This window comes from Diplocloster agilis, assembly GCF_019042275.1.
Classification (GTDB): Bacteria; Bacillota; Clostridia; order Lachnospirales; family Lachnospiraceae; genus Diplocloster; species Diplocloster agilis.
In genome coordinates, this window is record NZ_JAHQCW010000023.1 from 1 (window position 1) to 57,671 (window position 57,671).

At 50.1% G+C, this 57,671-nt stretch carries 51 protein-coding genes and 3 tRNA genes (1 of these 54 running past the window's edge); 40 read left to right on the plus strand and 14 right to left on the minus strand.

The features are described from left to right. Window positions 1-406: 406 nt before the first annotated feature. Window positions 407-1,189: an RNA polymerase sporulation sigma factor SigG gene (sigG, locus tag KTH89_RS13770; RefSeq protein WP_158344534.1), complete on the plus strand. Its 783-nt coding sequence runs from the start codon at window positions 407-409 to the stop codon at window positions 1,187-1,189. 54 nt (window positions 1,190-1,243) lie between these two features. On the opposite strand, the gene KTH89_RS13775 is transcribed toward sigG, so the two are convergent. Next, on the minus strand, window positions 1,244-1,810 hold the full coding sequence (locus tag KTH89_RS13775; RefSeq protein WP_158344532.1) for a hydrolase: 567 nt from the start codon (window positions 1,808-1,810) through the stop codon (window positions 1,244-1,246). 352 nt (window positions 1,811-2,162) lie between these two features. Here KTH89_RS13775 and KTH89_RS13780 point away from each other — a divergent pair, with 352 nt between their 5' ends. The 3 genes from KTH89_RS13780 (at window position 2,163) to KTH89_RS13790 (ending at window position 3,344) form a co-directional block, all read left to right on the plus strand. Next, entirely contained in the window at window positions 2,163-3,017 is an 855-nt protein-coding gene (locus KTH89_RS13780) for a VOC family protein (protein ID WP_238722095.1), read from the plus strand. A gap of 156 nt (window positions 3,018-3,173) precedes the next feature. Beyond that, window positions 3,174-3,246, plus strand: a tRNA-Val gene (locus KTH89_RS13785). A gap of 24 nt (window positions 3,247-3,270) precedes the next feature. After that, window positions 3,271-3,344 (plus strand) — tRNA-Met (locus KTH89_RS13790). A 108-nt stretch (window positions 3,345-3,452) separates the two neighbouring features. Here the strand turns inward: KTH89_RS13790 and KTH89_RS13795 are convergent. After that, window positions 3,453-6,077, minus strand: a complete 2,625-nt coding sequence (locus tag KTH89_RS13795) for a hybrid sensor histidine kinase/response regulator (RefSeq protein WP_238722096.1) — start codon at window positions 6,075-6,077, stop codon at window positions 3,453-3,455. Window positions 6,078-6,317: 240 nt separating this feature from the next. Between KTH89_RS13795 and KTH89_RS13800 the strand changes: the two genes are divergently transcribed. The 8 genes from KTH89_RS13800 to sigH all read left to right on the plus strand — a co-directional run bounded on the left by KTH89_RS13800 (window position 6,318) and on the right by sigH (window position 13,534). Beyond that, window positions 6,318-7,766, plus strand: coding sequence for a GntR family transcriptional regulator (locus KTH89_RS13800; protein ID WP_238722143.1), 1,449 nt, complete (start codon window positions 6,318-6,320; stop codon window positions 7,764-7,766). A gap of 70 nt (window positions 7,767-7,836) precedes the next feature. Then, complete coding sequence (gene ispF / locus KTH89_RS13805; protein WP_158344702.1) at window positions 7,837-8,406, plus strand: 2-C-methyl-D-erythritol 2,4-cyclodiphosphate synthase; 570 nt, start codon at window positions 7,837-7,839, stop codon at window positions 8,404-8,406. After that, window positions 8,387-9,436 carry a GNAT family N-acetyltransferase gene (locus KTH89_RS13810; RefSeq protein WP_238722097.1) on the plus strand — a complete coding sequence of 350 codons (1,050 nt, stop codon included), beginning with the start codon at window positions 8,387-8,389 and terminating at the stop codon, window positions 9,434-9,436. The genes ispF and KTH89_RS13810 overlap by 20 nt, the downstream gene beginning before the upstream one ends. Window positions 9,437-9,567: 131 nt before the next feature. Further along, window positions 9,568-10,233 carry a serine O-acetyltransferase EpsC gene (epsC, locus tag KTH89_RS13815; protein ID WP_158344523.1) on the plus strand — a complete coding sequence of 222 codons (666 nt, stop codon included), beginning with the start codon at window positions 9,568-9,570 and terminating at the stop codon, window positions 10,231-10,233. Then, entirely contained in the window at window positions 10,230-11,627 is a 1,398-nt protein-coding gene (cysS, locus tag KTH89_RS13820; RefSeq protein WP_158344521.1) for a cysteine--tRNA ligase, read from the plus strand. The genes epsC and cysS overlap by 4 nt, the downstream gene beginning before the upstream one ends. A gap of 71 nt (window positions 11,628-11,698) precedes the next feature. Further along, window positions 11,699-12,127 (plus strand): Mini-ribonuclease 3, encoded by a 429-nt coding sequence (locus tag KTH89_RS13825; protein ID WP_238722144.1) that lies wholly within the window; start codon window positions 11,699-11,701, stop codon window positions 12,125-12,127. A 51-nt stretch (window positions 12,128-12,178) separates the two neighbouring features. After that, a complete protein-coding gene (gene rlmB, locus KTH89_RS13830) occupies window positions 12,179-12,919 on the plus strand; it encodes a 23S rRNA (guanosine(2251)-2'-O)-methyltransferase RlmB (protein ID WP_238722098.1) in 741 nt (246 codons plus the stop codon). Window positions 12,920-12,922: 3 nt separating this feature from the next. After that, window positions 12,923-13,534: an RNA polymerase sporulation sigma factor SigH gene (gene sigH / locus KTH89_RS13835; RefSeq protein WP_158344517.1), complete on the plus strand. Its 612-nt coding sequence runs from the start codon at window positions 12,923-12,925 to the stop codon at window positions 13,532-13,534. Window positions 13,535-13,836: 302 nt separating this feature from the next. Here the strand turns inward: sigH and KTH89_RS13840 are convergent, their stop codons facing one another. Continuing rightward, on the minus strand, window positions 13,837-15,138 hold the full coding sequence (locus KTH89_RS13840; protein ID WP_238722099.1) for a sensor domain-containing diguanylate cyclase: 1,302 nt from the start codon (window positions 15,136-15,138) through the stop codon (window positions 13,837-13,839). Window positions 15,139-15,362: 224 nt separating this feature from the next. Between KTH89_RS13840 and KTH89_RS13845 the strand changes: the two genes are divergently transcribed. After that, window positions 15,363-15,435, plus strand: a tRNA-Thr gene (locus tag KTH89_RS13845). Window positions 15,436-16,064: 629 nt separating this feature from the next. Here the strand turns inward: KTH89_RS13845 and KTH89_RS13850 are convergent. After that, entirely contained in the window at window positions 16,065-16,592 is a 528-nt protein-coding gene (locus tag KTH89_RS13850) for a YgjV family protein (RefSeq protein ID WP_238722100.1), read from the minus strand. A 499-nt stretch (window positions 16,593-17,091) separates the two neighbouring features. Between KTH89_RS13850 and KTH89_RS13855 the strand changes: the two genes are divergently transcribed. The 6 genes from KTH89_RS13855 to pdxR all read left to right on the plus strand — a co-directional run bounded on the left by KTH89_RS13855 (window position 17,092) and on the right by pdxR (window position 23,116). After that, entirely contained in the window at window positions 17,092-17,256 is a 165-nt protein-coding gene (locus KTH89_RS13855; protein WP_238722101.1) for a hypothetical protein, read from the plus strand. Window positions 17,257-17,453: 197 nt separating this feature from the next. Continuing rightward, a complete protein-coding gene (locus KTH89_RS13860; protein WP_238722102.1) occupies window positions 17,454-18,491 on the plus strand; it encodes an XdhC family protein in 1,038 nt (345 codons plus the stop codon). Between the two features lie 78 nt (window positions 18,492-18,569). After that, a complete protein-coding gene (locus tag KTH89_RS13865; protein WP_238722103.1) occupies window positions 18,570-19,736 on the plus strand; it encodes an SAM-dependent methyltransferase in 1,167 nt (388 codons plus the stop codon). A 71-nt stretch (window positions 19,737-19,807) separates the two neighbouring features. Then, window positions 19,808-19,963 (plus strand): hypothetical protein, encoded by a 156-nt coding sequence (locus KTH89_RS13870; RefSeq protein ID WP_238722104.1) that lies wholly within the window; start codon window positions 19,808-19,810, stop codon window positions 19,961-19,963. Between the two features lie 79 nt (window positions 19,964-20,042). Beyond that, complete coding sequence (locus KTH89_RS13875; protein ID WP_238722105.1) at window positions 20,043-21,704, plus strand: glutamine--tRNA ligase/YqeY domain fusion protein; 1,662 nt, start codon at window positions 20,043-20,045, stop codon at window positions 21,702-21,704. Beyond that, complete coding sequence (pdxR, locus tag KTH89_RS13880) at window positions 21,704-23,116, plus strand: MocR-like pyridoxine biosynthesis transcription factor PdxR (RefSeq protein WP_238722106.1); 1,413 nt, start codon at window positions 21,704-21,706, stop codon at window positions 23,114-23,116. Before KTH89_RS13875 ends, pdxR begins: the two co-directional genes overlap by 1 nt. Before the next feature lie 226 nt (window positions 23,117-23,342). Here pdxR and KTH89_RS13885 read toward each other — a convergent pair whose 3' ends face one another. The 3 genes from KTH89_RS13885 to KTH89_RS13895 all read right to left on the minus strand — a co-directional run bounded on the left by KTH89_RS13885 (window position 23,343) and on the right by KTH89_RS13895 (window position 25,827). Next, on the minus strand, window positions 23,343-23,951 hold the full coding sequence (locus tag KTH89_RS13885) for a hypothetical protein (RefSeq protein ID WP_238722107.1): 609 nt from the start codon (window positions 23,949-23,951) through the stop codon (window positions 23,343-23,345). A gap of 101 nt (window positions 23,952-24,052) precedes the next feature. Then, window positions 24,053-24,859 (minus strand): histidinol-phosphatase HisJ family protein, encoded by an 807-nt coding sequence (locus KTH89_RS13890; RefSeq protein WP_238722108.1) that lies wholly within the window; start codon window positions 24,857-24,859, stop codon window positions 24,053-24,055. A gap of 50 nt (window positions 24,860-24,909) precedes the next feature. Beyond that, window positions 24,910-25,827, minus strand: a complete 918-nt coding sequence (locus KTH89_RS13895) for an ArsR/SmtB family transcription factor (RefSeq protein ID WP_158348571.1) — start codon at window positions 25,825-25,827, stop codon at window positions 24,910-24,912. 278 nt (window positions 25,828-26,105) lie between these two features. Here KTH89_RS13895 and KTH89_RS13900 point away from each other — a divergent pair, with 278 nt between their 5' ends. Both KTH89_RS13900 and KTH89_RS13905 read left to right on the plus strand, forming a co-directional pair. After that, window positions 26,106-27,443 carry an alanine/glycine:cation symporter family protein gene (locus KTH89_RS13900; RefSeq protein WP_275061801.1) on the plus strand — a complete coding sequence of 446 codons (1,338 nt, stop codon included), beginning with the start codon at window positions 26,106-26,108 and terminating at the stop codon, window positions 27,441-27,443. Window positions 27,444-27,464: 21 nt separating this feature from the next. Beyond that, window positions 27,465-27,944, plus strand: a complete 480-nt coding sequence (locus KTH89_RS13905) for a COG2426 family protein (RefSeq protein WP_158348572.1) — start codon at window positions 27,465-27,467, stop codon at window positions 27,942-27,944. Window positions 27,945-27,958: 14 nt separating this feature from the next. On the opposite strand, the gene crcB is transcribed toward KTH89_RS13905, so the two are convergent. Both crcB and KTH89_RS13915 read right to left on the minus strand, forming a co-directional pair. Further along, window positions 27,959-28,327, minus strand: coding sequence for a fluoride efflux transporter CrcB (gene crcB, locus KTH89_RS13910; protein ID WP_158348573.1), 369 nt, complete (start codon window positions 28,325-28,327; stop codon window positions 27,959-27,961). 34 nt (window positions 28,328-28,361) lie between these two features. Then, window positions 28,362-28,814: a hypothetical protein gene (locus tag KTH89_RS13915; RefSeq protein ID WP_238722110.1), complete on the minus strand. Its 453-nt coding sequence runs from the start codon at window positions 28,812-28,814 to the stop codon at window positions 28,362-28,364. A 365-nt stretch (window positions 28,815-29,179) separates the two neighbouring features. On the opposite strand from KTH89_RS13915, the gene KTH89_RS13920 reads away from it, so the two are divergent. From KTH89_RS13920 to galT, 3 genes are read left to right on the plus strand one after another with little or no spacing between them, the layout of a single operon-like run. After that, window positions 29,180-30,352, plus strand: coding sequence for a galactokinase (locus tag KTH89_RS13920; protein WP_238722111.1), 1,173 nt, complete (start codon window positions 29,180-29,182; stop codon window positions 30,350-30,352). 27 nt (window positions 30,353-30,379) lie between these two features. Beyond that, a complete protein-coding gene (gene galE / locus KTH89_RS13925) occupies window positions 30,380-31,378 on the plus strand; it encodes a UDP-glucose 4-epimerase GalE (protein ID WP_158348576.1) in 999 nt (332 codons plus the stop codon). A 1-nt stretch (window position 31,379) separates the two neighbouring features. After that, window positions 31,380-32,873, plus strand: a complete 1,494-nt coding sequence (gene galT / locus KTH89_RS13930; RefSeq protein ID WP_238722112.1) for a UDP-glucose--hexose-1-phosphate uridylyltransferase — start codon at window positions 31,380-31,382, stop codon at window positions 32,871-32,873. Window positions 32,874-33,853: 980 nt separating this feature from the next. Here galT and KTH89_RS13935 read toward each other — a convergent pair. Next, window positions 33,854-34,741, minus strand: a complete 888-nt coding sequence (locus tag KTH89_RS13935; RefSeq protein WP_238722113.1) for a sugar phosphate isomerase/epimerase family protein — start codon at window positions 34,739-34,741, stop codon at window positions 33,854-33,856. Between the two features lie 233 nt (window positions 34,742-34,974). On the opposite strand from KTH89_RS13935, the gene KTH89_RS13940 reads away from it, so the two are divergent. After that, window positions 34,975-35,805 (plus strand): aldo/keto reductase, encoded by an 831-nt coding sequence (locus tag KTH89_RS13940; RefSeq protein ID WP_238722114.1) that lies wholly within the window; start codon window positions 34,975-34,977, stop codon window positions 35,803-35,805. A gap of 137 nt (window positions 35,806-35,942) precedes the next feature. Here the strand turns inward: KTH89_RS13940 and KTH89_RS13945 are convergent, their stop codons facing one another. Next, window positions 35,943-36,983, minus strand: a complete 1,041-nt coding sequence (locus tag KTH89_RS13945) for a LacI family DNA-binding transcriptional regulator (protein ID WP_238722115.1) — start codon at window positions 36,981-36,983, stop codon at window positions 35,943-35,945. 515 nt (window positions 36,984-37,498) lie between these two features. Between KTH89_RS13945 and KTH89_RS13950 the strand changes: the two genes are divergently transcribed. Beyond that, the gene (locus KTH89_RS13950; RefSeq protein WP_238722116.1) at window positions 37,499-38,620 is read left to right on the plus strand and encodes a Gfo/Idh/MocA family protein; all 1,122 of its coding nucleotides are present in this window, start codon (window positions 37,499-37,501) and stop codon (window positions 38,618-38,620) included. 157 nt (window positions 38,621-38,777) lie between these two features. After that, a complete protein-coding gene (locus tag KTH89_RS13955; protein ID WP_158346328.1) occupies window positions 38,778-40,280 on the plus strand; it encodes a 4Fe-4S dicluster domain-containing protein in 1,503 nt (500 codons plus the stop codon). Between the two features lie 100 nt (window positions 40,281-40,380). On the opposite strand, the gene KTH89_RS13960 is transcribed toward KTH89_RS13955, so the two are convergent. Then, on the minus strand, window positions 40,381-41,769 hold the full coding sequence (locus tag KTH89_RS13960; RefSeq protein ID WP_238722117.1) for an MATE family efflux transporter: 1,389 nt from the start codon (window positions 41,767-41,769) through the stop codon (window positions 40,381-40,383). Window positions 41,770-41,913: 144 nt separating this feature from the next. On the opposite strand from KTH89_RS13960, the gene KTH89_RS13965 reads away from it, so the two are divergent. The 5 genes from KTH89_RS13965 (at window position 41,914) to KTH89_RS13985 (ending at window position 45,753) form a co-directional block, all read left to right on the plus strand. Then, complete coding sequence (locus KTH89_RS13965) at window positions 41,914-42,174, plus strand: YlmC/YmxH family sporulation protein (RefSeq protein ID WP_158346332.1); 261 nt, start codon at window positions 41,914-41,916, stop codon at window positions 42,172-42,174. 154 nt (window positions 42,175-42,328) lie between these two features. Continuing rightward, window positions 42,329-43,354 (plus strand): molybdopterin-binding protein, encoded by a 1,026-nt coding sequence (locus tag KTH89_RS13970; protein WP_238722118.1) that lies wholly within the window; start codon window positions 42,329-42,331, stop codon window positions 43,352-43,354. Window positions 43,355-43,360: 6 nt separating this feature from the next. After that, entirely contained in the window at window positions 43,361-43,855 is a 495-nt protein-coding gene (gene moaC / locus KTH89_RS13975; RefSeq protein WP_158346334.1) for a cyclic pyranopterin monophosphate synthase MoaC, read from the plus strand. After that, on the plus strand, window positions 43,818-44,801 hold the full coding sequence (gene moaA, locus KTH89_RS13980; protein WP_238722119.1) for a GTP 3',8-cyclase MoaA: 984 nt from the start codon (window positions 43,818-43,820) through the stop codon (window positions 44,799-44,801). Before moaC ends, moaA begins: the two co-directional genes overlap by 38 nt. 1 nt (window position 44,802) lies before the next feature. After that, complete coding sequence (locus KTH89_RS13985; protein ID WP_238722120.1) at window positions 44,803-45,753, plus strand: MOSC domain-containing protein; 951 nt, start codon at window positions 44,803-44,805, stop codon at window positions 45,751-45,753. Here KTH89_RS13985 and KTH89_RS13990 read toward each other — a convergent pair. Then, window positions 45,704-46,906 carry an ATP-binding protein gene (locus KTH89_RS13990; RefSeq protein ID WP_238722121.1) on the minus strand — a complete coding sequence of 401 codons (1,203 nt, stop codon included), beginning with the start codon at window positions 46,904-46,906 and terminating at the stop codon, window positions 45,704-45,706. The two genes, KTH89_RS13985 and KTH89_RS13990, sit on opposite strands and share 50 nt — an antisense overlap. A 354-nt stretch (window positions 46,907-47,260) precedes the next feature. On the opposite strand from KTH89_RS13990, the gene modA reads away from it, so the two are divergent. The 8 genes from modA (at window position 47,261) to KTH89_RS14030 (ending at window position 56,223) form a co-directional block, all read left to right on the plus strand. Then, window positions 47,261-48,160 (plus strand): molybdate ABC transporter substrate-binding protein, encoded by a 900-nt coding sequence (gene modA / locus KTH89_RS13995; RefSeq protein WP_238722122.1) that lies wholly within the window; start codon window positions 47,261-47,263, stop codon window positions 48,158-48,160. Window positions 48,161-48,202: 42 nt separating this feature from the next. Further along, entirely contained in the window at window positions 48,203-48,889 is a 687-nt protein-coding gene (gene modB / locus KTH89_RS14000; RefSeq protein WP_158346342.1) for a molybdate ABC transporter permease subunit, read from the plus strand. Further along, window positions 48,886-49,617 (plus strand): sulfate/molybdate ABC transporter ATP-binding protein, encoded by a 732-nt coding sequence (locus KTH89_RS14005; RefSeq protein ID WP_158346344.1) that lies wholly within the window; start codon window positions 48,886-48,888, stop codon window positions 49,615-49,617. Before modB ends, KTH89_RS14005 begins: the two co-directional genes overlap by 4 nt. 17 nt (window positions 49,618-49,634) lie before the next feature. Further along, window positions 49,635-50,474, plus strand: coding sequence for an Mrp/NBP35 family ATP-binding protein (locus KTH89_RS14010; protein ID WP_158346346.1), 840 nt, complete (start codon window positions 49,635-49,637; stop codon window positions 50,472-50,474). Between the two features lie 695 nt (window positions 50,475-51,169). Next, a complete protein-coding gene (locus tag KTH89_RS14015) occupies window positions 51,170-51,871 on the plus strand; it encodes a response regulator transcription factor (protein WP_158346348.1) in 702 nt (233 codons plus the stop codon). Continuing rightward, window positions 51,864-52,913, plus strand: a complete 1,050-nt coding sequence (locus KTH89_RS14020; RefSeq protein ID WP_238722123.1) for a sensor histidine kinase — start codon at window positions 51,864-51,866, stop codon at window positions 52,911-52,913. The genes KTH89_RS14015 and KTH89_RS14020 overlap by 8 nt, the downstream gene beginning before the upstream one ends. Window positions 52,914-53,098: 185 nt before the next feature. Next, entirely contained in the window at window positions 53,099-53,773 is a 675-nt protein-coding gene (locus KTH89_RS14025) for an ABC transporter ATP-binding protein (RefSeq protein WP_238722124.1), read from the plus strand. Between the two features lie 2 nt (window positions 53,774-53,775). Further along, on the plus strand, window positions 53,776-56,223 hold the full coding sequence (locus KTH89_RS14030) for an ABC transporter permease (protein WP_238722125.1): 2,448 nt from the start codon (window positions 53,776-53,778) through the stop codon (window positions 56,221-56,223). Window positions 56,224-56,241: 18 nt separating this feature from the next. Here the strand turns inward: KTH89_RS14030 and KTH89_RS14035 are convergent, their stop codons facing one another. Then, window positions 56,242-57,671, minus strand: the 3' portion of a protein-coding gene (locus tag KTH89_RS14035) for an FtsX-like permease family protein (protein ID WP_158346357.1). 598 nt of this gene lie beyond the right edge of the window; 1,430 of the gene's 2,028 nt are visible here — the last part of the coding sequence; the start codon falls outside the window, past its right edge; it ends in the stop codon at window positions 56,242-56,244.

The following is a 57,671-nucleotide window of genomic DNA, read 5'->3' on the forward strand; positions in this document are numbered from 1 at the left end:
CGCTTAGTGGAATCGGAAAGCCGGGTTCAGGATGCACGGCGGACTTCACGTCCGACGGGCAAGAGCCTCTGAACCGGGAACACATCACGTGTTCCTGGTTCAGAGGCTCGGTTCCTGAACCCGGCTTTTCGATTCCACTTAGCGGGTGTAAACGTAAGCCCTCCGCGCTCCCGGGGAGACACAAAGGAATCCGGCTGCCCGGAGCATCCCGGGACATTGACACGCACCCCAGCCTTAAGCAGCGGGCATACCCAAACCCGAGGAAGAACCGCAGTTTAAGGTTCCGGATGATTCTGTTTTTTTGTCAAGGGGCTTTATTTTTTATATTTTTTGTATTGTCGTATATTTCAACTTTAATGTGAGAATTCTTCTTAATAGAAAATAGTTTCAAGGAGGATTCTGGGTTATGGCTCTTAATAAGGTTGAGATCTGCGGAGTAAATACATCTAAGCTTCCACTGCTCAAGAATGACGAGAAGGAAGCTCTTTTTGCGCGTATAAAAGAGGGCGATACGGAGGCCAGGGAAACTTATATTAAGGGTAATCTGCGGTTGGTTTTAAGTGTGATAAAAAGATTTTCGAACAGCAACGAAAATGTGGATGATTTATTTCAGATCGGCTGTATCGGATTAATTAAAGCGATCGATAATTTTGATTCCACTTTGGATGTGAAGTTTTCTACTTATGCGGTACCCATGATTATCGGGGAAATCCGGAGGTATCTGCGGGACAACAATGCGATCCGGGTAAGCCGTTCCCTGAGGGATACGGCCTATAAGGCGATCTACGCGAAAGAGAATCTGATGAAAAAGAATCTAAAGGAGCCCACCGTAAACGAGATCGCAGATGAGATCGGAATCTCCAAGGAGGATATCGTCTTCGCCCTGGACGCGATTCAGAGTCCGGTGAGCCTGTATGAACCCGTGTATACGGAGGGCGGCGACGCGCTGTATGTCATGGATCAGATCAGCGATAAGAAGAATAAGGAAGAGCGCTGGATCGAGGAACTGTCTCTGAGCGAAGCGATGAAAAAGCTGGGGGAACGGGAACGATATATTATACAGCTGCGGTTCTTTGAGGGAAAAACACAGATGGAAGTGGCGGAGGAGATACACATCTCCCAGGCACAGGTCAGCAGGCTTGAGAAGAACGCGCTGCACAATATGAGAAATTATCTGATAGAGAAATGACGGCGTATGCGCACGTAAGTCCCAGGATTCCAGAGGCTTACGTGCGTTACTATTTTACTCTACAATATCCGGGATCGAACGCATGGCCAAAATCACGCGCTGGATCAGATCGTTCAGATCTAAGCCCAGCATGTCGGCCCCCTTCTGGATGATTTCCCTGGAACAGCCGGCGGCGAAGCTTGGAGTTTTGAATTTTTTCTTAACCGACTTTACTTCCAGATCCTGAACGCTCTTGGAAGGGCGCATCACGGCCACGGCGCCGATCAGGCCGGTCAGTTCGTCTACCGCGTACAGCACCTTCTCCATTTCATGTTCCGGGGCGATATCCACGGTGATGCCGTAGCCATGGCAGGCGGTTGCGTGGATGATTTCATCCGACAGCCCTCTGTCCCGCATTATCTCCTGGCTTTTGATACAATGCTGCTCAGGATAACGCTCAAAATCAAGATCATGGAGCAGGCCTGCCTGGCCCCAAAAATCGATGTCCGCTTCGTATCCCAGCTCTTTTGCGAAATACTTCATGACGCCTTCCAAAATCAGCGCATGCTTTAAATGAAAAGCCTCCTGATTATATTCGTTCAGAAGCTTCCAGGCATCCTCCCTCGTAATGTTACTGTTCATTTTACCGCTACCTTTCTTTTGAAATTTTAGCCATCCGGAAGTGGCTTGCGCAAAAACTAACAATGTATACTTTACAGTATCCCATTAATGCATGCCCTTCGGGCGGGTTCGCAGCCTTCGCTGCTCAATAATGTATAACTAAAAGAATTATAAACAAATCGGGAATAGAATACAAGAGCAGACAGTTTTGTTATTTTTTAAACGAAGCCTGCGTGGACGCTTTAAATAGGTGTAAGACGCTATAAACAGGTGTAGGACGTTTTTAACAGGATGCTTGCGTAAAAGTGCGAAACGTAGTAAATTCTATAGTAGGACAAAATTCATGAATCGTGCGGTTAAAGGAGCGGTAAGAATGAAGTTAAGTGAAAATATAACGGGGGTTGGGCATCTGGGAATTCCTACGGCGGATCTGGCCGGATCGGCGGCATGGTATGAACAGAAGCTGGGATTCCGGAAATTTTATGAAAAGACAGTCTGGAACGACGGAAAATTAAACGTAGTATTCCTCGAATTAAAGGATCTGGTGATCGAGCTTTGTGAGCAGGCGCAAGCCGGCCGGGATATGCAAATGCGCGGGGACGGTATCCTGGATCATTTCGCCATAGACGCGCCGGATTTTGAGAATTGCTGTCGGAGGGTGGAAGATCAAGGTTTGAAATATCACGCTTCTACGCCGAAAGGGGCGGTTCTATACGAAAATATCGGCCCCAAGGGTGTGCGGGGGGCTAATTATGTGGGACCCAATCAGGAAGTGATCGAGCTTTGCCACAACTGTTCCGTAAATTACGGCTATCGGACAGGGCTGCAGGGATGGTCTCATCTGGCCGTAAAAGTGAGCGATCTTCAGGCTTCCGTATCCTTCTATGAAATCCTGGGCTTTACCAAGGTGGGAGAAGGTTATCTGGACACTCCGGACGGCAGACTGTACATAGGATTCGTCGATAATCACGGTTTCCAGCTGGAACTCATCCAAATGACAGGAGCGGGGCTTCAGGAGCTTAAGAGCCGGGGAGCCGGCCATATTGACCATATAGCCCTGAATGTAAAAGACGCAAAAGAGGCTTTCTATGAGGCTAGAAAAGCAGGATGCCGTGTCTCTGATCTGGTTCTGAAAGAGCTTCCTTTCTTTGAACATGGGATTCGCTATTTCATGATTCTGGGTCCGGACGGCGAAAAAATTGAAATAAACCAGAGACTATCCTGGTGAAAAAATTCTGTTTTTATCTTCCAACGGCAGTAATAAAGCGGGTTCCGTACGCCTAAAAAAATATTTGAAAAATTTGTAAAAAAAGTATTGACTTTTAGTCGAACTCAATAGTATAATAGCAAAGCGGGTCAGCGGTAAGACAGGCCCACAGGAAATGGGATCTTAGCTCAGCTGGGAGAGCATCTGCCTTACAAGCAGAGGGTCACAGGTTCGAGCCCTGTAGGTCCCATCCTTTAAAAAATTATATTGATATGGCGGGATAGCTCAGTTGGCTAGAGCACGCGGTTCATACCCGCGGTGTCGGGGGTTCAAATCCCTTTCCCGCTACTAAAAAATCCGGATACTTTATCCGGATTTTTTGTGCGTAATTTTGTGCGTTATAAGGGAGGCGGGACTCCATTCACAGAGGCCGATCCCCATGCACAGCGGAACAGTTCATCCGCTGTGTACCTGGGACAGAATTTTGCAGAGCTGTTTGATATCAAGAGGCTTGCTGATATGGGCGTCCATCCCGGCGGCCAATACCGCAGACACGTCTTCCTGAAACGCATTGGCGGTAGTGGCGATAATCGGGATGCTCCCGGCGTCCCGCCGTCTGCAGGCGCGGATCTGTCTCGCCGCCTCACAGCCGTCCATAACCGGCATCTGGACATCCATTAGGATGGCGTCGAAATAACCGGGTTCCGTCTTTGAAAAGCGCTCTAACGCCTCCTGGCCGTTCGCTGCGCTTTCTACTTTGGCGCCGTTCATCTCAAGCAGCGTCACGGCGATTTCCATATTCAGCTCATTATCTTCAGCCAGCAATAGCCTCATGCCCTGGAGAGAGTTTCCTGTGTTCTCTTCTTTTGACCGGGACATTCCAAACGCGCCGTTGGTGACACTGACCAGGGCATTATATAGGGAAGACTGGAACAGCGGCTTCGTAATAAACGCATCGGCGCCTGCCGCCCGGGCCTCCTCTTCAATATCAGACCAGTCATAGGCCGATATGATGATGATCGGGGTGTCCCGTCCCACCTTTGCCCGAATGCGCCGGGTGGTTTCCAAACCATCAATATCAGGCATCTTCCAATCAATAAAGCAGACATCAAAGGCATGCCCTTCCTCCTGGGCTGCGGCCACCTTCTCAACCGCCTCGATACCATTTAGTACCCACTCCGCCTGGATTTTCAGTCTTTCCAGCAGCAGGGTCGTATGCTCACAGATGTCCTGTTCGTCATCTGCTACCAGAACCTTAAGCGATTCCAGGACACCCTCGTGATAGGGCTGCAGATCAACATCGCTGTGTTCAAACGGAAGCTCCACTGTGAATGTGGTTCCTTCGTCGGGTTTGCTCTTGACATCAATGAATCCGCCCATCAGGGATACCAGGTTTTGGGTGATGGACATGCCAAGCCCTGTTCCGCCATATTTTTGTGAGATCGATGCGTCCGCTTGTTCAAACGGCGTATAGAGACGCTCAAGGGCATCCTCATTCATCCCGATCCCGGTGTCCGAAACGACAAACCGGATCCAGCTATTATTACCGCGGGGCGGTAAATGAAAGACTTCCAGTCGCACCGTTCCGCCCCGCGGTGTAAACTTAATCGCGTTGGAGGTCAGATTTAAAAGGATTTGGTTCAGACGGAGGGAATCGCCCAGATAAGTGGTATGCTCCGAAAACCCGATCGATTTTTCGGAGAAGTTCAATCCTTTGCTGCTGGCCTGGGGATATACCACGGAAACAAAATTATTGAGAAACTGATATAATTCAAAGGGTTCCTTGTTAAGCTTTACCCGGTTACTGTCAATTCGGGACATGTCCAAAACATCGTTGATCAGCATAAGCAGATGCTTGGAGGAATAGCCTATCTTATCCAGACAGTCTTCCACCCGGCTCCGGTTATTGATCGAGGCGGCCGCGATGGTCACCATTCCGATAATTGCGTTCATCGGTGTCCGGATTTCATGGCTCATGCGGGACAGAAAATCTCTTTTGGCGTTATTGGCGTTTTGGGCGCTGACCAGCGCATCCTGCAGGGCCTGGGCGGACCGGCGCTCCTCCGTGCAGTCGGTCATCGTAAGAATGTATTTCGTGTCTGTGTTTTCCGTTATGCGGTAGGAATGCAGCTGCAGCCACCGAGGTTCCGGGTACTGGGGATGCTGATATTCGATCATGGTATCCAGAGAGGTTTTGGCATCGGAGTACAGCTCGTTATGTATCTGTTCCGCAGTTGCGGCGTTCATATGCTGATAGATCAGAAGCCGGTCCTCTTTTAGACTGCCGGCGGGTAATCCCAATACCCGTTCGGCGCTGCCGGACACAAAATCACAGCGCCCCGGATCATTTCCAAAAATAAGGAAGGCTTCATCCACGGTATCGGATAGGAGTTCGAATTGACGGTTTTTTTCATAAAGCCGCAGGCTCATCTTCCGGATCGCGTACTGGAAAAAGAATAAGCCTAACGTCACAGCAATGAGGATAATAATAGACCATACCAGAGAGGATTTACCCAAGTGATCTGCAGATGTGAATATATTTTGCTGGGTATTTCGAACATAGGATAAAATATGCTGCGCGTTTTGTTCTAATTTCTCATACAGGTGGTAAAGCTGTTCTTCTTCATAGGCTGCGATTACATCGGTTGTGGAGCTGGGAAGCGCCGCGAATGCGAGAAGATCTTCCTGTGCGTTGCGGATTTCGTGAAAAGACAACCGCAGCGCGTCCATATCATCATCCGGACCCAAATACAGATCGTCGATTTCGTCCAGCAGCGCTTCCATGCTGACATAGATTTCGTCCAGCGCTTCCTTCACCTTCGCCACGTCTTCGGGCTGGTTATAAGATTGCAGCCGCTCTGCCCGCAGTCTCATCAGCGCCAGATTGGTCTTGACGTCGCTGATATCTCCGTTTACGGTAAACGGGTGTTCCGCGATTAATTTTACCTGCGAGGTCAATTTACTGGTGCTGAAAATGGTTACGAGCAAAAAAAGTGAGAGCAAAATGAGAAGCGAAACCATGCCGATCCAGGTGGTTTTTTTGATCATTGCGTCTTCCTGTGTGACGTTTAATTTTTTCATAAATGTTTCCGTCCTTATAGTCTTATGTTGAAATTCAGTGAGGTCCCGCACATGCATCTATTGCCCTGTAAAAACGTCACGCCTGCATAGTCGCTCACATACCACATTTAAATTGAGTATAGCAAAGGAACTTGAAAATAGCAACGACTTGGTGGAATTTGTAGAAATCTGAAGTAGGAAATGTTATAATTTTTTTCTACCATCCTAATTTAGAGAGGAGAGTTCAATTTGGGCGGCGAGATGGAATTGAAACAGGCTGTTTATACATCGTTGCTTACTCAGATTCAATTTGGCTTATATAAATATGGAGAAAGTCTTCCTGGAATGGAAGAGATATGCAGACAGACCCACATATCGGTGGATACGGTGAAAGCGGCATATCACCGCCTGCGCCAGGAAGGATATATCTCACTGTCTCAAAGAAGCGGGGCAAAAGTAGCAGTCAGGTACAGTCCCGAAGAAAGGAACCGGCTGATTCAGGATTTTTTTGCACAGAGGAAAACTGCGCTGATTGATTTGAGCCGGTCTATCTGGCCGCTGTTCGGCTGGGCCGGATGGCTGTCGCTTAAGCATACGCCGCCGGACGTGATCGGTCAGCTCGCTCATATGGATATACAGTCGCCGAATGCCATGTATCAGTATCTGGAACAAAAGTTTGACGCATTGGGAAATGGACTTTTAAGCCGGCTGATCCGGCAGATTTACCTGTTCTTCCAAGGCCCCTTTTATAGTGTTAAGGAAAATGAGGAGGAGCTTCAAAGAGGCATGTATTGGCTTAAAGAAGTGACTTCCAAAAGCCGAAGCGGGGAATGGGACGCGTTGGCAAGCGTTTTAAAAACTGCCCAGGACGAACTGGCTCAGTCTGTCGCTCAATTCTACGATAAGAGAATTACCGGTGCGCAGACAAAAGAAGAGACGGTATTTGGCTGGAGCGTATATAAGAAATCCTCCCAGCTTCGCTATTCCCTCGCGATCGAAATCCTGACCGGTATCAGCCGCGGCGTTTATCCGGAAGGAAGCTATCTGCCGCCGGCTGAGAAGCTTTCCAGGGAAAAAGGCGTATCTGTCAGTACGATCCGCCGGACGGTCTCCCTGCTAAACAGTATCGGAGCGGTGAAATCATCCAGGACCCTTGGCGCGCGCGTGCTTTCCCCGTTGCAGAGCACCAGGAACTGCGACTTTACGCATCCGGATATTCAGGTCCGGCTTCTGGAGGTGGCGGAAAGCCTGCAGATATACGCGCTGTCCTCCAGGGCAGTATCAAAAATCACGCTGGACTCGGTGGACAAAGGTTCGCTCCTGCAGTGGAAACAGCGCCTGTCCGGTTTACAGAACAGCCGGCGTTATGAGATGACCACCTATTATTCACTGGAGCTGATCGCCAGGTTTGCTCCTTACCGGACCATCAGAGTCATTTATTCGGAGCTTTTAAAACTTCTCTTTTGGGGCAATCCGCTTCGGGGATTGCGGGGAGATACCGAAAAAATGAACCAGTATTTTGAGCCCGCCTTCCGGACTATGGTCAGGGCGCTGGAAGAACAGGATTTTGCCTCCTTTTCCGCCGTCCTGGAGGAATTATTGCTCTATGAACTGCGCATTATGGAAGAACAGCTGAGACAGCTGGGAATCATGGAGTCAGACGCCATTCTGCTCCCCGGCGAAAGTGAGGTCTGGGAGTGTGGAAGATAAGATTATACTGTGATAAAATACATATTGTATGGAAAAAACAGGATACTAGTGAACAGAAAGGGTGATTATCATGAGAGTTGGTCTGGGTTATGATGTTCATAAATTAGTTGAGGGAAGAGATTTGATTCTGGGCGGAGTTTCGGTTCCGTTTGAGAAAGGGCTGCTGGGCCATTCGGATGCCGATGTGGTGGTACACGCGATCATGGACGCCCTGCTGGGGGCCGCCGCCTTGGGAGATATCGGAAAGCATTTCCCGGACACAGATCCGGCTTATAAAGGGGCTTCCAGCATCGCGCTGCTAAAAAAGGTAGGCCGGCTGCTGGAGCAGGAATGTTATGTGATTGAAAATATAGACGCCACGATCATCGCGCAGCGGCCGAAACTCAGGCCCTATATAGAAGAGATGGAGAAAAATGTGGCCGCGGCCCTGATGCTTGCAAAAGACCAGGTGAATATTAAAGCTACCACAGAGGAAGGACTTGGTTTTACCGGCACGGGTCAGGGGATATCCGCGCAGGCTATATGCAGCCTGACTACCCCGGCGAATATGGCGGGTTCGGATCCGATGGCCCAGCGGTCCTGCGAAGGCTGCGGCGGATGCGCCAGGAGGAGTGAAAAGGATGCGGACCAGATATCTTGATCAAAAAGAAAAAGAAGCCACCAGAACGCTGTATGAAAGCGCTTTCCCATCCGACGGGAAAGGATTTGTAGATTATTATTATCAGGAAAAGATGCGGGACAACCGGGTTCTGATCCTGGAGGAGGAAGGAACGGTCCGCTCCATGCTGCATTTAAACCCGTATACGGTGTCGGTGAGGGGACAGCGTTACCCGTCGGAATACATCGTGGCGGTGGCGACGGATGCGGCTTACCGGCACCGGGGATATATGCGCCGCCTGCTGGAACGCGCCCTTTTGGATATGAATCGGGAAGGAAAGCCCTTTGTCTATCTGATGCCCGCGGCCGAGGCGATCTACCTGCCGTTTGGATTCCGGACGGTTTCATCCCAGATCAGTTGCGAGCCTGTGAAGAACGGGGAAAGCGCGGTATGCTCACGGCCTGCTGGGGCGGATGATGCGGCCCGGCTGGCTGCATTTGATGAGAAATACCTGCAGCCCAGCTATGATATTGTGACGGTACGGGATGCCGCCTATTACCGAAGGCTCCTTGCCGAGCAGCAAAGTGAGGGAGGCTGTATCCGGGTCTTTGAGCGGGATAGCGAGTTCGTGGGACACGTCCTCTGTGACCGGGAAGAAGGGGAGGACGGCCGCAAATGTAAGGAGACATACCGGGATCCGGTGCTTATGCCGGATTGTGGGGGGATTCTAAGAGCGGTTGAAAAGGAAACTCCTCCGCTTATTATGATCCGTATTGCCAGCCTGGAACGGATGGCGGAACCGGTCACATCGGACGAACCGGTGGAGCTGGTTATAGAAGTGGACGATCCGATCGTGCCCGATAACGCGGGGATTTTCCGGTGGAGCCTGAATTCCGGCGGAAGCGTAGTGCGGGCTTGCAAGGAGCAGCCGGAGTGGAAGGTTAAGATCGACGAATTGGGAGAATTCCTGTTCGGGGTGAAGACGGCGCAGGAGTGGAGATCGGAACCGGTATTTCGCAAACTGCAGGCCATCCGGCCGTTTCGCAGCGTATCGATACAGGAGATTGTTTAGCGGGTAATGATTCCTTGTTTTAAGGTTATTGACAAAACCAGGGTTATTACATACACTATATAAGATAAGGCTTTCACGCGGATTCCCTGTTTTTCGGAACTCTTGACAGCAAACAGAAAAGGTTGAAGGAAATGGGTATTATACGGTATATTAAAGAAGAAATAGAAGTAATCAGGGAGCGGGACCCTGCCATCAAGAGCGGTGTGGAAGTCCTGCTGTATCCCAGTTTTAAGGTAATCCTGCACTATCGGCTGGCGCACAAGCTGTATCTGTCGGGCCATTATTTTCTGGCCAGATGGATCTCCCAGAGAGCGGCCAGGAAGACCGGGATCGAGATCCACCCCGGAGCCACGATTGGAAAAGGATTTTTTATCGACCACGGGAGCGGCGTGATCATCGGAGAGACCGCGATCGTCGGGGATAATGTTACCTTATATCAGGGCGTCACGCTTGGCGGTACGGGAAAAGAGCGGGGCAAACGGCATCCGACATTGAAGGATAACGTCATGGTAAGCGCCGGTGCGAAGATTCTGGGTTCCTTTACGATCGGGGAAAATTCCAAGATCGGAGCCGGAAGCGTGGTGTTGGAAGAAGTGCCTCCCAACTGTACGGTTGTGGGTGTGCCCGGGCGTATCGTAAAACAGGATAATATAAAAATACCGAGAAGCGACATGGACCAGATCCATCTGCCGGACCCGGTGCTAAACGATCTGTCGCAGCTGCGGAAAGAAAATATGGAACTGCGGGAGCGTCTGTCCCGTCTGGAAGAAAAGCTGGATAAAGGAGAGGAACAATGAAGTTATACAATACACTGACCAGAAAAAAAGAGGAATTCATACCGCTGGAGCCGGGGAAGGTAAAAATGTATGTCTGCGGCCCCACCGTATATAATCTGATTCATATCGGCAACGCAAGGCCCATGATATTCTTCGACACGGTGCGCCGTTACATGGAGTATAAAGGATATGATGTGAATTATGTATCGAATTTTACCGATGTGGACGACAAGATCATCAACAAAGCCATTGAAGAAGGCGTTTCGGCCAATGAGATCGCAGAGCGGTATATAGAGGAATGTAAAAAGGATATGGCCGGTATGAATGTGAAGCCGGCTACGATCCATCCGCTGGCGACCCAGGAGATCTGCGGTATGCTGGATATGATCAGCACGCTGATCGAGAAGGGATATGCCTACGATGTGGACGGCACGGTATATTACCGGACCAGAAAATTCAAGGACTACGGAAAACTGTCCAAGAAAAATATCGATGATCTGGAAGCGGGAGCCAGAATCGCCGTGGCGGAGCAGAAAGAGGATCCCATGGATTTCGTGCTCTGGAAACCGAAAAAGGACGGAGAGCCTTACTGGGAATCCCCCTGGAGTGAAGGGCGTCCCGGCTGGCATATCGAGTGCTCCGTCATGTCCAAAAAATATCTGGGTGATGAGATCGACATCCACGGCGGCGGCGAGGACCTGATCTTCCCCCATCACGAGAATGAGATCGCCCAGAGCGAGGCGGCCAGCGGAAAATCTTTTGCGAAATACTGGATGCACAATGCATTTTTAAATATTGACAATAAAAAAATGAGTAAGTCCCTGGGCAATTTCTTCACCGTCCGGGATATCAGTGAAAAGTACGATCTTCAGGTGCTTCGTTTCTTCATGCTGAGCGCACATTACAGAAGCCCGTTAAATTTCAGCGCGGATCTGATGGAAGCGGCTAAAAACGGCCTGGACCGGATCGTAACCGCGGCTGAGAATCTGAAACATCTGGTAAAAGCGGCCGGACCGGGAACCATGAGCGAAGAGGAAGAAAAGCTGATTGCGGAAGCGGACTCTTTTATTCAAAAATTCGAGGAGGCCATGGATGACGATTTCAACACGGCGGATGCGGTATCCGCGCTGTTCGAGCTGGTGAAGTTTGCCAACACGCACGCCGGTGCGGGACGCTCCGCAGAATTCCTGCAGAACCTGCTGGATAAAGTGGTGAAGCTCAGCGATATCCTGGGCCTGATCGTACTGAAAAAAGAGGAGATTCTGGATGAGGATATAGAAGCGCTGATCCGGGAGCGCCAGGATGCCAGAAAGTCGAAGAATTTCGCGCGTGCGGATGAAATCCGGGATCAGCTGGCCGACATGGGAATCCTGCTGGAAGATACCCGGGAAGGTGTAAAGTGGAAAAGAGCGTAAATGTGGAAAAAAGTGTTAGCGCGGAAGTAAGTAAAGATATAGAAAAAGGAAATGCGGATCTGATCGCCTATATGAAGGAAGCTTTCCGCCTGCCCGCTGTGGAGGCGGAGGGATATTCCCCGTTGGCCCTGGCTTATATAGGGGATGGAGTCTATGAGCTGATTATCCGTACCATACTGGTGGATCAGGGGAATACGAAGGCGGGCAAGCTGCATAAGCGGGCCAGCACCCTGGTAAAGGCATCGGCCCAGTCCGCCATGATGGAAGTGTTAAAGCCTGTTCTGACGGATCGGGAAATGGCTGTCTATAAGCGGGGACGCAACGCCAAATCGCCTACGATGGCAAAAAATGCCACGGTGGCCGATTACCGCAGAGCGACGGGATTTGAGGCGCTGGTCGGCTGGCTGTATCTGGACGGGCAATATAAGCGTATGATAGACCTGGTAAAGATAGGGCTGAAAGAGGGGATTTTTAAGAAGGAAAAAGAGTGCGATAAATAAGCGGCCAAACAAGAGCGTACGCAGAGTTACGCCAGAAGGAGTTACGAATAGATGCGTTATGAAGAATTTACAATAGAAGGAAGAAATGCCGTATTGGAGGCTTTCCGTTCAGGCAAGACCATTGACCGGCTGTTCGTGCAGGACGGATGCCGGGACGGGGCGGTTTCCACGATTACCCGGGAAGCCAGAAAGCATGACACGATGATCCAGTTCGTCACCAGGGAGCGGTTAAATCAGATGTCGGAGACCGGTAAGCATCAGGGGGTGATCGCCTACGCGGCGGCCTATGAATACGCCGATATCGATGACATGTTCCGGTTGGCCGAGGAGAAGGGCGAACCGCCGTTTTTGATCCTGCTGGACAATATCGAGGACCCCCACAATCTGGGCGCAATCATAAGGACAGCGAATCTGGCCGGGGCGCACGGTGTAATCATACCAAAGAGACGGGCCGTGGGTCTGACGGCTACTGTGGCGAAGACCTCCGCCGGGGCGCTGAACTATACGCCGGTAGCCAAGGTTACGAATCTGGGCGCCACGATCGAGGAACTAAAAGCCCGTGGCATGTGGTTTGTGTGCGCGGACATGGACGGAGAGCTTATGTACCGGCTGAACCTGACCGGGCCGATCGGCCTGGTGATCGGGAGCGAAGGGGAAGGCGTCGGCCGTCTGGTGAAAGAAAAATGTGATCTGACCGCCTCTATTCCGATGAAGGGAGAAATCGACTCCCTGAACGCATCGGTAGCTGCGGGAATTCTGGCGTATGAGATCGTCAGACAACGGTTGGGGTAGAAGATGAAAACATACGGTGATTATTCCGACGAAGAATTGATTCGGATGCTTCGGAACGGAAACGTTGAAATCACGGATTTTATCATGGAAAAATATAAGAACCTGGTCCGCAAGAAAGCGCGGGCCATGTACCTGATCGGCGGGGACAATGACGATCTGATCCAGGAGGGGATGATCGGGCTGTTCAAGGCGATCCGGGATTACCGGGAGGAAAGGGAAGCCTCTTTCTTTCATTTTGCCGATCTGTGCATCGGCAGACAGATCTACAGCGCGGTGGAGATGTCCAGGCGGAAGAAGCATCTTCCGCTGAATACCTATGTCTCTTTGTATGAGGATGCTTCGGAGGGCGGAGAGGACGGGCTTACGCTGGTGGAAGCTTTGCAGTCCATCTCCGATAAGAACCCGGAGGAGCTGCTGATCGACCAGGAGTCCGCCGTGTCTCTGGAAAAGAGGATCGATCAGTCGCTGAGTGATTTTGAAAAAGAGGTGCTGGACCGTTATCTGGCCGGAAATAATTACGCGGAGATCGCGGCGGCCCTGGAGAAAACCCCCAAGTCGGTGGATAACGCACTGCAGAGGGTAAAGAATAAGCTGCTGGATGTGTTGGAGGATTAATAGAAACCGCGGGTGATATACGGGGACGCTCCGGGCGGCCGGGTTCTTTTGTATCTCCCTGGGAGCGCAGAGGGCTAGCGCTGGAATACGCTAAGTGAAATCGAAAAGCCGGATTCAGGAACCGAGCCTATTCACCAGGAACACGTGATGTGTTCCCGGTTCAGAGGCTCTTGCCCGTCGGACGTGAAGTCCGCCGTGCATCCTGAACCCGGCTTTCCGATTTCACTAAGCGTATTCACAGCCGCCCTATGCGCTCCCAGGGAGATACAAAAGAATCCGGCCGCCCGGAGCGTCCCCGTATATCAGGGCTCATAAAAAACAATCGTATTCCGGCCTTTTTTCTTAGCGCAGTACAAAGCCTGATCCGCTTCCCGGTACAGGGTTTCAAAGCTTTTTCCGTCGCCCTGATACATAGCGCCGCCCACGCTGCAGGTTATAAAGAGTTCTTTTTCTTGTTCCACTTGATATAACGGCACTGTCTGAAAGATCATCGAAGCCCTCTTTTTGGCATCCTCCTGTGAGCTGACATTTTTCAGCAGAATCAGGAATTCATCTCCGCCTATTCTGCCGATCACATCATCTTTCCGGAAGAGCAGTTTTAACATTTCCGCTATTTTTTGTAGCACGGTATCACCAAAAGGGTGGCCCAGCTGATCGTTCACCTGTTTGAAATGATCCAGGTCAATAAATAACAGCGCGTGGTTGTGAAGGGGCCCGGAATCTTTGATACATTCCATGATCCGGGATATCGTGCTTTCCCGGTTATAAAGCCCGGTCAGAGGATCGATTTCCGATTTTATTTTTAGGCGCTCTTTATCCCGTATTTCCTCGTCCAGATCGTTTAAGACGATGGTAATCCGCAGCGTATTCGTTATTTTTGAGAAGTAAAGGCGGGCCTTGAATTCGATCCATTTATAGTCCGTCTGGTTGACCGACAGACAGGTAAGATGGCTGAAATCTTTTTTGCCATCCCGGTATAGGTTCATCAATACCCGGATATCAAAGAAATTCAGGAACGCTTCCGCATAATCGTTGTGAACCATGTGGGCAGCCAGGAATTCCATAGCTTCCGTAAAAGAAACGGCTTTTAACATGCAATGGGATAAGGAAGATCCTTCCGCCAGCAGTAATTGATCCAAGGTTAGATCCGCTTCGATTACGCCTTCAAACATTTGCCGGGAAAGCTTGCGGTTTTCTCTCTCCTCCGCCAGCTGCACCTGGGCAGTTACGTCGCGGGCTACCCCGTAGATCCCGATCACTTTTCCGTCCGGATTCTTAATCAGATATTTGGAAGTGGAAGAATAGCTTTTCCGTCCGTCCTGGTCCGGGATCGGTTCGATATGGTCTTTCATGGGAATACCGGTTTCCAGTATCCTGCGGTCATCCTGTGTGTACCGTTTGGCCAGTTCCGGTTCAAAGATATCAAAATCAGACTTGCCGGCCAGATCATTCACATGCTGGTGTCCGACCATGTTGGCGAACGCCTGGGACGCAAAGATATAATTCAGGTTGCTGTCTTTTATAAAAATCAGATCCGGCGTATTGGCCAGAAAAGACCGGAAGGTCAATAGCATAAAAGTATCCGTATCATTTTCACGAATCATAATATATAGGTCAACTCCTGCTCTGTTGATTTCATATAAGTGTATCATAAAGCATATGGGATGTGAATAGTTAAATATGTTTAAGAATTACAGCAACGACACGGTTGTTCCCGGGATACTACGAGTTATTTATCGAATTGTGTAAAAAAAATAAAAAATTTTGGCAAATTAATATTGACAATTAGTAGGAGCATATAGTATAGTATACAAGGTTGCTGAAACACGCTGTCATAGCTCAGACGGTAGAGCGCAGCATTGGTAGTGCTGAGGTCATGGGTTCGATTCCCATTGACAGCTTATGAGAAGACTTTCCAAGGAATATATCCTTTGAGAGTCTTTTTTTTATAGTTATGAGCACTTATCGCCTGTACAGCTGTTTTAACCGTCACAAGGTGGCAAATTGTTCCATAGGTAGACCCGGAAAACCCGCATGAAATGGGCATATTCTCAAATCCTATGAATAAAGTGGCATAACCTGTAACAGCATGGTTTTGTAAAGTTGGGCACCATTTGGGCACCACAAAATACAAAATCAGCAAGCCCTTGTCCGGCCTCCGAGAGCAGATGATGATATGTTACAGGTACGTACCGAAAGGAACTTGTAACTGGAACATTAGACTCTAAAATTCTCTGCCAGAATGGGCCTTTGCGGATGCCAAACCGAATGGGCCTGTTATGATTATCCTATAGCCCCGAAAACGGGCTTCTATCGTTTTCCGCATGACCGCCCCGGCATGAAATTGGCCCTGTCTCATACCGGGGCTATTTCCATGCGCGGCGCGAATCCCAATCCCACGCAAAACAATCGTGGCAGCAGAATAGGAGTGTATATACTCCTGCTCTGCTTGCCACGATTGAAAACAACAAAATGGGTAGTACGTCTTTACCCAATAAGACGAAGGTAAATCAGCCCGACAAACCGGAAGTCATTCCTGTTCAGTTCCGAGATTTTTCCAGCCATACCTGGCAATAGAAATTCCGATGGAAATTTCGCTTACCGCTTCATCAATTATTCCCGCCCACGCTCCAACAATAATATTATAAATCATCCAAAGCGGTGAATTAATTAGCATAGTCACCAATCGTATTGTTCTCGCATTATAAGTATATGCCCCAATGGTAACTGCTACATTTGCTGCAACAGGTAATATACTAATCCATCCGACCCAGGTAAGTATCAAAACAGCAACCTGCATAAAGCAGATAATTATACACATTTTTTTGCTTCTGCCAAAGTCCCACCTGCTGCTTAAGCAAAATGAACGAATGGCGTTTATAATGTAACTTATTCCCCCAGTTGTAGCTCCTAAAAGAAGTAAATGAATTGTATATAACAAGTAAGATAGAAATTGAAATCGGAATAATGTTTTATTATTTCGACACTGGAACGATATAAAGAACAATATAGCTCCCATGAAGCCTAAAATTTGAATAACTATGTATGATTTTGTCAACTTAAACTTCTCCCCACAAATCCCGATCTGTCAAGTGCGCCTTATGCGCCAAAGACGACCAAACCTAACTTAGCTTTTTCCATTCTAATATTTGCGTGCGCAATTGTCAAACAACTCATTTCGTGTCATAACACTATGTTACTGTCCAGAACTCTTTTTGTTCGTTTTGACACCATTTTGCCACTTTACAGATAAATTCATTCTATATGAAACCCAGTAACCATGCGCTTTTTAGCTTATAGAAACGCCGCAACCAGCTGGAAAAATAACTATTTTTTATAGCTATGAGCACTTGCGGCTGCTTTTTAGCCGCTTACGTGCGATGCATGAAAAATAGTCAGCGAGGCTTTTTCGAGCGCTACTATTTTTTATTCCATAGGGAAGTGCGCCTATGGAATAAAATAAATACGGAAAACCGGCTTCCTGCATATTATCCTACATAAATGGAACGCTAAAATGGTATACGAACTGTACAAACGGAATATGCATGGAGGAAAATATGAGCCAAAAAGAGACAGAAAACCGAAAGGGCCAGGAAGTCCGGGCCAGAAAAAAAGAAAATGAAGAATTTAACAGCATTACCAATAAGGAGAAAGTAGAAAACCAGAACCAGCGCCATAACGCCCGCAAGGAAGGCATCGGGGCCATATACAAAAAAAGATAACTTGGAATTATGAATTAAAGACCATTACTCTAAGCCGGTGGAATCTTCCATCGGCTTTATCCCTGCCCGATACTATGGCGGCCGTATCCTTTGAGTTTTTTCCTATAGTATGATAGTATTTTAATAATGTAACGGATTTTGGAGAAACAAAAGATGAGAAGTCAGAACGAAAGATAGAAAAAAGGAGGAATTGTGCTGTGAATACCCAGTCGTTGTATCAAAAATTATTATCCGCGCTCAAAGCAGGCACCTGCTGCCAGATCCTTTCCCAATATGCGAAAGACGCGGGTAAACCGGCGGAAAAGCGGTTCCTGCCATCTGAAAGCGAAGAGGAGTTTGCCGCTTTGTTTCCAAACGGCATGACAACCGTAGAGGAGGCGGATGGGACCGTCACGGTACGGGAACCATTTTATCCGGAAGAGAGGCTGATCATACTGGGCGGGGGACATGTGGCTCTGGCTCTGGTTGAATTCGCTGCCAAAGTTGGATTCACGGTCACTGTTGTGGATGACCGTCCGTCGTTCGCTAACGCGGCCCGGTTTCCCCAGGCCCGGCATGTGATCTGCGACGCTTTTCCAAAAGCCATAAAAGAGCTGCAGATCACAGCCTATGATTACGTGGCGATTCTAACAAGAGGGCACAGGTATGATCTGGACTGCCTGCGGATAATCTTGGACGGTACTCTGCCGTATTATCTGGGCATGATCGGGTCCAAACGGCGGGTGAGCGGGATCCGGGAGATGCTGATGGCGGAAGGCTGTACAAAAGACGTACTTTCCCGTCTGTGCGCGCCCATCGGACTGCATATCGGCGCGCTGACACCGGAAGAGATCGGCATCTCTATTGTGGCCCAGCTGATCAGCAAGCGAAGGCTTTGCGAGGTGACGGAAGCTAAGAAAAGCAATAAGATCCTAAATGGTTCCGATGTGGACTTTGAGGTGCTTAAGGAGCTGGCGGCAGAAGACAAAGGCCCCAGAGCTGTGGTTACCGTGATTTCCTCCAAAGGCCCAACCCCCAGAAAGGCAGGCGCCAAGATGGTGGTCTATCCAACCGGACAGCTGGTCGGAAGCATCGGCGGGGGATGCAGTGAACACGGGGTAATCCTGCGCGCGCGAAAGCTGATTGGCACAGGCACGTATGAGTTCTTTACCGTAGATCTAACCGGCGATGTGGCGGAAGAGGAGGGAATGGTCTGCGGGGGTATATTGACGGTGCTGATCGAAGACATAACCTAATTCTTGAGTCATTTCAAGGCTTACGAATGTATAAATTTACCATTTTCTTGCAACACTCTAACAAAGGAGTGAGCAAGCATGAAACAAGAAATGGATTACATCGTAAAACATCTGGAAAAATTTGATCAGGTCCCGTTCTGCGTGGCAATGGACCAAAAGGAATACCGGATCGGAGCCGGAGATCCGAAATTCCGGGTTGTGCTGCGTAACCCGATTCCGAAGACCGCCCTGCTGACCAGTACGTCGCTGGCCCTGGGAGAATCCTACATGAAAGGAGACCTGGAGGTGGAAGGGGATCTTTTCTCGGCGCTGGATCTGTTCCTGGGACAGATGGAGCGGTTCATGACCAACAAGACGGTGCTTCATAAGCTGATCCACACCTCCACCTCTATGAAAAACCAAAAAGCGGAGGTTTCCTCTCATTATGATATCGGGAACGATTTTTACCGGCTGTGGCTGGACGAGACGCTTTCCTATTCCTGCGGGTATTTTGCGAAGCCACAGGATACGCTCTATGAAGCTCAGATGGGAAAGATCCATCATACGCTGGATAAGCTGGAGCTGGAAAAAGATATGTTTTTGCTGGACATTGGCTGCGGCTGGGGATATATGCTGATCGAGGCGGCGAAGAAATATCATGTGAAGGGAATCGGGATCACGCTCAGCGAGGAACAGTGCAAAGCCTGCCGGCAGCGGATCGAGGAGGAAGGCCTGCGGGGGGAAGTCCAGGTGTATGTGATGGACTACCGGGAACTGGCCGGTTCCGGCATGCGGTTTGACCGCGTGGTCAGCGTGGGGATGTTAGAGCATGTGGGCCGCCAGAACTATGAGCTGTTTTTAAAAAGCGTGGATTCGGTCCTGAAGCCGTCGGGCTTGTTCCTATTGCACTATATCAGCGCGCTTAAGGAGCATCCGGGAGACCCATGGATTAAGAAATATATATTCCCGGGCGGAATGATCCCTTCCCTTAGGGAGATGATCCAATTGTTTGGGGATCACCGGTACTATACCCTGGACGTGGAAAGCTTAAGACGGCACTATGTGAAAACCCTTCTTTGCTGGAGAGACAATTTTGAAAAACATCGGGAAGAAATCGCGGAAATGTTCGACACGGAATTCGTAAGAATGTGGGAGCTGTATCTGTGCAGCTGCGCGGCTTCCTTTGATAATGGTATCGTGGATCTCCATCAGATCCTACTGTCCAAGGGAGTGAACAACCGTATTCCAATGACCCGTCCCTGTTAGGAAGCCAATGACCCGTCCCTGTCAGGAAGCCAATGGCCCGGTCCTGTCAGGAAGCTTGAAAGGAGCGGGAGATGAACGGTCTGACGGAGTTTGCAGAGTTTATGAAAAAATACTTTTCCAATACTAAGGTTTATGATATGATACTATATAGCATTCAGAAGAGAAGTAAGAGGATACCGGCGGAGCAACAGACGCCGGTATCCTTATCCGGTCTGTGCCTGGGGTAAATTCCGCGAGGACGAGACGCAGCCGCAGCCGGAAAATAAAAAACGGAAGAACATCGGAACGAGGAGGGCGTAATTCGCTATGGAAGAAACAGTTTCCAAAAATTTTATTGAACAGATTATTGAGAAGGATCTCGCAGAAGGGCATTGCACGGAAGTGTGTACCAGGTTCCCTCCGGAGCCTAACGGATACCTTCATATAGGACATGCCAAGTCCATACTTTTGAACTACGGTCTGGCGCAAGAGTATCACGGAAAATTCAACATGCGGTTTGACGATACGAATCCGACCAAGGAAAAGGAAGAATTCGTGGAGTCCATAAAAGAAGATATCAAATGGCTGGGCGCGGACTGGGAAGACCGGCTGTATTTTGCTTCCGACTATTTCCAGAAGATGTACGAAGCCGCGGTGACGCTGATTAAAAAGGGAAAGGCCTTTGTGTGCGACCTGTCTGCGGAGCAGATCCGGGAATACAGGGGAACGCTGACAGAACCAGGTAAGGACAGCCCGTACCGGAACCGCAGCGTGGAAGAAAACCTGGACCTGTTTGAGAAAATGAAAAACGGTGAATTCGCGGACGGAGAAAAGGTACTCCGGGCGAAAATAGATATGGCCTCCCCAAATATCAATATGCGGGATCCGGTTATTTACCGGGTGGCCCATATTTCTCATCACAGAACAGGCGATCAGTGGTGCATCTATCCGATGTATGATTTCGCCCATCCCCTGGAGGACGCGTTCGAGGGAGTGACCCATTCGGTCTGCACCCTGGAATTCGAAGACCACCGGCCGCTGTATGACTGGGTGGTGAAGGAGGTCGGGTTTGCGTGTCCGCCCAAGCAGATCGAATTTGCGAAATTGTATCTGACCAATGTAGTGACCGGCAAGCGGTATATCAAGAAGCTGGTGGAAGAGGGGATCGTGGACGGCTGGGACGACCCGCGTCTGGTATCCATCGCCGCGCTGCGCCGCAGGGGCTTTACGCCGGAATCCATCAAGCTGTTCGTGGACTTGTGCGGCGTCTCCAAGAGCAACAGTTCTGTGGACTATGCGATGTTAGAGTATTGTATCCGGGAGGACCTGAAACTGAGAAAACCCCGGATGATGGCGGTTTTAGATCCGGTGAAACTCATTATCGACAACTATCCGGAAGGGCAGGTGGAGTATTTCGACGTGCCCAACAATCTGGAAAATGAGGAACTGGGCAGCAGAAAAGTCCCGTTCAGCCGCGAGCTGTACATTGAGCGGGAAGACTTTATGGAGGAGCCTCCGAAGAAATATTTCCGTCTGTTCCCTGGAAATGAGGTCCGCCTCATGAATGCCTACTTTGTCACCTGCGTGGACTATAAAAAGGACGCGGACGGCAGGATCACCGAGATTCACTGCACCTATGACCCGGAGACCAGAAGCGGTTCCGGCTTCACCGGACGCAAGGTAAAAGGGACGATCCACTGGGTGTCCGCGGCGCAGTCCATACCGGCGCAGGTGCGGCTGTACGAGAATATTATCGATGAGGAAAAGGGCGTCTATAATGAGGACGGCTCCCTGAACCTGAATCCGAATTCTTTGACTATATTGGAGAACTGCCGGCTGGAGCCTGCGTTCGCGGGGGTAAAGGCCTATGACAGCTTCCAGTTCGTCCGGCAGGGATACTTCTGCGTGGATGCCAAAGATTCCAGACCGGACGCCCTGGTATTTAACCGGATCGTATCGCTGAAGAGCTCTTTCAAGCTTCCGAAATAATGCAGGAGCTGACGATGGAGCTTGACGGCAAAAGTAAGACGCCGCTCTATGAACAGATTTATGAATTTATAAAATCGGAGCTTCAGGCGGGAAGGATACGGTATAAGGAGAAACTGCCGTCCGCCCGCGCTCTGGCCGCGCATCTTGCGGTGAGCAGAAGTACGGTGGATCTGGCCTATGAGCAGCTCCGCTCGGAGGGTTATATAGAAGCGGTGCCCTGCAAGGGATATTTTGCCTGTCAGTTAGAAGGGGTGTTCCGCTGGGAGGAGAATCCCGGAATCAGGCAGAGGGAAGACAGCGATCCCCACAGAGATTATCTCTATGATTTTACCCCGAACGGAGTGGATCTGGAACGGTTTCCGTTCAACATCTGGAGGAAGATCAACCGGCAGGTCTTGTCTGAGGAACATACGGATCTGTTCCTGCTTGGGAATCCCCAGGGGGAGTCCGGCCTGCGGGAAGCCATCGCGCGTTATCTGCATCAGGCCCGGGGAGTAAAGTGTACACCGGAACAGATCGTGATCGGTGCGGGGAACGATTATCTGCTGATGCTTCTGTCCCGCATATTGGGAACGGGACGGCAGGTGGCGATGGAAGACCCCACTTACCGGCAGGCATACTGTGTCTTTGAAAATCTGGGATATTCCATGTGCACCGTGGAAATGGATGCCATGGGAATGATGGTCGAAGAACTTGAAAAGACGGAGGCCGATCTGGCCTATGTGATGCCGTCCCACCAGTATCCAATGGGGATCGTCATGCCGATTGGCAGGAGATATCAGCTGCTGCAGTGGGCGGCTAAGCGGGAGAACCGGTATATTATCGAAGATGATTATGACAGCGAATTCCGCTATCGGGGAAAGCCCATACCGGCGCTGCAGGGATATGACCGGAAGGATAAGGTAATCTATCTGGGAACCTTCTCCAAATCCATCGCGCCGGCCATACGGATCAGCTACATGGTATTGCCGCCGTCCCTTTGCAGGCTTTATGAACGGACAGCGATGCTGTTTTCTTCGACGGTATCCAGAATAGATCAGCGGACTTTGGAGGTCTTTATCCGGGGAGGCCATTTTGAGCGTCATCTAAACCGGATGCGAACCGTCTACAAAGGGAAACACGATCTGCTGGTGGAACATCTGAAAGACCTGAGAGCCGTGTGCAGTATATCCGGTGAGCAGGCGGGCGTACATCTGCTCGCCCGGTTTGAGGACGGGAGAACTGAAAAAGAATTAATCGGCGCAGCCCGGGACCATCGGATAAAAGTATACGGCCTGTCTGAAAACATTGTGCGGCATCATGCCCGGGAGGGCGCGGGAAGAGAGCCGGCCGGAATTATACTGGGTTATGCGGCGCTGAGCGAAGAACAGATCTGTCAGGCAACCGATATTTTAAAAACGGCCTGGCTATGACTGCCGTAAGGCAGTTCCTTTCCGCCGCATGACGAGTAAACGGTTTTTTTCTATTTCTGAAAGAACTTACCTGTAATGAAATGGGGCTGTGAAAAAAACAGTCTGAATACAAAGAGGACTTTTCCGCCGCGTTGCCCTGACGGTAAGTCCTCTTCCTGTTCAGACTGTTTTTCACAGTCCCTGTTTTGTAAGCAAGATCAATCACATAGTATTTGCTTTCTATCTTTTATTCTTCTTCGTCCTCGGAATCCTCATCCAATTCAAAATCCAGATCCAGATCGTCAAATTCCGGGAGATCATTTTCCAGATCCGCGATCTCCTCAGGAGTCAAAGCATCCTCCAGTTCGATCCCCTCGATATCAGAGTAATCCTCATCCTCATCGGGATCTTCTTCGTTATCTTCGTCAGACACGGAATCCGTATCTTCCGTATCCGCATCTTCCAGCGCGGCGGCTAATTCATCGTCCGCCGGAGTATCGTCTGCCAAGGAAGCTTCCGCCTTAACTACATCAGACTGCACATCGTCCGACGGAGCTTCTTCCGCCTGTCCGCCATCTTCGGAGGAGGAGTCCGCTTCGGCGGGTTTGTCGTCCTCTGTCTGCGTATCGAATTTCAGCGGCACATATTCTCTGGAGGCTGTGGACGAACCCGGCTCGTCGTCGATAAAATCCACATCTTCGTCTTCCTCTTCCAGATCCTCATCATAATCGTCATATTCATCCTTGCAGGAATCCAGCAGCTGCCTGTATTTTTTATAATAAGCGATGCCGGCGGCCACTGCCGTACCAATGATCGCAGTAGCGGCCACTATTTTGCCCCAACCCTTCTTTGCCATATAAAAATCTCCTTCCTGTTCCTATCTAGTTTATGCATTTATCAATATTGTAATACTATTTTTTACAATTGAAAAGGGATTCTATAGAAAATTTCGATTTGTTATGAAATTTTAATAAATTCCGGTTTGCGGTTCCGGAACACGGTATAATAGCGGAAACCACACCCGGTCAGCAATTCTTCCAGCAGCGGGAAGGAATAGGCGATGTGTTCCGGCCTGTGGGCGTCGCTGCCGATGGTCAGGATTTCACCGCCCAGCTCTTTATAGCGTTTCAATACATCGGGATGGGGATTCGTCTGTCCGAGTCCGTATTTATAACCGGCGGTGTTGACCTCGATCCCCAGCCCGCGGTCGATCAGCGCCTTCAGAATCGTATCCAGAACATCCCGGTAGGCTTCATAGGAATAATATTTGTTTCGATTCGGACCGTAACGCACCACATAATCCAGATGGCCATAGACCTGATAACCATCAAATGCGTCTATATTTTCCAATATGGAATCAAAATATTCCCGGTAGCCTTCCTCTTCGGTGATACCCTCGAAATAATTCTTCTGGTAAGGGTCCTTTCCGTGAGCCAGATGGGAAGATCCGATGATGAAATCAAAGGGGTATTTTTGCACATATTCCCGGTAGCCTTCCGCCAGATGAGGCTGCAGGCCCATCTCGACGCCCAACAGCAGTTCGATCTGCCCCTCATATTTTTCTTTGTATTTGAGGTAATCTTCCACATAAGGGTCGGTGTCAAAGTACCATACCATTCCGTCGGTTTCGTAATCCCAGTCCTGGTGGTCCGTAAGGCACATCCGTTTTAAGCCGAGACCAATGGCGGCCCGGATCATCTCCTCCATGGAACTGTCGGAATCCGGAGAATAACTGCAGTGTAAGTGAAAGTCGGAACATATCATGGATTTTATCCCTCCTGATCTGAATAAAAATGGCTGATGATAAAAAGATGTCAATAAAACAGTTTCAGTTCGATATTTTGCGGATAATCTCCGAAGCTGTCTCCGAAGATATTCACACCGCCGATATGTTTAGCGTCCTCTTTGATACCGATTCGCACCGAGATATAAGGGTGGTCGGCCAGGGCGTAATCTTCCAGCGGGCAGGGGCTGACCTTTACTCCGTTCAGATAAGTCCCGTTTTTGGTAAAACGCCAGGTCTTGAGTTTCCCATATTGGGAATTTTTATTGGGCCACCAGTCGGGATTCAGTTTTCCCCGCCTGCCGCCGAAGTCCGACGGGCATGTCCAGGTGCCGGCGTCCAGTCCGTTTACCCACAAGGTGATATCCGAGGGGCAGTCCAGATTATAATCCACGGTTTCCGAACACAGCTCCGCGGATACCTCCATGCTCTTTAAATGCACGTTCTGCAGGGAGGCGTTGGGAAACCGGTATTCCACATACCCGGACCCGAACCAGAGAAGTTTGGCCTCTGAACGCTTGGGATTATAAAAGACGCGCGGCTCGTCCTCCTCGTCGATATGTCCCGCGTTGCTGACGATCCCGCAGGTGGGCGTCACCTGATAATCCACAAAGCTGCCGATGGGCATGCTGATGACCTCGGATTTCTGCGTCTCTTCCGCGGGAGGGTCCAGTGAGATGTGCAGCAGGTCCAGCTGGCGGCTGCATATTTTCATAGAGCCGCGGGTGGCCGGTTTGAGGGAGGTCGAGATCAGGCCGCTTTCCTCCAGCACCTTGACATGCATGGCGGAGGAGGAGGCTGGGATACCCAGCCGGTCGGCGATCTCATTCACATTCAAAGGCTCCTTGCCCAGAAGCCTAAGTATCCGGATCCGGATATCCGAGGACAGAGCCTTGCCGACTAAAGAAAGCCGTTCACTATTTAAGTCAATCGTCTGTTCCTGTAACATAAAAAAGTCTCCTTAAAGGTTGTATTATAACAGGATTCTTGTTTTGAAAACATTGTAACACATGACGCCGTTTTGTCAACCTTAACGGGAAACCTTAACCGAAACCTTAACAGTTTTCTGTCTTTCCAGGAATTGGAACTTATGATATACTAAATTTGTTGTGCTGATTTTAACTTTTTAGTTATAAGCAGAATACAAAAGAAAAGATATGGGGTGGGGATGACGTGGATATTCAGGAAATAATAAAGTCGGTCAATGATTTCGTATGGGGGCCTGTGATGCTGGTCCTGCTGGTGGGAACCGGGATTTTTCTTACGGTGAGGCTTCATTTTTTGCCCTGGAGAAATCTGCCGCATGCGTTCAAAGCTATTTTTTCCAAGTCGAAAGGAGACAGCCAGGGGGATATTTCCCCGTTCCAGTCGCTGATGACGGCGCTGGCTGCTACCATAGGCACCGGGAACATCGTCGGTGTGGCTACGGCCATGGTGTCCGGCGGAGCCGGCGCGCTGGTTTGGATGTGGCTGTCCGCGCTGTTCGGCCTATCCACGAAGTATGCGGAGAGCGTTCTGGCGGTGAAGTACCGGACCGTAAATGCGAACCAGGAGATGGCCGGCGGGCCGATGTACGCCATGACAAATGGGTTTAAGATCAAATGGATCGGGGCGGCGCTGGCTTTTCTGTTTTCCCTGTTCGCGGTTCTGGCCTCCTTTGGGATCGGTAATCTGACGCAGGCAAATTCTATCGCGGATGCGGTAAACACCACCTTTGGCATCCCGGTATGGATTACCGGGGCGGTTATAACCGTGCTGGCCCTGCTGGTGCTGATGGGGGGAATCAAAAGTATCGGCCGGGTATGCGGATTTATCGTACCGATTATGGCGGTATTCTATTTTCTGGCCGCCCTTGTTACGATATTGATGAATCATGCGAATGTAGCGGAGGGAATCAGTGAGATCTTCCGGATGGCCTTTTCGGTCAAAGCGGTAGCAGGCGGCGTAGGCGGCACGATCGTGGCCGGTATGTTCCAGTCGATGCGCTGGGGCGTGGCCAGAGGGGTCTTTTCCAATGAAGCGGGCCTTGGGTCCGCGCCGATCGCGGCAGCGGCGGCAAAGACGGACCATTCGTCCCGTCAGGGGTATATCAATATGACAGGCACATTTCTGGATACCATCGTCATGTGTACCATGACGGGCCTAGTGATCGCCTCATCCGGCGTGCTGGGAGTCACGGACGCGGCGGGAAAGACCCTTGACGGCGCGCAGCTGACCATCCGGGCGTTCTCCACCGCCATGGGACCGGCGGGGGCCTGGATTATTACCATCGGGATCGCGCTGTTTGCCTTTTCCACTATCCTGGGCTGGGAATATTATGGGGAAAAAGCGTTGGAATATCTGGTGCGTTCGACAAAAGCGAACAAATTATACCGGCTGGTCTTCTCCCTGGTGGTGTTCCTGGGAGCGACGACCACGCTGCAAATGGTCTGGAATATTTCGGATACCATGAACGGCCTGATGGCGATTCCGAATCTGATCTGTCTGCTGGTCCTGAACAAATCGGTGGCCGAAGAATGTTTTGATTATCAGAAAAATATATTAAAGCGGAACAAGAAAAATTAAAAACGAACGCTTGGAGGTAAAATGTTTATCAAGTATTTTTGGGTATTTTTTATTTCTATGGTACCGCTGGTTGAACTTCGGGGAGCGATTCCATTTTCACAAGTGGAGGGACTGCCTCTGCTTACGTCCTATATCGTAGCGATTTTGGGCAATATGCTTCCGGTGCCTTTCATTTATCTGTTTGCAAGGAAAATCCTGGAATGGGGAGCGGATAAGCCGGTGATCGGCAAATTCTTCCGTTTCTGCCTGGAAAAAGGAAAAAAAGGCGGAGAAAAACTGCAGGAAAAAGCAGGGCGGGGGCTTTTTATCGCACTGCTTGTGTTCGTGGGAATTCCATTGCCCGGAACCGGGGCCTGGACCGGCACGCTTGCGGCCAGTCTTCTGGATATGGATTTCAAATCCAGCGTGCTGGCCGTTATGGGAGGCGTCCTGGTGGCCGGTGTAATCATGGGGCTTGCAAGCGCTGGAGTCCTTGGATTCCTGAACAATATTATCTTTTAGGGAATCGGCGAATCCTATCCCCTATGGGCAAAAGAAGAAAGACAGCTTCCCAATACGACCCCCAAAATGCAGAGAATAAGGCTCAAGCTCATATAGCTGCAAGCGCCAAGGATTTTCCCCTGTTCGAGTAATTGAACGGACTCAAGGGAAAATGTGGAGAAGGTCGTAAAACCGCCGCACACACCCGTTTTCAAAAAGAGGGATTGATTTTTTGAGATTTTTCCATAGCTCAGCATACCTGCCACGAATCCTATGAAGACGGCGCCAAGTAAATTAGTCAGCAAGGTTAAAATAGGATACGATGTTTTTATGGGAATCAGGCTAATCAAATAACGCAATACTGCGCCGATTGCCCCGCCCAGACCAACGAACAGGATGTTCATTAGGTTCCCTCCTTCGAATAACGGTTTATTCAGTCTATTGGTTCCAAAGATTCGGAGTGTCAGACGCTTTTGTGTACCGGAAGGCGGAGTCATTGGGAAGATTCTCCCATGTTGAATCCGTAAACGTAACGGTTGCCGTCTGACCATCACTTATAATCAGACCGCTGATCGGATGCCCCGCGGCATCTGTCGCTGTAAAATGCATTCCTTCAGCAGTCAGTTCTCCGATACCGTCCTCCAGTGTAGTCAGACGGTAAATCCCTATTTGCACAATATATGTCCCGCCGTTCCCTTTCGCAATCTCAAGATTCGGTTCTTGCGCGTCGCTGTCCAAATATTCTCCGATATAGGCGGTGTCATCGGATACATCCCCGTTAATTTCTAATTCTGTATTGCTGCTTTTTTGTACTGCGCTGTTGTTAACTGTTCCGCAGGCACTCAGACAGAATACCAGGCTCATGAGGTATAATAAAGCTGTTTTTTTCATTCTTCTGTCTCTCCTACATAACTTTTGAGCTGACGGCCTGTGCTTTTGAGCCGTAAAAGGCGAAAAAGTACATGCTTTTATGATTGTAATATCGGGGGGTGTTTCTGTCAAATGTAAGATGCAATGAAACGAGACATGCTTTTCTTTTGCTTCTTATTTATAATTATAGAGATTTCTTATTTTCTTATTTGATAGAAATTTTATAGAAACCTATCATAGAAATCTGTCATAGAAATCTGTCATAGAAATCTTACTATAGAATTGAAAAATTCTATTTACAAATGAGAAAACTGTGTTATAATGAGCACATAAACAGAAAAAATGTTTTATAACAGAAAAAATAAAATAAATAAAGGAGATGTGTCATGAAAGAGCAATTGATGGGAAAGTTTGCGGAGCTGTTCGGAGGGGATGGAGATATCCGGGCATACTTTGCACCCGGACGGGTCAATCTGATCGGAGAGCACACGGATTATAACGGAGGGCATGTATTTCCCTGCGCCCTGACCATCGGAACCTATGCTATAGCCAGGAAAAGACAGGATCGGAACCTTTGCTTTTATTCCATGAATTTTGAGCAGTTGGGCGTTATTACCTCAAGCCTTGACCAGCTTACATATGAAAAAGAGGCGGGGTGGACGAATTATCCGAAGGGGGTTATATGGGCCTTCCGGTCGAAAGGATTTTCCATAGAACAGGGATTTGACCTGCTGCTGTACGGCAATATACCAAACGGTTCGGGGCTGTCTTCCTCCGCGTCAGTCGAAGTGGTGACCGGGGTGATACTTAGGGATCTGTATGGATTGGACGATGTGAGTATGACGCAGATCGCGCTGTATGGCCAGTATTCGGAAAATAATTTTAACGGGGTCAACTGCGGTATTATGGATCAGTTTGCCATCGCTATGGGGAAAAAGGATCATGCCATTTTCCTGGATACCAGTAATCTGGCTTACGAATACGCTCCCATCAAACTGGAAAACGCAAGGATCGTGATCGCCTGCAGCAATAAAAAGCGGGGACTTGGGGATTCTAAGTATAATGAGCGCAGGAGCCAGTGCGAGGCAGCCCTTGCAGATATTCAGAAGGTAAAGAATATTAAGGCGCTGGGAGAACTTACGGAGGCGGAGTTTGAAGAGGTTAAGGGGGCCATATCGGACCCGGTATGCCAAAGAAGAGCCCGCCACGCAGTTTATGAAAATCAACGGACCATCCGGGCGGTGGAAGCGCTAAAGGCAAATGACATTGAACAGTTCGGAGCGCTCATGAACGCATCCCACGTCTCGTTGCGGGACGACTACGAGGTGACCGGGAAAGAACTGGATACCTTGGCTGAGGCGGCCTGGGAAGCGGACGGAGTCATCGGATCGCGTATGACCGGGGCCGGATTCGGCGGCTGCACGGTCAGTATTGTGAAAAGTGATAAGACAGACGACTTTATTGAGAAAGTGGGCAGCAGGTATTTGGAAGAAATCGGATATGCGGCGGATTTCTATGTAGTGGATATCGGAGACGGCGCAGGAAAACTGGAAGCTTAGAAGAATAGAAGGAGGAGAACAGGAATTATGTCCATATTAGTTCTGGGAGGAGCCGGATACATCGGTTCCCACACGGTATACGCGTTAAAAGAAAAAGGGGAAGATGTGGTCATCATCGATAATCTGGAGACAGGTTATAAGGAGGCGGTGCATCCGGAAGCCAGATTCTATGAGGGGGATATCCGGAACCGGGCGTTTCTGGACGAAGTATTTGAAAAAGAGACGGGCATACAGGCGGTAATCCATTTCGCAGCCAATTCCCAGGTGGGCGAGAGCATGGTCGATCCGTTAAAATATTATGATAACAACCTGTGCGGCACAAAGGTACTTCTGGACGCTATGGTGGCGCATGATATCAAGCATATCGTCTTTTCCTCCACCGCCGCTACTTACGGCGAGCCGGAGCGGATCCCGATATTGGAAACGGACCGGACAGAGCCTGTGAACACTTACGGCGAGACTAAATTGTCCATGGAAAAGATGTTTAAATGGGTGGGCAAAGCCCATGGGCTTACCTACGTGTCCCTGCGCTACTTCAACGCCTGCGGGGCGCATATAAGCGGGCAGATCGGGGAAGCTCACAATCCGGAGACCCATCTGATTCCTCTGATTCTGCAGGTACCGTTAGGACAGCGGGAGGCCATTAAGATCTTCGGAGAAGACTATGGGACCAAGGACGGCACCTGCATCCGCGATTACATCCATGTGACGGATCTGGCCCAGGCCCACATTCTGGCGGTACAATATCTGCTGGATGGAAAGGAAAGCAATATTTTCAATCTGGGCAACGGCATCGGCTTTACCGTAAAAGAAGTGGTGGAGACGGCCAGAAAAGTAACCGGCCATCCGATTCCGGCTGTCATCGAGGGAAGAAGAGCCGGAGATCCCGCTCAGTTAATCGCATCCAGCGAGAAAGCAAAAACAGTTCTGGGATGGAAACCGGAGCATGCGGATCTGGAAGAAATCATTGAGACAGCATGGAAATGGCACAGTACCCATCCAAACGGTTACGGTAAGGAGGATTAAAATGCTGTTCGAAAATATCAAGAAATTAGTCAAATACGGACTGGAGACCGGGCTGATCGAAGAAAATGACGTCATCTATACGACCAACCGGCTGCTGGAGCTGTTCGAAGAAGCGGATTATGAAGAGACGCAGGAAGAATATTCGGACGTCGAACTGGAACCTGTCTTACAAGAATTGCTGGACGAGGCCCACGTCCGCGGAATTCTCAAAGAAGACAGCGTTGTCTACCGGGATCTGTTTGATACAAAAATTATGGGCTGCCTGGCGCCAAGACCCAGTGAATTCCAGAAAAAGTTCTGGGCGCTCTACGAAGAAGACCCCCGCAAGGCCACGGATTATTTCTACAAATTCAGCCAGGATACGGATTATATCAGACGCTACCGGATCTGCAAGGATATGAGATGGAAGGTGGACAGCGAATACGGCTCCATGGATATCACTATCAACCTGTCCAAACCCGAAAAAGATCCCAAGGCCATCGCGGCAGCCAAACTGGCCAAAGCAAGCGGTTATCCGAAATGCCTGCTTTGTAAGGAAAATGAGGGCTATATGGGGCGTGTTAACCATCCCGCCCGCCAGAACCACAGAATCGTACCGGTCACGATCCAGGGAGGAGCCTGGGGTTTCCAGTATTCCCCTTATGTATATTACAATGAGCACTGTATTGTATTTAACGGAGAGCATATCCCGATGAAAATCGACCGGACGGCATTCGCAAAGCTCTTTGACTTTATCAAGCTGTTCCCCCACTACTTCATCGGTTCCAATGCCGATCTGCCCATCGTTGGCGGATCGATCTTAAGCCACGATCATTTCCAGGGCGGAAACTACGAATTCGCCATGGCCCGGGCCGCCATCGAAGAGCAGATCACAATCCCGGGTTATGAGGATGTGGAAGCCGGCATCCTGCACTGGCCGCTGTCCGTCATCCGCATCCGCCACAAGGATTCCGGGCGTCTGGTAGAGCTTGCGGATTACATTTTAAGAAAATGGAGGGCCTACACCGACGAGGAAGCGTTCATATACGCCGAGACCAACGGTGAGCCCCATAACACCATCACCCCCATCGCCCGTCAAAAAGACGGCGTATACGAGTTAGACTTAACCCTGCGCAATAATATTACGACAGAGGAGCATCCGTTTGGCGTCTATCATCCCCACGCGGATCTGCACCACATCAAAAAAGAAAACATCGGATTAATCGAAGTGATGGGACTGGCCGTACTGCCCGCCCGTCTGAAAGACGAAATGGAAAACCTGGCATCCGCCATTCTGGCCGGAAAAGAGATACGTGCGGACGAAGAGCTGGCAAAACACGCGGACTGGGTGGAAGAGTTCCTTCCCCGCCATCCCGAACTGAACAAAGAGAACATACACAGCATTCTCCAGCAGGAAATCGGCCAGGTCTTCGTAAAAGTCCTGGAAGACGCCGGTGTATTCAAATGCGACCCCGCCGGCCGAGAAGCTTTCCGGAGGTTTACTGCGGGGCTGTGAGAGGGGAGCTGCAAAGGGGAGGGATCCCCTATTGCATTTTTCAGGTTCACTCGCCCGGCCGGGGTTCTGCCTCGGGTTTGGGTCAGCCCGCCGCTTATGTCGGGGGATCGCGGGCGGTATCCGGGGAGGCTTCCGGCTCCGGGGTTCTTTTGTGTCTCCCCGGGAGCGCGGAGGGCTTGCGCTGGTATCCGCTAAGTGAAATCGAAAAGCCGGGTTCAGGAACCGAGCCTATTCACCAGGAACACATGAGGTGTTCCCGGTTCAGAGGCTCTTGCCCGTCGGACGTGAAGTCCGCCGGTCATCCTGAACCCGGCTTTCCGATTTCACTAAGCGGATACGCAGCCGCCCTATGCGCTCCCGGGGAGACACAAAAGAACCCCGGAGCCGGAAGCCTCCCCGGATACCGCCCGCGATCCCCCGACATAAGCGGCGGGCTGACCCAAACCCGAGACAGAACCCCTGTTGGGCGAGTTTGCCCTGAAAAATACAATAGGGGATCTTAGACTTCTCCGTAAGTATCTTCTGACTTCTAACCATTTATTTTAATACCTTTCACAGCACATAAAAATCTGTGGGTATATCTGCATATCATTCAAACAGAAAGTAAAGTAGGAGCGGGCCGGGGCAGGGAGCGCCTTGCGGGAACCGGGGCCAGGGAAACATAGGCCAGAGGGCGCGGGAAGCCCCACCATACGGGGGCCAAACGCTTGAGGCCGGATCTTAGAACGGGTTACGCAGATGACGGGAGAACCTCGCAGGGCCTGGAACACTGTTCGAGCCGTTTTGTGGCGAGTTTGTTCCAGGCCCTGCTAATAAGAGGTTCTCCCGTCATCGGAGTTACCCGTTCTTAGATCCGGCCGATGCGATTTGGCCCCCGTATGGTGGGGCTTCCCGTGCCCTCTGGCCTATGTTTCCCTGGCCCCGGTTCCCGCAAGACGCCCCCTGCCCCGGCCCGCTCCGGCCCCTTTACTCCAAAATAATCAGCAGTCCACCCCGCGGATTTTGCGATAGTTTTTAAGGCTGATTTCGATGCTTTCGAATTCGGTGGGCCTGCGCGTGAAATCCTGTTTTAGGAGGACGTAGGATACGTTTCCGATTTCGGCGGCCAGATCAATGATGGGCTGCAGTTTCAGGATACCTTCCCCGATTTCTGTGAAAAGTTCACATTGTACGGGATGAATGTTTTGAATTTCGTTTCCTTGCAGCAGTTTGTCATATTGTATGTTTTCCGCTATGGGATGGTGGTTTTTGAAATTCCACATGTTGAATTTGTCGATCTGGTCCAGCGGGTAGTCTTCCTGGACGATGGAACCTATACGGTCCGGGTATTTGCGGAAGAATGCGTAAGGATCTACCAGTCCCCGCATGAGCCAGTAGGTGTTCAGGGAGAGGTGGAACAGCTCCGGGTCGGTCTGGGACAGCAATAGGCTCATGATGGTCTGTCCGTCCATCTGCTGGAATTCATGATAATGATTTTCATAATAGAGAGAAAGGCCGTATTTCTGACAGAGGTTTCCGGCTTTGTTGTAGAAACGGCATTTTTCGTCCAGGATCTTGCGGGACGGAAAGTAATCGATGGGAATGACTAATCTGCTGCATCCCAGTTTTTGAAAAAAGGTACAGGTTTTTTCTAAATTTTCTTCCGTCAGATTCGTGACATAACCGCCGATAATCGAGATGTTTGCAGCATCCGCTTCTTTTTTCCATTCTTCCGCGCTCAATCCATAATAGGCGCTGCCGGAAGCGTCATAATTCGGTAATTCTATATAACGGTAACCAATACCGGCAGTTTTTCGAAGCGCGCCCAGCGGATCAAACCGCATGTATTCCCGTACCGTATATCCTTGCAGACCAACTTTAATTCCCATAATAAATACCCACCCTTTCCGATCTTCGTTTTTTTATTGACTATTTTGGGACATGTCATATGTATGCAGTTATTATAAAATAAAAAATGAAAACTTTCAACATGTTTTCACTAATAAATTAATTATTTTCATGAAAAATGTAAAATATTATTGACGAAAGTCATGAAAGACCCTATAATATCAATAAAAGACAGTGAAACAATTTTTGTAATAGTGGATGGGAGGGTCATGTAATGAAAATTTTCAACAAAGAACTGGCCAACGGAGTTAAGGTGCCTTGTATCGGCATCGGCATGGACCAGGTTACAGATCAGAGACAGGCATATGATGCGATTCATTGCGCTTTTGAGGCGGGGTATCGAAGTATCGACACCGCGTCGTCTTACAAGAATGAAGAAGCGGTGGGAAAAGCGGTGCAGGAGAGCGCGCTTTCCCGGGAAGAGCTGTACATAACCACAAAACTGACTGCGGCGGATCAGGGATATGACGCAGCCCTTCGGGCCTTTGACCGGAGTATGCAGGCGCTGAGACTCAGCTACCTGGACTGTTTCTTAATCCACTGGCCCGGAAAATATCTGTATGGAGAGACCTGGAGAGCGTTCGAACGCCTGTATCAGGAAAAAGCGGTCCGGGTTATCGGCGTTTGCAATTTCAATCCGCATCACATAGAAACGCTGGTGAGCCAAGGAAGTATGCTCCCTCTGGTCAACCAGGTAGAGAGCCATCCATACTATCCCCAGAATGAGCTGCAGTCCTACTGTGAAGACAAAAACATCCTGATGGAAGCATGGAGTCCCCTCATGTGCGGCGGCATTATCCTGAAAGATCCCGTGATTATAAAAATCAGCCGGGAGACGGGAAAATCTCCCGCCCAGGTCGTGCTGCGCTGGCATATCCAGAAAAACCACCGGATTTTCCCGAAGTCCGTAACTCCCGCCCGAATCCGGGAAAACTTGGATATCTTCGACTTTGAACTGAACCAGGACCAGATGTCCGCCATCGAAACCTTAAAAGACCACAATCAAAAAATAGGCCCGAATCCGGACATCTTCTTTGAGGTGTAGACATTATAAATCCAGAATGATCTATAAACGAAGAGCTGATCCGGAGCAAAAGCAGGGTGAAAAACGGAGGCAGCCGGGCTCAAAGGAAGGGCTGCCTTCGCTTTTTCTGCGGACATTAGGAACCATTTCGGGCAATCCTACCCCCGCGTCACCGGAATAGCCGTAGATTCCCGGATGATCAGCTCCGTATTCAACACCATATGCTTCGTCTCGGCGGAAGGGTTTGTCAGCTTCTCGTGCATCAGTTCGCAGGAGATGTACCCCAGCTGGAATTTTGGCTGGTTGACGGTGGTGATGGAAGGCATGGTAATGCTGGAAATATCCACATTATCAAAGCCGACTACGATAATATCCTCAGGCACCCGGAAATTCGTATGCTTCGTGGCGCGGATCACCGCGGCGGCGCACATATCGGATACGGCGAAGAAGGCGTCCGGCGGATTGGGCATGGTCAGAAGCTTTGCCACGGAGGAGAAGGCCATGTCCGCATTGATTTCCGGAAGTTGGATAATCCAGTCGGGATTCACTTCGATCCCGGCGTTTTCCAATGCTTTGAGATAACCCTCTTTGCGGTGGCGCGCGTATTTGTACTCCATTGGCCCGTTAACCAGGGCGATTTTCCGGTGCCCGGTGGATAAAATATAATCCATGGCGTTTTTGGAAGAGGCCAGATCGTCGATGCCTACGGTGGACACCGGTGAATACTCTTCAAACTCGCAGCATTGCACCAGAGGGAAGGATGCGGATAAAGTCTGCACCACATTGGCGCTTAAGTGATTCAGCGTGATGATCCCCTTCGCATTTACCCTGGACAGCATGTTCATAATCGATGAGAGATTACTCTCATGGATATGCCCCTGGTTAAGCAGCATATCGTACTCGTGCAGTTCGGCCGCCGCCTTCGCGCCTTTTACGATTTCATTATAAAACGGGTTGCTCAGGGAGGGGATATTGATAATGAGCAGATCCTTTTCGGAACGCCGGCTGTCGGCCGAAAGGGCAGCCGGAGCAGCGGCGCTTTTTTGGTAATTCAGCGCCTGCGCGGATTCCATGACTTGACGATACGTATCTTCGTTGACGATACCTTTGTGATTAAAGACTCTGGAAACAGTCGCCACAGAGACCCCGGCATGGTTTGCGACGTCTGTGATCGTTGCTTTCTGTCGTTTTGGGCTCATTTAAAACACCGCCTTCTTAAAAAATAAGCTCCATTTATCAAAATTGAACGGAAATAAATGGAAAACTTTTGTCTATTATAGCATGTTATTCGATTACTGCATAGTGCTCCATTGAAAAATCTTACAAAACTATGTAAAATTACATCCTGTGAATATCACCGTTTGGAGAGGCAGAGTTGCCACGGAAGGTGGGTCTGAAACACAGGAAATTTTTTTGCTGATTCTAAGTGAATCCATAGTTTCACAAGTAGAACGCAGCATACATTGTGCACAAAATCAATCGGATTCTTTTATGCAAAAGATCAAAATATAAGAAATAGGGTAATTTTTTGCGAAACCTGATTGACTCATTTTTGGGATTATGCTACTATATTTTCATGAAAAAACTGAAAATGATAGATATTTTCATGAAAAAAGAAAGAAGATGATAGATCACCGGAGAACCGGGAAACTAGCAGTAGGAACCATATAAAACGATAACTGCCGCTTTAAAAACGGCAACATGGAGGCAAAGTATGGAAAAAGTAAACGTTGGAGTCATTGGGTGCGGAAATATCAGCGAAAAATATTTGGAAAATTTATGCGGTATTTTTAGCCAGACGCAGGTAATCGCGGTCACAGACATAAAAGAGGAGGCGGCTAAGCTGCGCGCGGAACAGTTTCACATTCCCAGGGTGTGTAAAAGCAGCGAAGAATTACTTGCCATACCGGAGATTGACATCGTGGTAGTCCTGACCCAGCCCGGGCAGCACGCGCAGATCTGTGAGCAGGCGCTGCTGGCGGGAAAACACACCTATGTGGAAAAACCTCTGGCGCTGAACACCGAAGACGGACGCCGTCTGGTGGAACTGGCGGCCCGGCAAAATAAAATGCTGACCAGCGCGCCCGATACGGTACTGGGAAGCGGCATACAGACCGCCCGCAAACTGATCGACGAGGGATGGATCGGCAGGCCGTTCGGAGCCATCAGCCACATCCTGACAGGGGGGCCGGAATCGTGGCATCCCAATCCTGCTTTCCTGTATCACAAAGGGGCAGGCCCATTATATGATGTGGCGCCCTACTATGTGGCGGGCTTGACTTATCTGCTGGGGCCTGTGGAAAGCGTTATGTGCTCCGCAAAAAAAGTGCATGAGGAGCGCACCATCACCAGTGAGCCTCTGTACGGCACCAAGATCCAGGTAGAAGTTCCCACGTATCTGGCCGGAATCCTGACCATGGAAAGCGGAGTCGTCGCAACCATCCACCATTCTTTTGACGTAGACGCCACAAGGATGGACGACAGCGTAGAGATCTACGGTACCGAGGGCACCCTCGTGATCCCCACCCCCTGTGGTTTTTCAGGAAAGATCCACTACCGGAGAAAAGGAAACCCGGACTGGGCCGACATCCCCTGTATTTTTGAATATAAGAGGGATATGCGTGGAATCGGCGTAGCCGATATGGCCTCAGCGATACTGGAAAACCGGAGCCAGCGTCTGAGCGCGGCCTTTGGATATCACACATTAAATGTACTGGAGGCGTTGGATATTTCCGCTCAGGAAGGAACCGCCCAGCCCATTGCCAGCACATTTGAGAGAACAGAAGCGATGCTTCTGAATCCCGGCTGGGGAGATGAGCAAAGAAATAGGGGTTAAGGCCGGTAAACAGGAAGAACCGCCGGCAACACAGACCGTCTCATGCGGGAGGCGTAACATTCGAGGGAATGTTACACCTCCCGTAAAATTTTTTCCCATTTTAGACCGAAGTGTGATAAAATGTTAACGAGAATGAAATTTTAGGAGGTACGAAAGAATGAGAGGACTGGAAACCCCCGTTCGTAAACTGCGCCATCAGGTATTTACGGAGGTTGCAAAAGTAGCTTATGCTTCGGAAAATGTGAATAACGATATTGAGGCGATCCCCTATAAAATCACCCCGGGTGATGTGCCTTTGTACCGGGAGAGTATCTATAGAGAAAGGGCGATTGCTTCTGAGCGGGTCCGGCTGGCGATGGGAATGTCCTTAAGACCGGAGGACAAGCCGGTACATATCACGGATGGAATTGAACTGAGTAACATTGACCAGAAATATTATGAACCGCCCCTTATGCAGGTGATTCCTTCCGCCTGTAACTCATGCGCGGATAATAAGATGGAAGTCAGCAACGAATGCCAGGGCTGTATCGCCCATCCCTGTCAGGAGGTATGTCCCAAGGGCGCGATTTCCTTCGTGAACGGCAAGTCTTTTATCGATCAGGAGAAATGTATCCAGTGCGGCAGATGTAAAGCAGCCTGTCCCTATGACGCTATCGCCAGGAAGATCCGTCCCTGCGCGGCGGCCTGCGGAATCAAGGCCATCGAGTCGGACGATCTGGGCAGGGCGAAGATCAACACGAACATGTGCGTTTCCTGCGGACAGTGTATGGTCAGCTGCCCCTTCGGAGCGATTGCCGATAAATCACAGCTGTTCCAGCTGATCCGCTGCATGAAGAACGGCGGGGAGGTAATCGCGGAGGTAGCTCCCGCTATTATCGGCCAGTTCGGACCGGAAAATAACCAGAAGAAAGTGAAGGCCGCCCTTTTGGAGCTGGGCTTTAGTAAGGTATATGAAGTGGCCATGGGCGCGGATGTGGGTTGTGTGACGGAGGCGCATCACTATGTAGAGAAAGTGGTGACGGAGGAACTGCCGTTCCTGCTGACTTCCTGTTGTCCTTCCTGGTCTATGATGGCGAAGAAGTTTTTCCCGGAGATGATCGACAGTGTGTCCAATTCCCTGACTCCCATGGTGGCCACAGCCAGAACGATCAAGCAGAAGCACCCCGACGCGAAGGTTGTGTTTATCGGGCCGTGTGCGTCCAAGAAACTGGAAGCCTCCAGAAGAACGGTGCGAAGCGATGTGGATTTTGTGATTACCTTTGAAGAACTGCTGGGCATGTTCGATGCGAAGGGGATTAATCTGGACGAATACGACAAAGAGGTGTCCATGCATGACGCCACCGGAGCGGGCCGCGGCTACGCGATCGCCGGAGGGGTCGCGGAGGCCATTGAAAAATGCGTGAATGAATACTATCCGGATGTGGACGTGCTGATTGAGCATGCGGAGGGCCTGGAAGAATGTAAGAAGATGCTGATGCTGGCCAAAGCGGGCAGAAAGAACGGCTGTCTGATAGAGGGTATGGCCTGTCCCGGCGGCTGCGTGGCCGGCGCGGGAACCAATATCCCGATTAACAAGGCTACGGTAGAGGTTAAGAAATTTGTAAAGGCATCCTCAAAACCGATTCCTGCGAAAGAATTAGAAGAAATCGAACTTCCTTGATCCGAGCTTAAATGAAATACCAGTTGGCAAAAAGATCCTGGATAGGTGATATGTAACGGTTCTTAAATTTCAGTTAAGTTTATAAAGCGTTATCTGCTTTTTACCCGGAGGTAAAAAGCAGAAACGCTTTTTCTTTTGAAAGGCAAATCAGGGCAATCACCAAAGTAGCCGCTTCCGCCAGCGGGACAGCCAGCCATACGCCGGGAATGCCCAGGAACCAGGGCAGAACGATAAGCCCTGCCGTGATAAAACCAAACGTTCTTAAAAAGGACAGCAATGCGGAAGTTTTGCCGTTTGAAAGGGCGGTAAAAACAGCGGAGGTAAAAATATTGAATCCGCACAATAAAAAACTAAAGGAAAAGATGGAAAATCCATCCAGCGCAATCTTATAAACGTCGCTTTCCCTCGGACAGAAAATACCTACCAGACCGGAAGCGCAGGTGAGAGAGAAGACGAATAAAAGAACGGATGCGACGGCTAGAAAGGCCAGGCACAGCCGTAATACCTTACGCAGCCGCGGGCGGTTTCCGCTGCCATAGTTATAGCTGATGATGGGAGCCGCCCCCATCGAAAAACCGATGTACAGCGTAGTCAGCAGAAACTGGGAGTAGATGAGGATCGTAATGGCGGCCACCCCATTTTCTCCCAGATGTTTCATCATTACACGGTTGAACAGGAAGGTAGTTACAGCGGAGGCAGCCTGGCTGACCATTTCGGAGGAACCGTTCAGGCAGCTCTCCCGTATGACCCCGAAGTCCCAAAGGGGTCTGCAAAAGCGCAGGGTACCCTTCGTGCGGATAAAAAAGACCAGACCGAACCCAGCAGGCAGCAGATAGCCGATGCCGGTTCCCAGCGCGGAACCCGCGATCCCCATGTCAAGGGGAACCATGAACAGATAATCCAATAGCAGGTTTGCGATACCGGCGCTTACGGACAGCAGCATGCCATAGCCGGGATGTCCGGCTGTGATAAGCAGAGTCTGAAACAGAACCTGCAGCATACTGGCTGGAGTGAAAAGAAGAAGCACAAACAGGTAATCCTTACAATAGGGATATAAAAGCCGGCTGGCCCCCAGGCCCCGGATGATTTGATCGAGAAAGAAAATCCCGACTACAGCCAGGAGAATACCCAGGAGGATGCCCGTCAGAATCAGCAGCGTAAGATTCCGGCAGGCTTCTTTTTCATTTCCGCTCCCCATTTTCCTGGCGATGATGGCGCTGCCTCCTGTGGCGACCATGGTCCCCAATCCTACGATGAGATTGACAACAGGACAGACGATATTGACAGCGGACAGGGCGTTTGTATGGATGAACCGGGATACCATGGCGGTATCGCCAATGGTATAAAAGCCCATAAGCAACATCATTACAATGGAGGGAGCCACAAACTGAAGCAGGGAGAGCGGATGAAAATCCTGCGCTAAACGAAGTTTTTGGGACTGCTCTTTTGCAGGGGTGACTTTTTCAATAGAGATAGTTTTCTTGCGCATGATGACGCCTCCTTTTTTGGTATGTATTGTAACAAAAATCAAATGCCGCGGTTTCATGAATCTTGCTATAAAATCCGATCCGGGTATCATTATCCGGTTTCCGTCATATATATAAAACATAGCAAGAAAAAGCGGGGCTTTTCCATGCGGGTATATGAATTAAAGCAAAAAGAAGTAATTAATATGTGTGACTGTGCACGGCTGGGCTGTGTGATTGATATCGATTTTGATATCAAGACGGGCTGTGTCCGGGCGCTGATTATACCGGGACCGGGAAAGGGCTTCTGCCTGTTTGGGCGGGATATGGAATACGTGATTCCCTGGTGTCAGGTAAAACAGATCGGCGCGGATATTATCCTTGTAGATGTGGATATCGAAAAGGTATTGGTAAAGTGCGGTATTTAACTGGAATACCCAGGGCGCCGCTCCATAAATTACCACGGCTTTTCCGGGGAAACCCATTCAAATCCGGTTGCATTGCCCTCCCGAATCATGTATGATTGTAATAAATAACCGTTATTCTCAAATGAGAATAAAGAAGAGAAAAGAGGGGGATGCCTTGAAACTCATTCGAACAGAAGATGCGGTGGGACAGGTCCTGTGTCACGATATCACCCAGATCATTCCTGGCGTGACAAAAGACGCGGTGTTCCGCAAAGGGCACGTGGTGACAAAAGAAGATATTCCGGTGCTGCTCAGTGTGGGCAAGGAACATTTATACGTATGGGAAAAGCAGGAAGGAATGCTCCATGAAAATGAAGCGGCGGAAATCTTATGCGCGATCTGCAAAGGACAAAATATGGAACGTACTCAGGCCAAGGAGGGGAAAATCGAATTGATCGCCGCCTGCGACGGCCTGCTGAAAGTAGATAGCAGCAGATTGAAAGCGGTGAACTCATTAGGAGAGATGATCATTGCCACCAGGCACGGCAACTTTCCGGTGAAAAAGGGGGACAAGCTGGCGGGAACCCGGATCATACCGCTGGTGATACAGGAAGAAAAAATGGAAGCGGCGAAAAAGGCCGCAGGAGAGGAACCGATACTGGATTTAAAACCGTTTGCGCGTAAAAAGGCTGCGATTCTGACCACAGGCAGCGAGGTGTATCATGGCCGGATTCAGGATCAATTTACGCCTGTGATCTTGGAGAAGCTGGCGGAATATGACACGGAAGTGATCGGCAGCCAGATCCTGGATGACAAACATGAACAGATCACGCAGGCGATTCTTGATTTTATCGCAAAAGGAGCGGAACTGATTATCTGTACGGGCGGAATGAGTGTGGATCCTGACGACAGAACACCGCTGGCGATCAAAAATACAGGGGCGGATGTGGTGAGCTACGGAGCGCCGGTACTGCCGGGAGCCATGTTTATGCTGGCCTACTACGAGGGCCGGATTCCCATCGCGGGACTGCCGGGCTGCGTTATGTATGCGAAACGGACGATTTTTGACCTGGTGCTGCCGAGGCTGATGGCAGATGACAGGATACATAGGGAAGATCTTCAGGTATTGGGCCAGGGAGGCCTGTGCCTCTCCTGCCCGGTCTGCACATTTCCAAACTGCGGTTTTGGGAAAGGAGAATAAGTAAATATGGAATTGACACATTTTGATGAACAGGGCAATGCACGGATGGTGGATGTGGGACAAAAGGCGGAAACCCAGCGGGAAGCTGTGGCGGTGGGCCGGATCCAGATGAATGAAGAGACCTACCAGGCTGTGCAGCAGGGGAGCATGTCCAAAGGTGACGTGCTGGGCGTGGCCAGGATCGCCGGAATCACCGGCGCGAAGAAGACCTCGGACCTGATCCCCCTGACCCACAACATAAATTTGACTAACGTAACGCTGGATTTTAAGCTGTACCCCATGACCAGGGAGATCGAGGCGTCCTGCACCGCACGGACATTCGGAAGAACGGGAGTGGAAATGGAGGCCATAACCGGCGTCAGCATTGCGCTTCTGACCATATACGACATGTGCAAGGCGTTAGACAAGGGAATGGAAATCGGTCAGATATACTTACAAAAGAAAACCGGAGGAAAAAGCGGGGATGTCTATAATCGAAGACAGGTACGGAAGGAAGATTGATTATCTTCGGATATCCATAACCGATCGCTGTAATTTCAGATGTAAATATTGCATGCCGGAAGAAGTGGACAGTATTCCGCATGACCAGATTTTAAGCTACGAGGAAATCCTGCGCATTTGCAAATGCGCAGGATTACTTGGCGTTTGCAATTTCAAAGTTACCGGCGGCGAGCCCTTTGTGCGGAAAGGATGCATGGAGCTTTTAAGCAATCTGAAAAAGCTGCCGGGCGCAGAAACGGTCACAGTCACCACCAACGGAATGCTGCTGGGCGAATATCTGCCGGAATTAAAGCGGATCGGGATAGACGGGGTAAATATAAGCCTGGATTCCTTAAAAGAGGACGTCTTCCGGGAAATCACAGGCGTCCCCGGCCTGCCGGCGGTCCGCAAAGCCATGATGGACGCCGTGGCCATGGGCCTGCGGGTTAAAATCAACTGTGTGCTGATGCGTGGCGTCAATGAGACGGAAATCCCGGAATTTGTGCGGCTGAGCCGCCGGTACCCCATCGATGTGCGCTTCATCGAAATGATGCCCATCGGCTATGGAAGACAGTATGCGGCTATCCCGGCAGAGGAAGTCTTAAGCAGGATCCGGGAAGCTGTACCGGATCTGCGCAGCATCGATGAAAAACGGGGAAACGGCCCGGCGGTATATTATAAGGGAAGCGGCCAGCAGGGCTGTATCGGAATTATCCAGGCGGTCAGCCACAAATTCTGCGACAGCTGCAACCGGCTCCGCCTGACGTCGGACGGTTTCTTAAAGCTGTGCCTGTACTATCCCGACGGTGTGGATCTGAAAGGCCCGCTTAGAAGCGGCGCCTCCGACCGGGACTTAACGGATGTAATAGATCAGGCCATTTTAAGAAAACCGAAGGAACACCGGTTTGGCGAGCGGCAGGAAATACAGGAACAGGACACCAGAGTGATGTCCGGGATAGGAGGTTGACATGGGCACCGTAAAAGCGATCTGTATCAGCGATAGAAGAGGAATCCAAAAAAGTTATGTGGAAGAAGCGTCTTTCCGAAAAGACTGGGGCATCGAAGGAGACGCTCATGCCGGCAACTGGCACCGCCAGGTCAGCCTGCTGTCCCACGAACGGATCGAAGAATTCCGGGCCAGAGGGGCCGATGTACAGCCGGGCGCTTTCGGAGAGAACCTGATCGTATCCGGCTTCGACTTCCGCAACCTGCCTGTCGGCACGGTATTTAAATGCGGGGAAGTGCTCCTGGAAATGACCCAGATCGGCAAGGAATGCCACACCCATTGCCAGATCTATCAGAAAATGGGTGAGTGCATAATGCCCACCCAGGGTGTGTTCGCCCGGGTGCTGCAGGGAGGAACCATTCACGCCGGCGACGAGATGCTTCTGGATGAGTCGTACAAAGATCCCAGATTTACCGCCGCGGTCATCACCTTAAGCGACAAAGGCGCCGCAGGAGAGCGCAAAGACCAAAGCGGTCCGCTGATGAAAGAATTGCTGACCCAAGCGGGGTACCGCGTCATCGAGGAACTGCTACTGCCGGACAGCCAGAAACAGCTGGAAAACGAGCTGATCCGTCTAAGCGACGGAAGACAGACGTCGCTGATCCTGACTACCGGTGGCACCGGTTTTTCCATGAGAGACGTAACCCCCGAGGCGACCCTGGCCGTAGCCCATCGAAACGCCCCGGGGATCGCGGAAGCGATCCGGGCGGAATCCATGCGCTTCACCGGACGTGCAATGTTAAGCCGGGGTGTATCCGTGATCCGCGGCAGTTCCCTGATCGTTAACCTGCCCGGCAGCCCCAAGGCTGTCCGGGAGTGCCTGGAATTTCTGCTGCCGGAGCTGGAACACGGAATCGCGGTGCTTAAAGGGACTGCTTCGGAGTGCGGGAGAGCAGAAAGTCAACGATGTTGAGCTGCTTAATACCATCCTCGTTCATGGGTATTTCGTCCATGGACAGGATGTACCTGGGGTAGTAATCATTCACCTTTTTCAGCGGAGCAATCTCCCTGGCAAAGGTTCCGGGGTCAAGCACGCTGGCCGCTACCTGATAATAGATACGGTCGCCGCCGGATTCAGCGATAAAGTCAATTTCCAGATTCTCCACTTTGCCGATACTGACCTTATAACCCCGCCGGAGCAGCTCCAGATAAACGATGTTCTCCAGCAGATGTCCAATATCCACGTTCCTATTCCCCAGCAGCAGGCGGCGCAGCCCGATGTCCACAAGATAGTATTTTTCCAGGGATTTCAAGTGCTGTTTTCCTTTCACGTCATAGCGCCCGGCTTTATACAGGATGAACGATTCCATCAGCGCTTCAATGTAATTTTCCACCGTGACCGGGGTTGTTTTTCTCCCATAAGAGGTCAGGCTGTCCGCAATTTTTTTAGATGAAACCACATTGCCTACATTGTCAAAAAGGAACTTGATGACGCTTTCCAGCAGAGCGACATCGCTAATTCGCTTTCTGGCAACGATGTCTTTGAGCAGCACTGTGTTGTAGATCCCGGACAGGTAATCCTTACGGACCGCCGCATCTTCAATAGATGCGGTGTATGGAAAACCGCCGTTTTGGAAATAGGCATTCCAAGCATCCCGTCTGCTGCCGCCCACCAGCTCGAAGTATTCCCCAAAGGACAGCGGCAGCATTTGAATCTCTACATACCGGCCTGACAGCAATGTTGCCAGTTCCCCCGAAAGCAGGTATGCGTTGGAACCGGTAATGTACACATCCGCCTTGTCCTTAATAAAGAGGGAATCAACAGCCTTTTGAAATTCCGGCACCGCCTGGATCTCATCCAAAAAAATATAGGTCATTTTGTCGGGCAGCAGCCGCGCTGTCACATAGTCGTATAGCTTATGATAGTCCAGCAGTTCCTCATTGACAATATCCTCGAAATTTAAAACGATGATCTGCTCCGGCGCCACCCCTTGCTTTTTGAGGTAATTCTGAAATTGCAGCAACAACGTGGATTTTCCGCATCGCCGTACGCCGGTCACGACCTTAATGAGCTGTTTATCCCTGAGCTGGATCAGTTTATCTAAATAGCGTTCTCGTAATACCATAATATTCACCTCTTTTATTAAACCGTATCACAAAATAGTTTTGATGTAAACGAGTTTTTATATCCAAATATTAAAACTTTTCGTTTTTTGTGTTTTTGTATTATGTACTTATCTTATCCATCCTCCAACGAAAAAATACCGGAAAATACGGGTGCTATTCTTATATTATGCAGAAAAAGAGATTGTCTCGTTCCCGCCGCCCCGGCCCCAAGTAAATTCCCCCCAATATCTGGAAATATGGGTTGATCTTTTTCACAGTATAAGTTAGAATAAAAAGGGCGTTATTTTCAAATGAGAATAACGAAAACCGGTGACGGATCAGGTTCGCCGGATAAATGTGAAAAAGGAGGATAAATGATGAAGAAAAAGTGGTTGGGTTTGGTGATGGCGGCTGCGCTGGTGGCAGCGGCGGTGTCCGGATGCGGATCAGCGAAGGACGGGGAGGCCGCGGACACAGCGGGCGGTAAGACGGATGCGGTGGCGGAAGGCAGTGAGGCCCCTGCGGCGGAGACACCTGTGCAGACGGAGGCTCCGGCGGAGCAGGAAAATGTGACGATGATGCTGGCGGCGGCAGCCAGTCTGGAAAATAGTATGGTGGATGAACTGATTCCTATGTTTGAGGAGGCGAATCCCAATATTACCGTGCAGGGAACCTATGACAGCTCGGGGAAATTACAGACCCAGATCGAAGAGGGAGCCGATGTGGATGTCTTTATCTCTGCCGCGATGAAACAGATGAACGCGCTGGATGAAGAAGGGCTGATGGATAAAGAGTCGATAGCCCCTCTTCTGGAAAATAAAATTGTTATGATTATTCCCGCGTCTTCCGGGGAGACTCCGGACAAATTCGAAGATCTGCTGGATATGGAGTCTGTGGCGATCGGGGATCCCGACAGCGTGCCCGCGGGACAGTATGCCAAAGAGGCTTTTGAGTCCATGGGAATCTGGGACAAGATCAATGCGAAGGCAAGCCTTGGAACGAATGTGACCGAAGTCCTGAACTGGGTTGCGGAAGGCAGCGCCCAGGGAGGAGTCGTGTATGCTACGGATGCGGCTTCCACCGATAAGGTGAAGGTGGTGGCGGAAGCCCCGGAAGGAAGCGTTTCCCAGATCATCTATCCGGTAGGGATCGTGGAGGCTTCTAAAAATAAAGAGGCGGCGCAGCGTTTTGTGGAGTTTTTGCAGGGAGCAGACGCGATGAAGGTGTTTGAAAAATACGGATTTTCTCAGCCTGCTCAAAGCGGCGCAAAATAGTAACGCTCGAAAAAGCCGCAGCTGCGGAGTGGGAGGAAGAAAATGGACTGGTCACCGATATTGATATCCATAAGAACGGCGTGCGTATCTATCCTGTTTACGTTTTTCCTGGGATTGTTCGCCGCCTGGTGGGTGGCCCGGATGCGGTCGAATAAGTGGAAAATGATAATGGATGGGCTGTTTACTTTGCCGTTGGTGCTGCCTCCTACGGTGCTTGGCTTTTTTCTGCTGTACATATTTGGAGTGCAAAGGCCAGTGGGAAAGTTTTTGCTGGATTTTTTCAGCGTGAAAGTGGTTTTTTCCTGGAGCGCTACGGTAATCGCGGCGGTGACGGCCTCCTTTCCCCTGATGTACCGGTCCGCCAGAGGCGCTCTGGAGCAGGTGGAGGATACTTATCTGCAGGCGGCTAGGACGCTTGGCTATTCGGAATGGAAGGTTTTCTGGTGTATCTGGATGCCGTTAGCTCTTCCAGGCGTCGCCAGCGGAGCGGTGCTCTCCTTTGCGAGAGGCCTGGGAGAATTCGGGGCCACAGCCATGATCGCGGGAAATATCGCCGGGAAGACAAGGACTCTGCCCCTTAAGATTTATTCAGAGGTGGCGGCGGGGAACATGAGCGGGGCTTATACCTATGTGATTATTGTGGTGGTGATCTCCTTTGTGGCAATTTTGGCGATGAATTATTTTACCCTCCGGGGTCAACGATATGCAAAGCGTGGTGGAAGAATATGAGTTTATCGGCGGCGGTAAAAAAGAAATTTAAGAATTTTTCCATGGATGTCACCTTGCACACGGATGGAAAACCTTTGGGTGTGCTGGGCGCTTCCGGATGCGGAAAAAGCATGACTTTAAAATGTATTGCCGGGATCGAACATCCGGACAGCGGGGTGATCGCTCTGAATGACCAGCTGCTGTTTGATTCGGAACAGAAGATCTGCGTCTCCCCCCAGAAGCGCAGAATCGGTTACCTGTTTCAGAATTATGCCCTGTTTCCCCATATGACGGTAAAAAATAATATAGCCGCCGGCGTCCGGGGAACCAAAGAGGAGATCGCGGGCCGGGTGGCGGACATGATGAAGCTTTTACATCTGGAAGGCCTGGAAGAGCGCTATCCGGCGCAGCTGTCCGGCGGGCAGCAGCAGCGGGTGGCGCTGGCCAGGATCTTGGCCTATGATCCGGAGGTGCTGCTGTTGGATGAGCCGTTCTCCGCCCTGGATACGTATCTGCGGGAAAAACTGCTGGACCAGATCGATGAACTCCTGGATATTTACCATGGTGAAGTGATCCTGGTCACGCATAATCCCCGGGAAATCTATAAGCTATGCAGCAGGATTCTGGTGATGGGGAACGGAGAGGTGCTGATGGAGGGACCCGTTTCCGAAATTTCTGAAAGTTCTGCGCTGGGGGTGCTTGAAAAAGTATATGAGAACGCTTATACTGTTAAAAGCAAGGAAAGTTAAGGAGATGAATGAACAGTATGGCAGAGAATCAAGAATGCAGCAGCAGCGCAAGCTGTTCCAGAGAAAGCTGTGAGGGGTGTCCCAGCAAGCAGCAGCCTCAGAGTTTTCAGGTAGAACCGAATCCATTTACGGTTGTTAAGAAAGTAATCGGTGTTGTCAGCGGAAAAGGCGGTGTGGGAAAATCCCTCGTAACCGCGTCACTGGCCAATGCTATGCGTGAAAAGGGATATGAAGTCGGTATCCTGGACGCGGATATAACCGGTCCTTCCATTCCCAAAATGTACGGCCTGCACGGCCCTTTAAGCGCTACCGATGAGGGGATTTTCCCGGCGGAAGCGGAAAACGGAGTAAAAGTCATGTCCGTGAATCTGATCATGCCCAACGAGGAAGATCCGGTGATCTGGCGCGGCCCTATTATCGCCAATACGGTAAAACAGTTCTGGCAGGAGGTTATGTGGGGTGACCTGGATTTCCTGTTCGTGGACATGCCTCCCGGAACCGGCGACGTTCCGCTGACGGTATTTCAGTCCCTGCCGGTAGACGGTATCGTGATCGTAACCAGCCCGCAGGATCTGGTACAGCTGATTGTAAAGAAAGCATATAATATGGCCAACGCCATGAATATTCCGGTGCTGGGCATTGTGGAAAACTACAGCTATCTGAAATGTCCGGACTGCGGCAAAGAGATACGGGTATTTGGTGAAAGCCACATCGATGAGGCGGCGAAAGAGCTGAATCTAAGCGTATTGGGAAAAATGCCGATCGAGCCGGCCTTTGCGGAATTATCCGATCAGGGGAAATTTGCCGAAGCCAAAAATGAATATCTGTCCGCCGCCGCTTTTAAACTGGAAGAGTAGGGGGCATAAAATAGCAGCGCTCGAAAAGCCTCGCTGACTATTTTTTATGCATCGCACATAAGCGGCTAAAAAGCAGCTGCAAGTGCTCTTAGCGATAAAAAAGAAGGACTCCGGTTCTGGAAGAATGAAACGGAAGCAAAGAAACGCTGCCGGGAGTAATGTGACCGGAGAAAGCGTAAACGGAAGAAGCACAACCAGGAGAAGCACAACCGGATGAAGATGGGCTGCCGTACTGAAATTAAATTTTCAGTACGGCAGCTCTTTTTTTCGGCTATTGGGGGATGGATTCTGCGCCATTACTTCTATATTATAATGTATATATGATATGGATATAGGATGCGGCATTTATAGGTAAGTGCCCATGTACGCAGGGGAAATGTCTTTGGGTGTATAATTTTTATACAGGTTATTACCGCCGACTGCTCACGCAAGTACATTGACAGAAGGAGGCTGCCGCATTACACTATTGATTGTTAGCGGATACTGCCTCAGAATATGAGGACGGTGAAAAATTACTATATCATACATTATTGAGCGGCGAAGGCTGCGAACCCGCCCGAAGGGCATGAATGAATGGGATACTGTAAAGTATAAGATTTAATATCATGAGATTCGATCAGGAATATGAAAACTATCTGATCACATGAAAGGTTTAGCAGGCGAGAGAAACCGTGCGTGCGGAAGGGAACAAATTTATGGAGCGGATTTTAATTATAGAAGATGATGAAATGTTAAATGCAGGCCTTTGCTATAATATGCAGGCGGCAGGATATATCCCGGTCCCGGCTTATGATCTGAAGACAGCCAGAGATCTTTTGCACAGCCAGAGGTGGGACCTGATATTGCTGGATGTAAACCTGCCGGATGGTAACGGCTATGCGTTTGCCGGACAGATCCGCCGGGACAGCGATGTGCCGGTCATATTTTTGACTGCGCAGGATATGGATGAGGATATGGTAAAAGGATTTGAGGCCGGTGCGGATGATTATATCACGAAACCATTTAATATTAAAGTTGTGCTCCAGAGAATCCGGGCGGTGTTAAACCGCTGCGGAAAAGCTAAGGCGGCCGAAGAACTGGTGTGCGGCAACCTGAGGGTCAACCTGTCGGAAATGACGGTGCAAAAAGGAAATTCCCCTCTTGCGCTGACCCCCACGGAATATAAGCTTTTGAAAACCTTTCTCCAAAACCCGGGGCAGGTGCTGACCCGGGAAATAATATTGGAGAAATTGTGGGACAGTGAGGGAAACTTTGTGGACGAGCATACCCTGACGATCAATGTGAGCAGGCTCAGATCCAAAATATCCGATGCGCAATATACATACATAAAGACGGTATATGGGGTCGGTTATCAATGGATCGGCGACAGGGAGCAGATCGGAGGCGGAAATGAATAATCAAAAAAGCATCCGGGAGATATTTTTGGCCGCAGCGGCACTTATCATTATCCTTCTCTATCTGACGGCCAGCCTGTATCTGACCCGTGAGAATCCTCAAAGAGTCCTGATATGGACGCTTGCGGTTCTGTTTTCACTGTTATTGGCCGGGATTATGGGAGTGGGATATTATCTGTGCCGGCGGCGTATGGACCGCATAACGGAGCAGATCTGCGACAGCATCGACCGGCTGATCGACGGCAAAAAGATAGTAGGAAGCAAAGAGCGGGAAACCCTTACTTCAAAAATCACAATGAAGCTGGATAAACTTTCCGATGTCACCGCTTCCGCAGTAGCCCAAAGCCTCAGCCAAAAGCAGGAGGTTCAGCAAATGGTCTCCGATATTTCCCACCAGCTGAAAACGCCTATCGCGAATATTCGGATGTACAGTGATACGATTGCCAACAGTGAATTGCCAAAACAGCAGGAGCAGAAATTTCTGGAAGTCCTGAACGGACAGGTTAAAAAGCTTGAGTTTTTAGTAAACGCCTTGATTAAAATGTCCAGATTGGAAAGTCGCCTGATCCATCTGCAGAAAGCGGATACCCAGGTGTCCGCCTTATTGGAGGAAATAACCGATTCCGTTACTCCCCGAGCGGATGAAAAACACATCCGAATCCAAATAGCCTGCCCTGAAATCCTGACGCTTGCCTGCGATCCCAAATGGACCGCAGAAGCGCTGTTTAATATACTGGAAAACGCGGTAAAATATACCGAAGAAAACGGCCGGATCTTCATCCGGGCGGAGCGGCTTGAGATGTACAGCAAGATTGAGATCACGGATAATGGCATCGGCATCTCTCCCGAACGGGTAAACGACATTTTTAAAAGATTTTACAGAGACAGCCAGGTCAGGCGAATCGAGGGTCTCGGCATCGGTCTCTACCTGTCCCGCCATATCATCAGCCAGCAGGGCGGCTACATCCGCGTACAATCAAGGCCGGGGCAGGGCTCCACGTTTTCCGTGTTTTTACCGAATGGAGGAGGAAAAGGGCCGGTATAACGATTTGCAACAGAGGTCCCGGACAGCCGGAGCAAAAAAAACGGCTGCCCGGGGCCTCCCTCTTATTAATGCAGAAAAAAATATATTGAATGTTACAAGATTGAGAGGATTCCTTGAGACTTTGAGAGGGTTTTGAAACTTTCGGGTGCTATGATGGAGTTATCAAAGGAAAGGGTGAGAAACTTATGAGTATATTAGAGACGAAGGACTTGAAAAAGTATTATGGGAGCGGCAGCCAGATGGTTAAGGCGTTAGACGGCGTGTCACTGGAGATAGAAAAGGGCAGTTTTACGGCGGTGGTAGGCACATCGGGCAGTGGAAAATCCACACTGCTGCATATGATCGGCGGCTTGGATACCCCTACTTCCGGCAGCGTTACGGTGGGCGGGAAGGAGCTTTCCAGCATGAGCGATGAGGAGCTTACGATCTTCCGGCGCCGTCAGATCGGATTCGTGTTTCAGAATTATAATCTGGTGCCGATCCTGAATGTGTATGAAAATATTGTGCTGCCTATCGAGCTGGATGGAAGCAAGCCGGATCAGGAATATATTAAGGAGATCGTTCAGCTGATCGGCCTGAAGGACCGCCTGGACAGCATGCCGAACCAGCTGTCCGGGGGACAGCAGCAAAGAGTGGCTATCGCCCGGGCCCTGGCGGCCAAACCGGCAATCCTGCTGGCGGATGAACCCACCGGTAATCTGGACAGCCGTACCAGTCAGGATGTGTTAAGCCTGTTGAAAACTACCGGAGAGAAGTTCCATCAGACCATGATGATAATCACGCATAATGAAGAGATTGCCCAGATGGCGGATGAGACGATCCGTATCGAGGATGGAAAAATCGCGGAAAGCAGGTGGTAATCATGGGTCTGGACAAAAACAATAACAGGAATGTCGTAAATAAGATAGCCAAAAAGGATCTGCATAAAAACAGGAACCTGAATCTGTTTACCTGTATGACGGTAGCCTTAAGCGTAGCGCTGATCCTAACCTTTTTGCTGTATGGATTCGGAAGCGCGACAGAAAAATTAAGAAGGATGGAAGAGCGCTCCCAGGTAACTTACGAACAAGTAACGAAAGAACAGCTGGAACAGATCAAAGACCGCCCGGATATTCTGTGGGCCGGCGGCAGTATGAGCGCCGGAAGCGCGAAGGTCGGAACGGCCCGGCTGGTAGTCTTTTACCAGGACGCAGTGATGGCGGAAAAAAATGAATTGAAATATACGGGGGAACTGCCCGAAGAGGGAACGGAACTGATGCTGCCCAGGGACTATCTGGAACGTCTTAATATAAAAGCGTCGCCAGGAGATACCGTCTCTCTTGACCTGGGAGACGGACAGACGAGGGATTATAGTTTAAGCGGAATCAGCGAAGCTCCCTCCAAGGGCGGCGGCATCTATCGGATCGTGGCGTCTCAGAATGTGATCGGCCTGCTGACCGGCCGGCCTTCCGATCGAGTGGACGCGGTAGTCGATATGAAAAATGCAACGAATATGACGCTTAGCGAAGCCACGGAGAAGGCGGCGCAGATCGGGGCCGAATACGGGATTTCGGAAGAACAGATTAAGATGGCGGAATCCTTTTTTAACCAGGCGTCGGTTTCCAGAATCGGCACCCTCACCATCGTAATGCTGGCTGCGGTCGCTGTTCTGATCCTTTTGTCGGCGGGCATTGTCATTAAGAATATCTTCTACATTTCTGTGGCGGGAAAAGTGCGGGAATATGGCCAGCTGCGTACGATCGGAGCTACACAGAAGCAGGTCCGCCGCCTGGTTACCAGGGAAGGGATGGTTCTGGCAGCCAGGGGAATCCCTTTCGGCCTGGCGTTTGGATGCCTGATGGGATACATTCTGGTGCCCAAGGGGTGGGAATGGAAGACGGCTCTGCTCTGCGGTATCGTGTGTGTACTGTTCGGGTTCGCAGGGGTCAGGCTGGCCGTCAGAAAACCGGCCCGGATCGCCGCGAAAACTTCACCGATCGAGGCTGCCCAATACACCGGTTATGAAGGAAAACATACCGGTACAAAAAACCTGACGCGGAGCCTGAATCCTTCCTACCTGGGTATTCTGAATCTGAAGCGGAGCAAAAAGAAGACAGCCATGACCATGTGCTCTTTAGTTCTGGCGGGAATTCTGCTGGGAACCATCTGCACCTTTGTCGTATCCTACAAGCCGGAACAAGTGGCGTTATCCCAGTTCCCCAACGGGGAATATCAGGTAAGCCTGACGGTAGATCAGGGATATGGAGCGGACACCAGCCAGAGCAGCCGGATGAAGAACATGACGGAGCTGCAAAAAAGCGGTCTGATGGCTGAGGTGGAAGAGCAGATTATGAACATCGATGGTGTCAGACAGATCCGGCCCTGGTATCTGGTAGAGATCAAACAGGATATATTTCAGGAAGAAAGAGAAGGTTCCATTAACGGCCTGGAAGAACAGGATTTCGCCCTGCTCAAACAGATGAATTACGAAGGGCCTCAAACTTATGAAGAACTAAACGCGCAAATGGGAGTGATCCTGGAATTAGGAAGCAACAGCAGGCTGAAAGAGCACCCCGTTCACATCGGAGATACCTTCCACGTGACCTACTGTGACCCGTCGGGACAGGAAACCGTCGTGGAAATGCCGGTTATTGCCACTTACAACCAGATCCTATGGCAGCAGGCAAACAAAGTGGATTACGGCGAAATCCCCCTTTCCATCATGGGCAGTATGCTGCTGATGCCTGTGTCCCAGCTGGAGCAGATGACCGGTACCGACAGTTCCTACGGAATTGAATTTGCCGTAGATCCATCCAAAGCGCAGTCCATAGAAAACACGTTGACAGATCTGTATGCCGAAAGCGGTAACCTGAACGTCATGTCCAAACAGGAGAATATGGATGCAGCCAGGGAGATGATGGAGCCCATGAAGATCGTGCTCAATGTACTGGCCGCGTTCCTCATCTTGTTCGGCATCATCAACCTGATCAATACGGAGCTTACGAACCTGTACAGCCGCCGCCGGGAGATCGCCGTTCTCCAGTCGGTCGGCATGACCAAACGTCAGGTCGGCAAAATGTTGAGCCAAGAGAGCACCATATATACCGTAGTAACCATCGCCTTTACCGTGATCGTCGGAAGCCTTATGGGCTATGGCCTGCAGTACGCGATGGAAAATGCGCTGATGGTCCCGATGGAATATACATTCCCATTAATCCCGGTTCTGCTATATATTGCTGCCCTGCTGGGAGTACAGTTTACAATGAACGCTTACGGTTCGCGGATGCTGGCACAGCAGCCTCTGGTGGAGCGGATTAGGCAGGCGGAATAGAGAGAGCCCGCTTCGGGTCTAGCGGCGGTTGTAAGTGAAGCGGGCAGTTAGGTAATAGATGCCGTAGAGCAGAGTGAACAAGAAGAGTGAATATCCAAGGGATTGGTAAATCCAAAGCCGGCTGGTAAAGATGGGTAAATGGAACTCTGTGTAGTGGATTTTTTCTGCGGTTATCGAAATAAGACTGGTGCTTATGACGAGGGCAGGCAGGATCGGTAGTATGAAAAGCAATGTCAGATATCGGTTGTTTTGTTTGGTGATCTGCTTATTGGACATGCCAAGGCGGCGGAGAATGTTGTCCTGCTGTTGTTTCTTTTCTTTGTCGCTTAACAACTGGGTTGCCAGAATGGCTGCACCGGTGATTTCTAAAATGAGCGCCAGATAAAAGAGGCAGATTAAGAAGGAGTACATTTGGGACAGAGATTCTTTTTGCGCCCATTTTCCGGTGAGGTAATCTGCGGTGGAATGGACTAGCGCAGTGCCGTATTTACCATTTGTGGAACGGATCGTGCTTCTGTCCAGGAGGATTAGCCGGTCATGGGAAGCGGCGATGATGGTTTGCAGGGAAATGCTGTTGAGGGGAGATTCGGTTATCGCGGCATAGAGGCTGTATCGTATTTCCAACCGGACGGCTATCGGGTCGGGGATTATGATTATATAGTCGTATCCGTTACCGTAGGGCTCGCTTTGGGAAAAGGGTTCGGTTAAGATTCCGCCGGCGGTTAATGTGCGGCCGGACAGGGTGATTTTTGGATTTTGTGATATATAGCTGGTGAAGCTGGTTTTTAGGGCTGGGACGCAATGGATATAGTAGCTGTTTTCGTTTAGTTCCGCTTTTTCGTATCCCAGTATTTTTCTTAAGATTGTGTAGTCGCTCTGGGCCATATAGGTGTCGTATTGGTATTCTTCGTAGATAAAGCTTCGCGGGCGGCCTACGGCGGTCACTGTTTTGCCGCGGACGGCAAGAAAGTCCTGTTTCGAATTGGTATAAATGTTATAAGCATGGCTGGATCGGATGGGGGCTGCGGGCGCAATGAGTTTCTCATAGACGGAAAAATCCCGGCTCTCTTTGTTGTGGAGAATCATAAGATCAAAGACGTTTGAACTGACGCTCCGGGCTGCAAGACTGCTGGCGGAGATGCCGATTCCGATAAAGGTGAGCGCCAGTGTGAACAGGATCGAGAGGACCGCCATAGCAATACTCATCGAACGTATTTTGGAAGTGAAAAGCCGGAAGGTGATCAGATGGTCTTTGGTGTACTTCCAGGCAATTCGATTTTCTGATATTGCCACAAGAAAGGAAGGAATGCTCAGAAAAAAGCCGAATAAGAACAGGGACAGCAGTAGCATTCCCAGCAGATAATCATATCCCCTGCCAAGCGGCTGCACAGTAATAAAGGTAAGACCCAGGCAGCCGGAGATGATGGAAAGCAAAAAGACAGTTATGG

Coding starts and splice junctions, on each gene's coding strand:
- sigG (WP_158344534.1), top strand. CDS start 407: ATGGCTCTTAATAAGGTTGAGATCTGCGGAGTAAATACATCTAAGCTT.
- KTH89_RS13775 (WP_158344532.1), bottom strand. CDS start 1,810: ATGAACAGTAACATTACGAGGGAGGATGCCTGGAAGCTTCTGAACGAA.
- KTH89_RS13780 (WP_238722095.1), top strand. CDS start 2,163: ATGAAGTTAAGTGAAAATATAACGGGGGTTGGGCATCTGGGAATTCCT.
- KTH89_RS13795 (WP_238722096.1), bottom strand. CDS start 6,077: ATGAAAAAATTAAACGTCACACAGGAAGACGCAATGATCAAAAAAACC.
- KTH89_RS13800 (WP_238722143.1), top strand. CDS start 6,318: ATGGAATTGAAACAGGCTGTTTATACATCGTTGCTTACTCAGATTCAA.
- ispF (WP_158344702.1), top strand. CDS start 7,837: ATGAGAGTTGGTCTGGGTTATGATGTTCATAAATTAGTTGAGGGAAGA.
- KTH89_RS13810 (WP_238722097.1), top strand. CDS start 8,387: ATGCGGACCAGATATCTTGATCAAAAAGAAAAAGAAGCCACCAGAACG.
- epsC (WP_158344523.1), top strand. CDS start 9,568: ATGGGTATTATACGGTATATTAAAGAAGAAATAGAAGTAATCAGGGAG.
- cysS (WP_158344521.1), top strand. CDS start 10,230: ATGAAGTTATACAATACACTGACCAGAAAAAAAGAGGAATTCATACCG.
- KTH89_RS13825 (WP_238722144.1), top strand. CDS start 11,699: ATGAAGGAAGCTTTCCGCCTGCCCGCTGTGGAGGCGGAGGGATATTCC.
- rlmB (WP_238722098.1), top strand. CDS start 12,179: ATGCGTTATGAAGAATTTACAATAGAAGGAAGAAATGCCGTATTGGAG.
- sigH (WP_158344517.1), top strand. CDS start 12,923: ATGAAAACATACGGTGATTATTCCGACGAAGAATTGATTCGGATGCTT.
- KTH89_RS13840 (WP_238722099.1), bottom strand. CDS start 15,138: ATGATTCGTGAAAATGATACGGATACTTTTATGCTATTGACCTTCCGG.
- KTH89_RS13855 (WP_238722101.1), top strand. CDS start 17,092: ATGAGCCAAAAAGAGACAGAAAACCGAAAGGGCCAGGAAGTCCGGGCC.
- KTH89_RS13865 (WP_238722103.1), top strand. CDS start 18,570: ATGAAACAAGAAATGGATTACATCGTAAAACATCTGGAAAAATTTGAT.
- KTH89_RS13870 (WP_238722104.1), top strand. CDS start 19,808: ATGAACGGTCTGACGGAGTTTGCAGAGTTTATGAAAAAATACTTTTCC.
- KTH89_RS13875 (WP_238722105.1), top strand. CDS start 20,043: ATGGAAGAAACAGTTTCCAAAAATTTTATTGAACAGATTATTGAGAAG.
- pdxR (WP_238722106.1), top strand. CDS start 21,704: ATGCAGGAGCTGACGATGGAGCTTGACGGCAAAAGTAAGACGCCGCTC.
- KTH89_RS13885 (WP_238722107.1), bottom strand. CDS start 23,951: ATGGCAAAGAAGGGTTGGGGCAAAATAGTGGCCGCTACTGCGATCATT.
- KTH89_RS13890 (WP_238722108.1), bottom strand. CDS start 24,859: ATGATATGTTCCGACTTTCACTTACACTGCAGTTATTCTCCGGATTCC.
- KTH89_RS13895 (WP_158348571.1), bottom strand. CDS start 25,827: ATGTTACAGGAACAGACGATTGACTTAAATAGTGAACGGCTTTCTTTA.
- KTH89_RS13900 (WP_275061801.1), top strand. CDS start 26,106: ATGCTGGTCCTGCTGGTGGGAACCGGGATTTTTCTTACGGTGAGGCTT.
- KTH89_RS13905 (WP_158348572.1), top strand. CDS start 27,465: ATGTTTATCAAGTATTTTTGGGTATTTTTTATTTCTATGGTACCGCTG.
- crcB (WP_158348573.1), bottom strand. CDS start 28,327: ATGAACATCCTGTTCGTTGGTCTGGGCGGGGCAATCGGCGCAGTATTG.
- KTH89_RS13915 (WP_238722110.1), bottom strand. CDS start 28,814: ATGAAAAAAACAGCTTTATTATACCTCATGAGCCTGGTATTCTGTCTG.
- KTH89_RS13920 (WP_238722111.1), top strand. CDS start 29,180: ATGAAAGAGCAATTGATGGGAAAGTTTGCGGAGCTGTTCGGAGGGGAT.
- galE (WP_158348576.1), top strand. CDS start 30,380: ATGTCCATATTAGTTCTGGGAGGAGCCGGATACATCGGTTCCCACACG.
- galT (WP_238722112.1), top strand. CDS start 31,380: ATGCTGTTCGAAAATATCAAGAAATTAGTCAAATACGGACTGGAGACC.
- KTH89_RS13935 (WP_238722113.1), bottom strand. CDS start 34,741: ATGGGAATTAAAGTTGGTCTGCAAGGATATACGGTACGGGAATACATG.
- KTH89_RS13940 (WP_238722114.1), top strand. CDS start 34,975: ATGAAAATTTTCAACAAAGAACTGGCCAACGGAGTTAAGGTGCCTTGT.
- KTH89_RS13945 (WP_238722115.1), bottom strand. CDS start 36,983: ATGAGCCCAAAACGACAGAAAGCAACGATCACAGACGTCGCAAACCAT.
- KTH89_RS13950 (WP_238722116.1), top strand. CDS start 37,499: ATGGAAAAAGTAAACGTTGGAGTCATTGGGTGCGGAAATATCAGCGAA.
- KTH89_RS13955 (WP_158346328.1), top strand. CDS start 38,778: ATGAGAGGACTGGAAACCCCCGTTCGTAAACTGCGCCATCAGGTATTT.
- KTH89_RS13960 (WP_238722117.1), bottom strand. CDS start 41,769: ATGCGCAAGAAAACTATCTCTATTGAAAAAGTCACCCCTGCAAAAGAG.
- KTH89_RS13965 (WP_158346332.1), top strand. CDS start 41,914: ATGCGGGTATATGAATTAAAGCAAAAAGAAGTAATTAATATGTGTGAC.
- moaC (WP_158346334.1), top strand. CDS start 43,361: ATGGAATTGACACATTTTGATGAACAGGGCAATGCACGGATGGTGGAT.
- moaA (WP_238722119.1), top strand. CDS start 43,818: ATGTCTATAATCGAAGACAGGTACGGAAGGAAGATTGATTATCTTCGG.
- KTH89_RS13985 (WP_238722120.1), top strand. CDS start 44,803: ATGGGCACCGTAAAAGCGATCTGTATCAGCGATAGAAGAGGAATCCAA.
- KTH89_RS13990 (WP_238722121.1), bottom strand. CDS start 46,906: ATGGTATTACGAGAACGCTATTTAGATAAACTGATCCAGCTCAGGGAT.
- modA (WP_238722122.1), top strand. CDS start 47,261: ATGATGAAGAAAAAGTGGTTGGGTTTGGTGATGGCGGCTGCGCTGGTG.
- modB (WP_158346342.1), top strand. CDS start 48,203: ATGGACTGGTCACCGATATTGATATCCATAAGAACGGCGTGCGTATCT.
- KTH89_RS14005 (WP_158346344.1), top strand. CDS start 48,886: ATGAGTTTATCGGCGGCGGTAAAAAAGAAATTTAAGAATTTTTCCATG.
- KTH89_RS14010 (WP_158346346.1), top strand. CDS start 49,635: ATGGCAGAGAATCAAGAATGCAGCAGCAGCGCAAGCTGTTCCAGAGAA.
- KTH89_RS14015 (WP_158346348.1), top strand. CDS start 51,170: ATGGAGCGGATTTTAATTATAGAAGATGATGAAATGTTAAATGCAGGC.
- KTH89_RS14020 (WP_238722123.1), top strand. CDS start 51,864: ATGAATAATCAAAAAAGCATCCGGGAGATATTTTTGGCCGCAGCGGCA.
- KTH89_RS14025 (WP_238722124.1), top strand. CDS start 53,099: ATGAGTATATTAGAGACGAAGGACTTGAAAAAGTATTATGGGAGCGGC.
- KTH89_RS14030 (WP_238722125.1), top strand. CDS start 53,776: ATGGGTCTGGACAAAAACAATAACAGGAATGTCGTAAATAAGATAGCC.